Source organism: Ralstonia pickettii (assembly GCF_030582395.1).
GTDB lineage: Bacteria > Pseudomonadota > Gammaproteobacteria > Burkholderiales > Burkholderiaceae > Ralstonia > Ralstonia pickettii_D.
Genome location: NZ_CP104381.1, coordinates 2,875,056 through 2,931,039, shown reverse-complemented (window position 1 = coordinate 2,931,039; position 55,984 = coordinate 2,875,056). Strand labels below are relative to the sequence as shown.

The 55,984-nt window shown below is 63.7% G+C and carries 56 protein-coding genes (1 of these 56 running past the window's edge); 45 read left to right on the top strand and 11 right to left on the bottom strand.

Annotated elements, in window-relative coordinates:
- The 5 genes from N5B55_RS14145 to msrQ all read left to right on the top strand — a co-directional run.
- Positions 1-96 carry the end of a COG4315 family predicted lipoprotein gene (locus N5B55_RS14145; protein WP_304538485.1) on the top strand. It extends 333 nt beyond the left edge of the window, so only the last 96 of its 429 coding nucleotides appear in the window; its start codon lies beyond the left edge, outside the window; the stop codon is at positions 94-96.
- A 25-nt stretch (positions 97-121) separates the two neighbouring features.
- The gene (locus tag N5B55_RS14140) at positions 122-703 is read left to right on the top strand and encodes an RNA polymerase sigma factor (RefSeq protein ID WP_154208686.1); all 582 of its coding nucleotides are present in this window, start codon (positions 122-124) and stop codon (positions 701-703) included.
- Positions 704-711: 8 nt separating this feature from the next.
- Positions 712-1,572 carry an anti-sigma factor family protein gene (locus N5B55_RS14135; protein ID WP_304538484.1) on the top strand — a complete coding sequence of 287 codons (861 nt, stop codon included), beginning with the start codon at positions 712-714 and terminating at the stop codon, positions 1,570-1,572.
- A gap of 95 nt (positions 1,573-1,667) precedes the next feature.
- The gene (gene msrP, locus N5B55_RS14130) at positions 1,668-2,663 is read left to right on the top strand and encodes a protein-methionine-sulfoxide reductase catalytic subunit MsrP (RefSeq protein ID WP_154208682.1); all 996 of its coding nucleotides are present in this window, start codon (positions 1,668-1,670) and stop codon (positions 2,661-2,663) included.
- Positions 2,664-2,670: 7 nt separating this feature from the next.
- Positions 2,671-3,327: a protein-methionine-sulfoxide reductase heme-binding subunit MsrQ gene (msrQ, locus tag N5B55_RS14125; RefSeq protein WP_304538483.1), complete on the top strand. Its 657-nt coding sequence runs from the start codon at positions 2,671-2,673 to the stop codon at positions 3,325-3,327.
- Positions 3,328-3,389: 62 nt separating this feature from the next.
- Here the strand turns inward: msrQ and lysA are convergent, their stop codons facing one another.
- Positions 3,390-4,649 carry a diaminopimelate decarboxylase gene (gene lysA / locus N5B55_RS14120; protein WP_178960780.1) on the bottom strand — a complete coding sequence of 420 codons (1,260 nt, stop codon included), beginning with the start codon at positions 4,647-4,649 and terminating at the stop codon, positions 3,390-3,392.
- A 65-nt stretch (positions 4,650-4,714) separates the two neighbouring features.
- Positions 4,715-4,945, bottom strand: a complete 231-nt coding sequence (lptM, locus tag N5B55_RS14115) for an LPS translocon maturation chaperone LptM (protein ID WP_304538482.1) — start codon at positions 4,943-4,945, stop codon at positions 4,715-4,717.
- A gap of 136 nt (positions 4,946-5,081) precedes the next feature.
- On the opposite strand from lptM, the gene cyaY reads away from it, so the two are divergent.
- Positions 5,082-5,426: an iron donor protein CyaY gene (cyaY, locus tag N5B55_RS14110; RefSeq protein WP_009241915.1), complete on the top strand. Its 345-nt coding sequence runs from the start codon at positions 5,082-5,084 to the stop codon at positions 5,424-5,426.
- A 67-nt stretch (positions 5,427-5,493) separates the two neighbouring features.
- Here cyaY and N5B55_RS14105 read toward each other — a convergent pair whose 3' ends face one another.
- Positions 5,494-7,908 (bottom strand): penicillin-binding protein 1A, encoded by a 2,415-nt coding sequence (locus N5B55_RS14105; protein ID WP_154208676.1) that lies wholly within the window; start codon positions 7,906-7,908, stop codon positions 5,494-5,496.
- Between the two features lie 451 nt (positions 7,909-8,359).
- On the opposite strand from N5B55_RS14105, the gene pilM reads away from it, so the two are divergent.
- The 8 genes from pilM (at position 8,360) to N5B55_RS14065 (ending at position 16,433) form a co-directional block, all read left to right on the top strand.
- Positions 8,360-9,430, top strand: coding sequence for a type IV pilus biogenesis protein PilM (pilM, locus tag N5B55_RS14100; RefSeq protein WP_027680253.1), 1,071 nt, complete (start codon positions 8,360-8,362; stop codon positions 9,428-9,430).
- Between the two features lie 10 nt (positions 9,431-9,440).
- Positions 9,441-10,073 carry a PilN domain-containing protein gene (locus N5B55_RS14095; RefSeq protein ID WP_304538481.1) on the top strand — a complete coding sequence of 211 codons (633 nt, stop codon included), beginning with the start codon at positions 9,441-9,443 and terminating at the stop codon, positions 10,071-10,073.
- Between the two features lie 2 nt (positions 10,074-10,075).
- Positions 10,076-10,735, top strand: a complete 660-nt coding sequence (locus tag N5B55_RS14090; RefSeq protein WP_154208672.1) for a type 4a pilus biogenesis protein PilO — start codon at positions 10,076-10,078, stop codon at positions 10,733-10,735.
- Complete coding sequence (locus N5B55_RS14085) at positions 10,732-11,277, top strand: pilus assembly protein PilP (protein WP_004634554.1); 546 nt, start codon at positions 10,732-10,734, stop codon at positions 11,275-11,277. The genes N5B55_RS14090 and N5B55_RS14085 overlap by 4 nt, the downstream gene beginning before the upstream one ends.
- A gap of 2 nt (positions 11,278-11,279) precedes the next feature.
- Positions 11,280-13,433, top strand: coding sequence for a temperature dependent type IV pilus secretin PilQ (gene pilQ / locus N5B55_RS14080; RefSeq protein ID WP_304539802.1), 2,154 nt, complete (start codon positions 11,280-11,282; stop codon positions 13,431-13,433).
- Between the two features lie 138 nt (positions 13,434-13,571).
- Positions 13,572-14,144 carry a shikimate kinase gene (locus tag N5B55_RS14075; RefSeq protein ID WP_304539801.1) on the top strand — a complete coding sequence of 191 codons (573 nt, stop codon included), beginning with the start codon at positions 13,572-13,574 and terminating at the stop codon, positions 14,142-14,144.
- Positions 14,141-15,247 (top strand): 3-dehydroquinate synthase, encoded by a 1,107-nt coding sequence (gene aroB, locus N5B55_RS14070; protein ID WP_304538480.1) that lies wholly within the window; start codon positions 14,141-14,143, stop codon positions 15,245-15,247. The genes N5B55_RS14075 and aroB overlap by 4 nt, the downstream gene beginning before the upstream one ends.
- Positions 15,248-15,266: 19 nt before the next feature.
- Entirely contained in the window at positions 15,267-16,433 is a 1,167-nt protein-coding gene (locus N5B55_RS14065; RefSeq protein WP_304538479.1) for a deoxyguanosinetriphosphate triphosphohydrolase, read from the top strand.
- A 206-nt stretch (positions 16,434-16,639) separates the two neighbouring features.
- Here N5B55_RS14065 and N5B55_RS14060 read toward each other — a convergent pair whose 3' ends face one another.
- Positions 16,640-17,314, bottom strand: coding sequence for an OmpW/AlkL family protein (locus N5B55_RS14060; protein WP_065856258.1), 675 nt, complete (start codon positions 17,312-17,314; stop codon positions 16,640-16,642).
- A gap of 247 nt (positions 17,315-17,561) precedes the next feature.
- Here N5B55_RS14060 and N5B55_RS14055 point away from each other — a divergent pair, with 247 nt between their 5' ends.
- The 28 genes from N5B55_RS14055 (at position 17,562) to tatC (ending at position 43,751) form a co-directional block, all read left to right on the top strand.
- Positions 17,562-18,287, top strand: coding sequence for a transposase (locus N5B55_RS14055; protein WP_304539800.1), 726 nt, complete (start codon positions 17,562-17,564; stop codon positions 18,285-18,287).
- Between the two features lie 261 nt (positions 18,288-18,548).
- Positions 18,549-23,261 carry a glutamate synthase-related protein gene (locus tag N5B55_RS14050; RefSeq protein WP_304538478.1) on the top strand — a complete coding sequence of 1,571 codons (4,713 nt, stop codon included), beginning with the start codon at positions 18,549-18,551 and terminating at the stop codon, positions 23,259-23,261.
- Positions 23,262-23,399: 138 nt separating this feature from the next.
- Positions 23,400-24,863: a glutamate synthase subunit beta gene (locus tag N5B55_RS14045; protein WP_178960773.1), complete on the top strand. Its 1,464-nt coding sequence runs from the start codon at positions 23,400-23,402 to the stop codon at positions 24,861-24,863.
- 175 nt (positions 24,864-25,038) lie between these two features.
- Entirely contained in the window at positions 25,039-26,070 is a 1,032-nt protein-coding gene (locus tag N5B55_RS14040; protein ID WP_304539799.1) for a Bug family tripartite tricarboxylate transporter substrate binding protein, read from the top strand.
- Between the two features lie 228 nt (positions 26,071-26,298).
- A complete protein-coding gene (locus tag N5B55_RS14035; protein WP_304538477.1) occupies positions 26,299-27,132 on the top strand; it encodes an ABC transporter ATP-binding protein in 834 nt (277 codons plus the stop codon).
- Positions 27,129-27,896, top strand: a complete 768-nt coding sequence (gene mlaE / locus N5B55_RS14030) for a lipid asymmetry maintenance ABC transporter permease subunit MlaE (RefSeq protein ID WP_154208660.1) — start codon at positions 27,129-27,131, stop codon at positions 27,894-27,896. Before N5B55_RS14035 ends, mlaE begins: the two co-directional genes overlap by 4 nt.
- 37 nt (positions 27,897-27,933) lie before the next feature.
- Entirely contained in the window at positions 27,934-28,455 is a 522-nt protein-coding gene (gene mlaD, locus N5B55_RS14025) for an outer membrane lipid asymmetry maintenance protein MlaD (RefSeq protein ID WP_065856248.1), read from the top strand.
- A gap of 3 nt (positions 28,456-28,458) precedes the next feature.
- Positions 28,459-29,262: an MlaA family lipoprotein gene (locus tag N5B55_RS14020; protein WP_304538476.1), complete on the top strand. Its 804-nt coding sequence runs from the start codon at positions 28,459-28,461 to the stop codon at positions 29,260-29,262.
- Positions 29,263-29,414: 152 nt separating this feature from the next.
- Positions 29,415-30,050, top strand: a complete 636-nt coding sequence (locus tag N5B55_RS14015) for an MlaC/ttg2D family ABC transporter substrate-binding protein (RefSeq protein WP_065856244.1) — start codon at positions 29,415-29,417, stop codon at positions 30,048-30,050.
- Positions 30,051-30,123: 73 nt separating this feature from the next.
- The gene (locus N5B55_RS14010) at positions 30,124-30,435 is read left to right on the top strand and encodes an STAS domain-containing protein (RefSeq protein ID WP_178960771.1); all 312 of its coding nucleotides are present in this window, start codon (positions 30,124-30,126) and stop codon (positions 30,433-30,435) included.
- A 251-nt stretch (positions 30,436-30,686) separates the two neighbouring features.
- Positions 30,687-31,652, top strand: coding sequence for an ABC transporter ATP-binding protein (locus N5B55_RS14005; protein ID WP_065856240.1), 966 nt, complete (start codon positions 30,687-30,689; stop codon positions 31,650-31,652).
- A complete protein-coding gene (locus N5B55_RS14000) occupies positions 31,649-32,437 on the top strand; it encodes an ABC transporter permease (RefSeq protein ID WP_027680233.1) in 789 nt (262 codons plus the stop codon). The genes N5B55_RS14005 and N5B55_RS14000 overlap by 4 nt, the downstream gene beginning before the upstream one ends.
- 59 nt (positions 32,438-32,496) lie before the next feature.
- Complete coding sequence (locus N5B55_RS13995) at positions 32,497-32,733, top strand: BolA family protein (protein ID WP_009241936.1); 237 nt, start codon at positions 32,497-32,499, stop codon at positions 32,731-32,733.
- A gap of 98 nt (positions 32,734-32,831) precedes the next feature.
- On the top strand, positions 32,832-34,097 hold the full coding sequence (gene murA / locus N5B55_RS13990; protein WP_304538475.1) for a UDP-N-acetylglucosamine 1-carboxyvinyltransferase: 1,266 nt from the start codon (positions 32,832-32,834) through the stop codon (positions 34,095-34,097).
- Between the two features lie 19 nt (positions 34,098-34,116).
- Positions 34,117-34,806, top strand: coding sequence for an ATP phosphoribosyltransferase (hisG, locus tag N5B55_RS13985; protein ID WP_009241938.1), 690 nt, complete (start codon positions 34,117-34,119; stop codon positions 34,804-34,806).
- Positions 34,803-36,131: a histidinol dehydrogenase gene (hisD, locus tag N5B55_RS13980; protein WP_304538474.1), complete on the top strand. Its 1,329-nt coding sequence runs from the start codon at positions 34,803-34,805 to the stop codon at positions 36,129-36,131. The genes hisG and hisD overlap by 4 nt, the downstream gene beginning before the upstream one ends.
- A gap of 17 nt (positions 36,132-36,148) precedes the next feature.
- Positions 36,149-37,273 carry a histidinol-phosphate transaminase gene (gene hisC, locus N5B55_RS13975; protein WP_065856230.1) on the top strand — a complete coding sequence of 375 codons (1,125 nt, stop codon included), beginning with the start codon at positions 36,149-36,151 and terminating at the stop codon, positions 37,271-37,273.
- The gene (gene hisB, locus N5B55_RS13970; protein WP_004634601.1) at positions 37,270-37,860 is read left to right on the top strand and encodes an imidazoleglycerol-phosphate dehydratase HisB; all 591 of its coding nucleotides are present in this window, start codon (positions 37,270-37,272) and stop codon (positions 37,858-37,860) included. Before hisC ends, hisB begins: the two co-directional genes overlap by 4 nt.
- A 54-nt stretch (positions 37,861-37,914) precedes the next feature.
- Complete coding sequence (locus N5B55_RS13965; RefSeq protein WP_009241941.1) at positions 37,915-38,538, top strand: MarC family protein; 624 nt, start codon at positions 37,915-37,917, stop codon at positions 38,536-38,538.
- 8 nt (positions 38,539-38,546) lie between these two features.
- Positions 38,547-39,200, top strand: coding sequence for an imidazole glycerol phosphate synthase subunit HisH (gene hisH / locus N5B55_RS13960; RefSeq protein WP_304538473.1), 654 nt, complete (start codon positions 38,547-38,549; stop codon positions 39,198-39,200).
- A gap of 73 nt (positions 39,201-39,273) precedes the next feature.
- A complete protein-coding gene (gene hisA / locus N5B55_RS13955) occupies positions 39,274-40,017 on the top strand; it encodes a 1-(5-phosphoribosyl)-5-[(5-phosphoribosylamino)methylideneamino]imidazole-4-carboxamide isomerase (protein ID WP_004634607.1) in 744 nt (247 codons plus the stop codon).
- Between the two features lie 47 nt (positions 40,018-40,064).
- On the top strand, positions 40,065-40,841 hold the full coding sequence (gene hisF / locus N5B55_RS13950) for an imidazole glycerol phosphate synthase subunit HisF (RefSeq protein WP_065856227.1): 777 nt from the start codon (positions 40,065-40,067) through the stop codon (positions 40,839-40,841).
- On the top strand, positions 40,838-41,260 hold the full coding sequence (gene hisI, locus N5B55_RS13945; protein WP_065856224.1) for a phosphoribosyl-AMP cyclohydrolase: 423 nt from the start codon (positions 40,838-40,840) through the stop codon (positions 41,258-41,260). Before hisF ends, hisI begins: the two co-directional genes overlap by 4 nt.
- Positions 41,253-41,627, top strand: a complete 375-nt coding sequence (locus N5B55_RS13940) for a phosphoribosyl-ATP diphosphatase (RefSeq protein ID WP_065856222.1) — start codon at positions 41,253-41,255, stop codon at positions 41,625-41,627. The genes hisI and N5B55_RS13940 overlap by 8 nt, the downstream gene beginning before the upstream one ends.
- A gap of 31 nt (positions 41,628-41,658) precedes the next feature.
- Complete coding sequence (locus tag N5B55_RS13935) at positions 41,659-42,033, top strand: DUF4870 family protein (protein ID WP_027680224.1); 375 nt, start codon at positions 41,659-41,661, stop codon at positions 42,031-42,033.
- Positions 42,034-42,095: 62 nt separating this feature from the next.
- Positions 42,096-42,353 carry a Sec-independent protein translocase subunit TatA gene (gene tatA, locus N5B55_RS13930; RefSeq protein ID WP_009241947.1) on the top strand — a complete coding sequence of 86 codons (258 nt, stop codon included), beginning with the start codon at positions 42,096-42,098 and terminating at the stop codon, positions 42,351-42,353.
- Between the two features lie 20 nt (positions 42,354-42,373).
- The gene (gene tatB / locus N5B55_RS13925; RefSeq protein WP_009241948.1) at positions 42,374-42,886 is read left to right on the top strand and encodes a Sec-independent protein translocase protein TatB; all 513 of its coding nucleotides are present in this window, start codon (positions 42,374-42,376) and stop codon (positions 42,884-42,886) included.
- A 61-nt stretch (positions 42,887-42,947) separates the two neighbouring features.
- A complete protein-coding gene (tatC, locus tag N5B55_RS13920) occupies positions 42,948-43,751 on the top strand; it encodes a twin-arginine translocase subunit TatC (RefSeq protein WP_009241949.1) in 804 nt (267 codons plus the stop codon).
- Between the two features lie 86 nt (positions 43,752-43,837).
- Here the strand turns inward: tatC and N5B55_RS13915 are convergent, their stop codons facing one another.
- The 5 genes from N5B55_RS13915 to N5B55_RS13895 all read right to left on the bottom strand — a co-directional run bounded on the left by N5B55_RS13915 (position 43,838) and on the right by N5B55_RS13895 (position 50,278).
- Positions 43,838-44,923, bottom strand: a complete 1,086-nt coding sequence (locus N5B55_RS13915) for an ABC transporter ATP-binding protein (protein ID WP_304538472.1) — start codon at positions 44,921-44,923, stop codon at positions 43,838-43,840.
- Entirely contained in the window at positions 44,916-46,727 is a 1,812-nt protein-coding gene (locus N5B55_RS13910; RefSeq protein ID WP_012763117.1) for an ABC transporter permease, read from the bottom strand. The genes N5B55_RS13915 and N5B55_RS13910 overlap by 8 nt, the downstream gene beginning before the upstream one ends.
- 94 nt (positions 46,728-46,821) lie before the next feature.
- Positions 46,822-47,928, bottom strand: a complete 1,107-nt coding sequence (locus N5B55_RS13905; protein ID WP_154208642.1) for an ABC transporter substrate-binding protein — start codon at positions 47,926-47,928, stop codon at positions 46,822-46,824.
- A gap of 122 nt (positions 47,929-48,050) precedes the next feature.
- Positions 48,051-49,577, bottom strand: a complete 1,527-nt coding sequence (locus tag N5B55_RS13900) for a sensor histidine kinase (protein ID WP_304538470.1) — start codon at positions 49,575-49,577, stop codon at positions 48,051-48,053.
- A complete protein-coding gene (locus tag N5B55_RS13895) occupies positions 49,577-50,278 on the bottom strand; it encodes a response regulator (RefSeq protein ID WP_065856217.1) in 702 nt (233 codons plus the stop codon). Before N5B55_RS13895 ends, N5B55_RS13900 begins: the two co-directional genes overlap by 1 nt.
- A 107-nt stretch (positions 50,279-50,385) precedes the next feature.
- On the opposite strand from N5B55_RS13895, the gene N5B55_RS13890 reads away from it, so the two are divergent.
- Together N5B55_RS13890 and N5B55_RS13885 are read left to right on the top strand one after the other, a co-directional pair.
- Complete coding sequence (locus tag N5B55_RS13890; RefSeq protein ID WP_304538469.1) at positions 50,386-51,528, top strand: ABC transporter substrate-binding protein; 1,143 nt, start codon at positions 50,386-50,388, stop codon at positions 51,526-51,528.
- A gap of 332 nt (positions 51,529-51,860) precedes the next feature.
- On the top strand, positions 51,861-53,000 hold the full coding sequence (locus N5B55_RS13885; RefSeq protein ID WP_304538467.1) for a porin: 1,140 nt from the start codon (positions 51,861-51,863) through the stop codon (positions 52,998-53,000).
- A 414-nt stretch (positions 53,001-53,414) separates the two neighbouring features.
- Here N5B55_RS13885 and N5B55_RS13880 read toward each other — a convergent pair whose 3' ends face one another.
- Positions 53,415-54,629, bottom strand: coding sequence for a Do family serine endopeptidase (locus tag N5B55_RS13880; RefSeq protein WP_304538466.1), 1,215 nt, complete (start codon positions 54,627-54,629; stop codon positions 53,415-53,417).
- Positions 54,630-54,648: 19 nt separating this feature from the next.
- Between N5B55_RS13880 and N5B55_RS13875 the strand changes: the two genes are divergently transcribed.
- A complete protein-coding gene (locus N5B55_RS13875) occupies positions 54,649-55,395 on the top strand; it encodes a Nif3-like dinuclear metal center hexameric protein (RefSeq protein ID WP_154208636.1) in 747 nt (248 codons plus the stop codon).
- A 12-nt stretch (positions 55,396-55,407) separates the two neighbouring features.
- Here N5B55_RS13875 and mscL read toward each other — a convergent pair whose 3' ends face one another.
- Positions 55,408-55,836 carry a large conductance mechanosensitive channel protein MscL gene (gene mscL / locus N5B55_RS13870; protein ID WP_065856203.1) on the bottom strand — a complete coding sequence of 143 codons (429 nt, stop codon included), beginning with the start codon at positions 55,834-55,836 and terminating at the stop codon, positions 55,408-55,410.
- Positions 55,837-55,984: the final 148 nt, after the last annotated feature.

Here is a 55,984-nt window from a genome sequence, read left to right as displayed (position 1 = left end):
CGCGGCAAGCCGCTCTACCTCTGGACCAAGGACAAGATGCCGGGTGACCAGACCGGCGATGGCTTCATGAACGTTTGGCACATCGCCAAGCCGTAAGCACGCCGCCCACGCTCGCGCTTCCATGTCCGATCTGGCCAGCCGGCTGATTGCACTCACCCCTCGCCTGCGCCGGCACGCGCGCGGCCTCGTGCGTGACGCGAGCCGCGCCGACGACCTCCTCCAGGACACACTTGAACGCGCCTGGCGGTACCGCTGGCGCTTCCAATTGCGCCCCCGGCTCGGCCCGATCGGCCAAATCGGCCAGATCGGAGTCAAGGATGAGAGTGATGGGCTGTTTGCCTGGCTGCTGACCATCATGCATCGGTTGCACCTGAACGCCGTGCGCCGGCCCGATCGGCTTGAGCTGAGCGATGCGCCCCCTGAGATCCCCGTCGACGACGACCCCGGGTTGCGCCGCGATCTGCTGCGCGCGCTGGCGACGCTGCCTGAAGACCAGCGCGCGGTCTTGCTGCTCGTCGGTCTGGAGCAGTTCGCCTACAAGGAAGCCGCCGACGTGCTGGGCGTGCCGGTCGGTACGGTGATGTCGCGTCTGTCGCGTGCGCGCGAGCGGATGCGTGTGGCACTTGAGGGGGCGCCCATTGCATCCGGTGTATTTTCGGCACCCGGCGACGGCGGCAGCACGGCGCTGCACCGCGTGAAGTGAGGCTCGCCATGTCCTCCAATTCCATTCATATCGACGAACTCCATGCGTACGCCGACGGCCGCCTGCCTGCGGCACGCCGCGCTGAGGTTGAGGCCTATCTTGCCGCGCACCCCGGTGCCGCGGCCGAAGTTGCGGCTTGGCGCGAAACGGACGCGCAGTTGCACCGCGCGCTCGATCCGTTGCTCAACGAACCGGTGCCGCAGCGCCGGATTCCGGCAGCGATCCTCGGGGCGGCACGCCGGCCCACGGCGACCGGCTTTGGCGCGATGCGCAACTGGGGCGTGGTGGCGCTGAGCGTCGCCTGCCTGGCCATCGGGTCCGGGGCCGGCTGGCTGAGCCGAGGTGTCGTCGAGCGCACCATGCCCATGCAGCGGTTCGCCAATGACGCACTCGTATCGCACGTCGTCTTCGCTCCCGAGTCGAAACACATTGTGGAAGTGCCGGCCGACGAAGAGGCACATCTGGTCACATGGTTGTCGCGTCGGCTTGACGCCCAGTTGCATGTGCCTGATCTAAGATCGCTGGGTTACCGGCTCATCGGCGGACGGCAGACGGTCGTGGCCGATGCGCCCACGGCCATGCTGATGTATGAGGGGCCCGGCGGCACGCGCATCTCCGTGCAGTTGCGGCGCATGCCGAGCAATCGCGATACCGGCTTTCGGCTGGAGACGCTCGCCCCCGACAACCGTGTGCTGCAGGCGATCCATCCTGCCGTCGATCACCCGCCGCCGATGGCGTTCTATTGGGCGGATCACGGCCTTGGGTTTGCAGTCGCTGGCCCGCTTGCGCGGGCGCAATTGCTGGAAGTGGCGCAGGTCGTGTTTCGGCAGTACAGCGAATTCGCCGGGCCGGCGCCGCGCAAAGAATAGCGCTACTTTTTTTTCGCCAGGCGTTGTCAGGTCGGCAGCGCTGGAACGACCAACGCACATGGGACAGCGTTCCCGCACAACGAGGACCACGAATCATGTTGATCAAGACTGACCGCTGGCTGCGTGGCGACGACATCCCCGCCAGCGAGATCACGCCGCAGCACATCTTCGAGCAGCGCCGCCGCTTTTTGGCCGCTGCTGCCATGGGCGCTGCGGGTGCAACGCTGGCGCCTTGGGCGTCGCGCGAAGCCTTTGCCGCCAACCCGCCACTCGCCAAGTTGGCTGGCAAGCCGAATCCGGCGTACACGACTGTGGAAAAGGCCACCCCGTACGACCAGGTCACCACGTACAACAACTTTTACGAATTCGGCACCGACAAGGCCGACCCGGCCCGCTATGCCGGCACGCTGCGCCCGCACCCGTGGCAAGTCAGTGTGGAAGGTTTGGTGAAAACCCCCAAAACCTACGACCTGGACGACCTGATGAAGCTTGCGCCGATGGAAGAGCGCGTCTACCGCCTGCGTTGCGTCGAGGGCTGGTCGATGGTGATTCCGTGGGTGGGCTTCCCCTTGGCCGAGCTGATCAAGCGGGTGGAACCGCAGGGCAGCGCCAAGTACATCCAGTTCATCTCGCTGGCCGACAAGCGGCAGATGCCCGGCATCAGCAGCCCCGTGCTGGATTGGCCGTATAGCGAAGGCCTGCGACTGGACGAGGCGATGCATCCTTTGGCGCTGCTCACCTTCGGCCTCTACGGCCAGGTGCTACCGAACCAGAACGGTGCGCCCGTGCGCGTGGTCCTGCCGTGGAAGTATGGCTTCAAGAGCGCGAAGTCCATCGTCAAGATCCGCTTTGTCGACAAGCAGCCGCCGACGAGCTGGAACCTTGCCGCGGCCAATGAATACGGCTTCTATTCCAATGTGAACCCGACGGTCGATCACCCGCGCTGGAGCCAGGCCACCGAGCGCCGCATCGGCGAGGACAAAGGCGGCTTCGGCGGCCTGTTCGCGCCCAAGCACAAGACGCTGATGTTCAATGGCTACGAACAGGTCGCGCCGCTGTACGCGGGCATGGACCTGCGCAAGAACTTCTGAGGCCGACATGACACTCCTACCGCCGATGTTGCCGCCCAAGCAGTTGCGTGTGGTGAAGGCGTTCGTATGGATTGTGGCGCTGGTGCCGTTCCTGCGCATCGTCTTCCTGGGCGCGACAGACCAGTTCGGGGCCAACCCGCTGGAGTTCGTCACGCGCTCGACCGGCACGTGGACGCTGGTGCTGCTGTGCTGCACGCTGGCCATCACGCCCCTGCGCCGCATCACGGGCATGAACTGGCTGATACGGCTTCGTCGTATGCTCGGGCTGTACACGTTCTTCTACGGCACGATCCACTTCCTGATCTGGTTGCTGGTGGATCGCGGGCTCGATCCGGCATCGATGCTCAAGGACATCGTCAAGCGGCCCTTCATCACCGTCGGCTTTGCGGCGTTCGTGCTGATGATCCCGCTGGCCGCCACGTCGACCAACGCGATGGTGCGCAGGCTCGGCGGCAAGCGCTGGCAGTGGCTGCACCGGCTTGTCTACGTGACCGGCGTGCTGGCCATCCTGCATTACTGGTGGCACAAGGCCGGCAAGCATGACTTTGCCGAGGTGTCGATCTACGCCGCAGTGATGGCGGTGCTGCTGGGGCTGCGGGTCTGGTGGGCGTGGCGCTCGCAGCGCAGTGCGATCACCGGAGCTGCGATGCCAGCCCGCGATTGATGCCGATCGCGCCGAAAAAAAAGCCGACGTTTGCGCGTCGGCTTTTTCTTTGCGGTGCGGACTTACGCCGGGAAAAGATGCTCGCCGCGGATCAGGTCTTCAAAGCACTCGCGCTCGCGTGCCAAGTGGACTTTGTCGCCATCGACGATGACCTCGGCCGCGCGATTGCGCGTGTTGTAGTTCGAACTCATCGTGAAGCCGTACGCGCCGGCCGACAGGATCGCCACCACATCGCCTGGCTGCACGGCCAGCGAACGGTCGCGGCCGAGCCAGTCGCCGGATTCGCACACGGGGCCCACCACATCGTAGACGACCGGCGCGCTTTGGCTTTCGCGCACCGGCACGATGTGGTGATACGCCTCGTACATCGCGGGGCGGGCGAGGTCATTCATGGCCGCATCGACGATGCAAAAGTTCTTGCTGGCGCCAGGCTTGAGGTATTCGACGCGCGTGAGCAGCAGGCCGGCGTTGCCCACCAACGAGCGGCCCGGCTCGAACAGCACGGTGCGATCGCCAAAACCGCGCTGCTCGACGCGGTCCAGCAGCGTGCGCGCGAAGGCGGTGATGTCCGGCGGCGTCTCGTCCGTGTACGTGATACCCAGACCGCCGCCCACATCGATGTGCGACAGGCGGATGCCCTCGGCGTCGAGCTGCGTCACCACGTCGAGCACCTTGTCCAGCGCATCCAGATACGGCGATACCTCGGTGATCTGCGAGCCGATATGGCAATCGATGCCGACCACGCGCAGGTTCGGCATCGCAGCGGCTGCGCGGTAGGTCGGCAGCACTTCGTCAAACGCCACGCCGAACTTGTTGCCCTTCAGGCCCGTCGAGATATACGGATGCGTCTTGGCGTCCACGTCCGGGTTGATGCGCAACGACACCGGCGCGACCTTGCCCATCGAGGCGGCCACGTCATTCAGCCGGTGCAGCTCGGGGATCGACTCCACGTTGAAGCACATCACGCCGACTTCCAGGGCGAATCGCATTTCGTCCGCGCTCTTGCCCACGCCCGAGAACACCACCTTCGCGGCCGGCGCACCGGCGGCCAGCACACGCTTGAGTTCGCCCGCGGACACGATGTCAAAGCCAGCGCCCAGCTGTGCGAACACCTGCAGCACAGCGAGGTTCGAGTTGGCTTTCATGGCGTACTGCACATGCGCGTTGCGGCCCTCGCATGCGGCGGCGTAGGCCCGATAGTTGGCGGTGAGCGCGGCGCGCGAGTACACGTAGGTGGGCGTGCCGAACTGCGCGGCAATCGCGTCGAGCGCGACGCCTTCGATCATCAGCGCGCCTTCCTGGCGGATCAGGGACTCGGACATGAGCGGGAACATTCTGGGCGTCGCACCGGATAAGGACGGCGCCGGTTGAGCGAAAAAGGAAGGGATCAGCGGTTCGCGGGTACCGCGCTGGCGGCATCGGCGGCGGCTTTGGCGCCCGGCACCGGCGGCTGCGGCACGGCGTTCGGGCCGGCGATGCCAGGGTCGGCGGTTTGCGGCGCGGTGGGTGCCGGTGGCACCTTGGGCATGTACAGCGGCCCGCGAATCCCGCAGCCGGATAGGCCTGCGACCGTCAGGGTCAGGCCGACAGTGGCTACAATGGCGGCGGTTCGTATCATCGGATGATGGTGCAGAAAGGATGCCCAGGGTGTGACCCTTGCGGCGATCGGAGTCATATGGGACGAGGCGCCTGCTGGTCAGGACGGCCCGGAAACGGCCGCCACGCAACGTCCGCGCAAGATTTTGGAGTGTAGCATGCCCCCCCTGAGCGAATCGGAGTTCCTGGCACTGGCCGAAGCGGAACTTACCCGCATCGAAAGCATCGTCGAAACGGCTGCCGACGAGGCGGATGCCGACATCGAGGTCAATCGCACCGGCAACGTGCTGACGCTCGAATTCGACGATGGCTCCAAGATCATCATCAACAGCCAGGCGCCGATGCAGGAGCTGTGGGTGGCAGCGCGTGCCGGCGGTTTCCACTTCCGCCGGGGCGACGACGGTCGCTGGGTCGACACGCGCAGCAAGGAAGAGCTTTATGTGGCGCTCTCTCGCTATATCAGCCAGCAAAGCGATGTGGATGTGACATTGGCCGCCGGCTGAGCGCAGCGTTGTCGCATGACAAAAAGAAAAGCCGCCTCGAAGGGCGGCTTTTTCGTGGGCGCGACGCTCAATTGCCGCGGAACATGTCGAGAATCTTCTGTTTCTCCTGTTCCTGCGTCGGCGCGAGGTTGATGCCAGGCTGTTGCGGCTGATCGCCGCCCGGCGCGGAGGCCCCCGGCATCGCATCGCCCAGACCCACCGAAGCCACGCCCTGGCCATTGGCGTATTCCTCGTAGGCCCAGTCGCCCGCCATCTGTACGACGCCTTCGGGCGGCTGGCGCTCGGTCTGGGGCTCGCCCTTGAGCGCGTAGCTCATGTAGTTGATCCAGATGGGCAGGGCCAGGCCGCCACCCGTTTCGCGATCCCCCAGGCTGCGCGGGTTGTCGTAACCCATCCAGGCCACGCCGACCAGCTTGGGCGTATAGCCGCAGAACCAGGCGTCGAACGAATCGTTGGTGGTCCCGGTCTTGCCAGCCATGTCGTTGCGGCCCAGCTTGACCTTGGCCTGGTAGCCCGTGCCGTTCGACACCACGCTGCGCAGCAGCGAATCCATGATGAAGTCGTTGCGCGGATCAATCACGCGCACGGCGTCTTTGCCGGCGGTCATCGGGTGGCTTTGCTGCACGACCGTGCCGCGCGCATCCACCACGCGATCGATGATGTAGGGGTTCACGCGATAGCCGCCGTTGGCGAACACCGAGTAGCCGCTCGCCATCTGCAACATCGTCACGGAACCGGCGCCCAGCGCCATGGGCAGATAGGCGGGGTGCCGATCGGCATCGAACCCAAAGCGCGTGATGTACTGCTGCGCGTACTGCGTACCGATCGCGCGCAGGATGCGCACCGACACCAGGTTCTTCGATTTCTGCAGCGCGCGGCGCATCGTCATCGGGCCGTCATAGCCGCCGCCGTAGTTCTTCGGCTCCCACACCTGGCCGCCGGTGTCGCCGGTCGGGATCGAGAGCGGCGCGTCGTTGATGACCGTAGAGGGCGAGAAACCCTTGTCCACCGCCGCCGAGTAGATGAACGGCTTGAAGCTCGAACCCGGCTGGCGCCAGGCCTGCGTGACGTGGTTGAACTTGCTGCGGTTGAAATCGAAGCCACCCACCATCGAGTAGATCGCGCCCGTCTGCGGATCCAGCGAGATGAAACCCGAGGCCACTTCCGGAAGTTGCGTGATCGACCACTTCTGCGTCTTCGTGTCCTCGATCACCCGGATCACCGCGCCCGGGCGCAGCTTGATCTTGGGCTGTGCATTGTTCGACAGGGCCGCCTGTGCAAAGCGCAGGCCGTCGCCTGCCAGGTCGATCGTCTCACCGGTCAGCATCGTCGCGCGCACCAGCTTGGGTGACACGCTCACCACCACGGCCGATTGCAGATCGTCGCTGTTCGGGTGTTCCAGCAGGGCGTCGTCGATGGCCTGTTCACGCTCCTCTGCATCGGAGGGCAGGTCGATGAACGCTTCAGGGCCGCGATAGCCGTGACGGCGCTCGTAATCGAGAATGCCGCGGCGCACGGATTGATAGGCGACGTCCTGGTCGGCCTTGCGCAGCGTGGTGTAGACGTTCAGCCCGCGCGTGTAGGTTTCTTCGCGGTATTGCGCGTACATGAGCTGGCGCACCATTTCGGCGACGTATTCGGCGTGCACGTCGAATTCATGGCCTTCGCCGCGCACCGGCAATTGCTCGTTGACGGCCTGGGTGTACTGTTCCGGGGTGATGTAGTGCAGGTCGCGCATGCGCTGCAGGATGTACTCCTGACGCACCTTGGCGCGCTTCGGGTTCACCACCGGGTTGTACGCCGACGGCGCCTTGGGCAGGCCGGCCAGCATGGCGGCTTCTGCGAGCGTAATGTCCTTGATGTTCTTGCCGAAGTAGATCTGCTCTGCGCTCGCGAAACCGTACGCGCGCTGGCCCAGGTAGATCTGGTTCATGTACAGCTCGAGTATCTGATCCTTTGTCAGGCTCGCCTCGATCTTGTACGAGAGCAAGATCTCGTAAATCTTGCGCGTGTACGTCTTCTCGCTCGACAGGAAGAAGTTGCGCGCCACCTGCATCGTGATGGTCGACGCGCCTTGCGACAGGCCGCCATGCAGGTTCGCCAGGCCCGCGCGCAGGACGCCGATGAAGTCGACGCCGCCGTGCTCGTAGAAGCGGTCGTCTTCGATCGCCAGGACCGCGCGCTTCATCACGTCGGGCATTTGCGTGATCGGCACGAAGCTGCGGCGCTCCTCACCGAATTCGCCGATGAGGACATTGTCGGCGGTGTAGACGCGAAGCGGAATCTTCGGGCGGTAATCGGTGATGGCGTCGAGCGACGGCAGGTTGGGCGCGGCGACGAGCAGGGCATAGCCCAGCAGCAGCGCCCCGACGACCCCCATGGCAACGAACAGGCCGAGCATCCAGAGAAGCAGGCGCGCCCACAGCGGGCGGCGGGCTTTGGGCGGCTTGGGCGAGGCTGGGGTGGTTTGGGCAGTAGCCATTACGGGTGGGCACCGGGGGTGTCAGTCAGCGTGGCGGCGATTATATCGTTGGGGCTTCCGCAGTCCGGCCGCATCGGACGTAACAGCACGTAACGAGTGTCACGTCTGCCAACCAGACTGCACTTGTGCGCCGCGTCATGCTCGGTTGGCGTGCTGATTGTGCATCCGGAGTGCCGCGATTCAAGGCGGCTACGAATCCGCCGTTAGAAGTAGGCGGAGCGGAAATCAAGTCAGACGAAAGGGGTATCCCCCGACCGTGGGGTTTTGACAACGCTTTCGGAAGGGCATGGCGCGAAATGCGTCGCCGTCTGCCTGAGCGTTTGCCTGTTCTAAAGGATTTTGTGAGAATCCAGCAGCAAATCTAAGCAGGCTATGGCGCACGTTGGATTTGCGATGGGCGCCAGGGTTCAAAAACTATAAACGGTGGGGTGTCTCTGTGCGACGGGGTTTGTTGTCCGGCCTGCTGCGCCGCAATATCGTCGGGATAGATATCGGGTCTTCCAGCGTCAAGGTGGTGGAGTTGTCCGCCAACGGTAAGCAGGGGGATTTCCGTCTCGAAAAATGCGCCAGCGAGCTGATTGAACGCAGTGCCGTCGCTGACGGCAATCTGGTGAATATCGATGCGGTGGGCAATGCGCTCAAGCGCGCCATCGCCAAGGCCGGCATTCGCGGTAAGGAAGCCGTGCTTGCCATTCCTGCAAGCCTGACGGAATCGCAAACCGTCAGCCTGCCCGACAACCTGACCGAAGACGAACTCTTTGTGCAGGTCGAGAGCGAAGCCAACCGGCTGTTTCCACCTTCGCAGAACGTCAATTTCGACTATGTCGTGATCGGTCCGTCTGAAACGGAAGGCGGGATCGGGGTGCGCGTCACGGCAACCGTTTCCGAGCGCGTGACCGAACGCGTGACCGCCGCCGAGATGGCCGGTCTGAAAGCGATCGTCATGGACGTGGAAGAAAACGCCATCCAGCGCGCCATGACGCACATGCTGGCGGTCAAGCCGGACGCCACCGAAACCGAGACGCGCGACATGCCTGTCGTGGCGATGTTCCACTTGGGTGGTGCGCGCTCGCACGCACTGTTCTACCAGGGCTGGAAGGAGTTGTACGAGCAGCCCATGTCGGGCTCGGGCGACCAGCTCACGCAGAGCATCTCGCGTCTGTTCTCCCTCGATCTGCTCAAGGCCGAGGTGAAGAAGCGCAAGAACACGCTGCCCGACGAATACCGGAGTCAGCTGCTCAAGCCCTCGCTCGAGACGCTGGCCATGGAAGTCGGTCAGGCCATCCAGAATTTCCTGTCGACCTCGAGCGTCGGCCGCGTCGACGAGATCGTGCTGTCGGGCGGCCACGCATCGCTGCTAGGCGTGCAAACCGCCATCCAGCAGCAGACGCAGATCAATACGACGCTGGCCAACCCGTTTGCCAATATGGGCGCGGCCAAAAACGTCAACGCGCGCTATCTGCAGCGCGATCTGCCGGCCTACATCGTCAGCGCGGGCCTCGCCCTGCGCGGGCTTCAATAAGGAGCTGGCGATGGCCAATGACAGCGCAAATGTCGTGAATGCGCTCCCGAGCGTGAACCTGCTGCCGTATCACGCTGAGCGACGCGCCGGGAAGCGCAAGAAAGTCTTCATGAGCCTGGGTGCCGCCGCGGCGGTGGGTGCGGTGGTGGTATTCCTGGGCGGCATGGTGATCGATCACCAGACCGAAGAGGCGCAACGCATCAACGACATCCTCACGCAGAAAAACGCGGAGATGGACAAGCAGATCGCCGAGGTCAACACCCTCAAGAAGGACATCGACGATCTGCTGCAACGTCAGCAAGCGGTGGAAAGTCTGCAAAACCAGCGCAACCGCCCGGTCCAGTTGCTCGAAGAGCTGGTGCGCCAGGTGCCCGACGGAATTTACCTCACCTCGCTCAAGCAGGAAGGCGAGCGTTACACCGTGTCGGGCGTGGCGCAGTCGAACGAGCGCGTGTCGGACCTGCTGCGCAACCTGGGCGCGGTGCCCTGGCTCGATCATGCCGAACTGGGCGAATCGGTAGCCACCACCATGACGAATAACCTGAAGGAACAGCGTCGCCTGTTCAACTTCACGATCCGCTTCCAGTGGAAGGCCGAACCGGCAACGCCGGCCAAGCCGGGTGCGGCCACGGCGGGGAAATAACCATGGCCATCTCGACCGAAATTTCGTTGGAAGACCTGGTCAGCCAGTTCCGTGGCCTGAACCTGAACGAGCCGGAAACGTGGCCGATCGCGCCGCGCATCCTGTTCATGATTCTCTCTGCCGTGCTGGTGATCGGCCTGGGCTGGCAGTTGTATTGGAGCGGCAAGTTCGACGAGCGCGACGCCAAGCGCACCGAACAGGCCAACCTCAAGTCGGCATACCAGAGCAAGCTCGCGCAGGTGGTGAACCTCGAAGCGCTGCGCAAGCAAAAGGCCGAGGTGGAGCAGCGCGTCGCCAAGCTTGAACTGCAACTGCCCAACAAGACCGAGATGGATGCGCTGCTGGCCGACGTCAACCACGCCGGCATCGCGCGTGGCCTGACCTTCGACCTGTTCCGTCCGTCCGGCGCAGTGGTCAAGCCTTACTACGCCGAGATCCCGGTGGCGGTGAAGGTAAATGGCCGCTATCACGACATGGCGCTGTTTGCGGCCGACGTGGCGGCGCTGTCGCGTATCGTCACGCTGCAGAACATCTCCCTGACGGGCACCAAGGATGGCGGCATGGTGATGGAAACGCGCGCTGAGGCCTACCGGGCGCTCGACGCCGACGAGCAGGCGGCTCAGCGCAAGGCGAATGCAGCCGCCAAGGGAGGCGCCAAATGAGGGGCCGCACCATGAGCCGTCGCCGCATGTCGCACGTTCTGCGTCTGTCTCCGCTGTGCCTGGCCGTCGTGCTGACGGCCTGCGGCGCGAGCGAAGACGATGAATTGCAGCAATGGATGCAGCAAGCGCGCCAGAGCGTCAGTACGACCGTGCCGCCGCTGCCCGAACCCAAGCCTTACGCGCCGCGCGAATACACGACCACCAAGCAGACTGATCCGTTCAGCGTGCAAAAGGTGGCAGAACTTTCGCGCGCGCAAAACGAATCGCCGGAACCGAATCGCCGTCGCGAGCCGCTGGAAGACTATCCGCTGGAAGCCTTCAAGCTGGTCGGGACGATGAAGCGCAATGGCGAGACGGAAGCCGTCGTGTCTGTCGGGGACAAGACGCAGCATGTGCATGTGGGGCAGTACATCGGACAAAACTATGGTCGCATCGTCCGCATCGGAGACCAGGAACTCACCCTGCGTGAGCTGGTGCGCGAAGGCACGACCGAATGGAAAGAAAAAATGACGACCCTGAAAGTTCAGGAGAGCGCGCAATGACGATGCGTCTTGTGAAGGGCGGCCTGTCGCAGGCGGCCCGAGTGGCCCGGGGGGGCGCGGTGGCATGGCTTTCACTGTGCCTGTTCATGGTGGCCGGTCAGGCTGTCGCCCAGCAGGCAGCGCCTGCGGCGGTCGTCTCCGGCAACACGATCGAAAAGGTGGAGCAGGCCACGGCCGGCGAATCCACCGTGGTGACGGTCACGCTCAAGAGCGCACCGACGCAGAAGCCGGTGGAGTTCAGCACGCAGCAGCCTGCGCGCATCGCCATCGACTTCTTCGGGGCCAGCTTCGCGCAGGGCCGCGCCAATTACCAATACGGCGGCAAGCTGCTGCGTTCGGCGAACGTCGTGCAGATCGGCGACCGCACCCGCGTCGTGCTCGATCTCTCGCGCCAGACGCAGTACAAGTCGGAGGTGCGCGGTAATCAGTACGTGCTGACGCTGGAAGCCGCGCCGGTGGCAGCGGCTGTCGCAGCGCCGACCTTTTCAGCCCCGGCGCCTGTCGCAGGCGCCGAGCGCCCGGCGGTGCGCAACGTCGATTTCCGCCGCGGCGAAGATCTCGCCGGCCGCGTGGTGGTCGACCTGTCGACAGCCAACTCGGCGATCAACATCGCCCAGCAGGGCCAGAACCTGGTGGTCGATTTCGTGGGCGCGACGCTGCCCCAGTCGCTGCGCCGTCGCTATGACGTGAGCGATTTCGGCACGCCTGTGCAGGCCATGCGTGCGACCGACAACGGCACAGGCGCACGCCTGATCATCGAGCCGCGCGGTAACTGGCAATACAGCTCGTACCAGACCGACACGCAGTTCGTGGTGGAGGTGCGCCCGACCAAGGAAGACCCGAACAAGCTGATTTCCGGCCCCGGCTACCGTGGCGAGCGCCTGTCGCTGAACTTCCAGAACATCGATGTGCGTTCGCTGCTGCAAGTCTTCGCAGACTTCACGAACCTCAACATCGTCACCAGCGACAGCGTGACCGGCACCCTTTCGCTGCGTCTGAAGGATGTGCCCTGGGATCAGGCTCTGCAGATCGTGCTGGACTCGAAGGGCTTGGCATCGCGTCGCAACGGCAACGTCCTGTGGGTTGCGCCGCGCGGCGAGCTGGCGACGAAGGAAAAGGCCGAACTGGAGTCGCAACAGCAAGTGACCGAGCTGGAGCCGTTGCGCAGCCAGGTGTTCCGCCTGAACTATCAGAGCGCCGGCGATGTGCGGAACATGCTGCTGGGCACCGGGGCTGCCGGCGGGGCAGGTGGTGCTGGTGGTACAACTTCTCGGATCCTGTCCAAGCGCGGCTCGCTCACGGCAGATACGCGTACGAACCAGCTGTTCGTCTCGGACATCCCGAGCAAGCTGGAGGAAGTACAGGCATTCCTCCTGAAGATCGACATTCCGGTGCGCCAGGTGATGATCGAAGCGCGCATCGTTGAGGCCGACGACACGTTCAGCCGCAACTTGGGTGCGAAGCTGGGCTTCGCGTCGAAGACGAATGGCGCTGGTTACGGCAATACCTACACCAACGTGGTGTCGCCGGTGACCAAAGATGCCACCTGGGACAACAGCCCGGCGATCAGCTTCCCGGCCAATGGCATCAATGGTGTGAACGCAGCCAGCGTGGCTGTAAGCCTGTTCAACGCCGGTGCCGGCCGCTTCCTGGCGCTGGAGTTGTCTGCGCTGGAAGCTGATGGTCGCGGCAAGATCGTCTCTAGCCCGCGTGTTGTGACTGCGGACAACATCAAGGCGCTGATCGAGCAGGGTACTGAGATTCCGTACCAACAGGCGACCTCATCCGGTGCAACTTCCGTGCAATTTAAGAAGGCCAACCTGAAGCTGGAAGTGACGCCCAAGATCACGCCGGATGGCAACATCTTCCTCGATGTCGACGTCAACAAGGACAGCGTGGGTATCCAGACCACCAACGGCTTCGCTATCGACACCAAGCACGTGCAGACGCAGGTGCTGGTCGAGAACGGCGGCACGGTCGTGATCGGCGGTATCTACACGCAGAACGAGCGGACCGACATCAACAAGGTGCCGTTGCTGGGCGATATTCCGGTGGTGGGCAATCTGTTCAAGAGCACGAACAAGATCAACAATCGCACCGAGTTGCTGGTCTTCCTGACGCCGCGTGTGCTCTCCGATCAACTGTCGCTGAAGTAACCCACGGCGGCGTTTCGATCAAAAAGCCCGGCCTCCTGAATGGAGCGCCGGGCTTTTTTGTGTCCTGCGGCGGGGTTTGTGCGGGATGGTGTCCAAATGCCACTACAATCAGGCTCAAATTCCTGATTTCATGTGATTTTGTCTGTTTCGAACGTATTTTTCGTCGGCTTGATGGGCGCGGGCAAGACCACGGTCGGCCGGGCGGTGGCGCGCCGGCTCGATCTGCCGTTCTTCGACTCCGACCATGAGATCGAAGCGCGGTGCGGCGTGCGCGTGCCGGTTATTTTCGAGCACGAAGGTGAGGTGGGCTTTCGCGATCGGGAAACCCACATGATTGACGAGCTGACCGCGCGCGATGGCGTGGTCATCGCCACGGGCGGGGGCGCCGTGTTGCGGGCCGAAAACCGGGCGTTCCTGCGCGAACGCGGCACGGTGATCTACCTGCGCGCCAATCCGCATGACCTGTATCTGCGCACCCGCCACGACAAGAACCGGCCGCTGCTGCAGACGGAAAACCCGCGTGCGAAGCTCGAGGAGCTGCATGCCATCCGGGATCCCTTGTACCGCGATGTGGCCCACTTCATCATCGAAACGGGCAAGCCCACCGTCGCGCAGCTTGTTAATATGGTGCTGATGCAACTCGAGGTGGCCGGCATTGTGGCGCCGCCCGCAGGCGTCTCCACCTCCTCGCAAGTCTCCCCCCAGTCATGATTACCGTTGATGTTGACCTTGGCGATCGCGCCTATCCGATCCATATCGGCTCGGGGCTGCTGTCCAGGGCTGAGCTGTTCGCCCCCCATATTCGCGGCGCGCGTGCCGTGATCGTCACCAACGAGACGGTCGCGCCGTTGTATGCGACCAAGGTCGAAGACGCCATTCGCTCGCTCGGCAAGGCGGTCGACACGGTTGTATTGCCTGATGGGGAATCGTTCAAGAAGTGGGACACCCTCAACCGCATCTTTGATGCGCTGTTGACGGCGGGTGCGGATCGCAAGACCACGCTGATCGCGCTGGGCGGCGGCGTTGTCGGCGACATGACCGGCTTTGCCGCCGCCTGCTACATGCGCGGTGTGCCGTTCATCCAGGTGCCGACGACGCTGCTCTCACAAGTCGACTCTTCGGTGGGCGGCAAGACGGGCATCAACCACCCGCTGGGCAAAAACATGATCGGCGCGTTCCACCAGCCGCAGGCGGTGCTGGCCGATATCGATACGCTGCGCACGTTGCCTGCCCGAGAGCTGGCGGCCGGCATGGCCGAGGTCATCAAGCATGGCGCAATCGCCGATGCGGATTACTTCGCCTGGATCGAGCAAAACATCAAGGGTCTCAACGATTGCGATACCGGCCTGATGGCCGAAGCCGTGCGTGGCTCGGTGCGCATCAAGGCCGCAGTCGTGGCACAGGATGAGCGCGAGACCGGTCTGCGTGCCACCCTCAATTTCGGCCACACCTTTGGCCACGCCATCGAGGCCGGCCTGGGCTACGGTGAATGGCTGCACGGCGAAGCCGTCGGCTGTGGCATGGTGATGGCGGCGGATCTGTCGCATCGACTGGGCTTTATCGACATCGACACGCGCAACCGCATCACCGCGCTCACGCGTGCGGCGAACCTGCCGACGGTGGCGCCGGACCTCGGCGTTGATCGCTTCATCGACCTGATGCGCGTCGACAAGAAGGCCGAAGCCGGTGAGATCAAGTTCGTGCTGCTACGCAAGCTGGGCCAGGCTTTCGTGACCACGGTGCCCGATGCGGACTTGCGCGCTACCTTGCAGCACGCCGTGCTGCGACCACCGACAGAGGCGCCCGTCGCCTGAGACAAGACGAGATGGCCCGATGAACGACCGATTTGATGTGCCGTCCGCGCCGTTCGATCTCGAAGGCCCTCTCGCTCCTTATGCCGCGCATTCGGCGCAGACGCGCGGCCGCGTACACGTCGAGCCGCCATCCACATCGCGCACGGAGTTCCAGCGTGACCGCGATCGCATCATCCACAGCACCGCTTTCCGCCGGCTCGAATACAAGACGCAGGTCTTCGTGAATCACGAGGGCGACCTGTTCCGGACGCGGCTCACGCACAGCCTGGAGGTCGCGCAGATTGCCCGTTCGATTGCGCGCAGCCTGCGCCTGAACGAAGACCTGGTGGAAGCGATTTCGCTGGCACACGATCTCGGCCACACGCCGTTCGGCCATGCGGGGCAGGACGCGCTCAACGATTGCATGAAGCCGTACGGCGGCTTTGAGCACAATCTGCAGAGCCTGCTGGTTGTCGATCGGCTGGAGGAGCGCTACGGCGGTTTCGATGGTTTGAACCTGACCTTCGAAACGCGCGAGGGCATCCTCAAACATTGCTCGCGCAACAACGCCGCCACGCTGGGCGACCTGGGGCGGCGTTTTCTCGATGGGCAACAGCCTTCGCTGGAAGCGCAGCTCGCCAACCTCGCCGATGAGGTTGCATACAACAATCACGACATCGACGACGGCTTGCGTTCCGGCCTGATCACGCTGGAGCAACTTGAAGACGTGCCGTTGTGGGTCGTCCATCGGCGCGAAGCCGAGGCCGCCTTTCCGGACGTCAGTGGCCGCCGCCTGATCAACGAAACCATTCGTCGCATCATCAACGCGCTGATCGTTGATCTGATCGGCACCACGCGTGCCAGTATTGCTGAAGCTGCGCCGCAGAGTATCGAAGATGTGCGTGCCGCGCCGGCGCTCGTCGCGTTTTCCGAGCCGATGCGTGAAGAGGCGCGCGTGCTCAAACGCTTCCTGTTTGACAACCTGTACCGGCATTACCTTGTGATGCGCATGGCCGCGAAGGCACGCCGCATCATCGACGACCTGTTTGGCGCGTTCATGGACGACCCACGCCTGCTGCCGCCGCAATACCAGGCGAAAACTCACCCCGAAGAGCAGCCGCGCTGGATTGCGCATTACATCGCCGGCATGACGGACCGTTACGCCATCAAGGAGCATCGCCGCATCTTTGCCGTGGACGCGGTTTGAGCGGCGGATGCGCCGGTCGTGCGACCAGCTCCCCAACGTTTGGCAGCGGGTCTTAACCGAGCGCCCAAAAAAAATGCCCGGCCGCCCCAACGCATGCCGGGCCGAACGCGCCAACCACCGCCGACGAGCGCCCCCGCCGTCGACGGCCCCTGCGGCACGTCGGTAAAAGTCGATCAGGACAGTGTCGGTTCGCTGATCTTCCTCCCTTAAAAGCGATAGCCCAGGCCGACGCCCAGCAGCCACGGGTCAACCTTCACCTTGCTGATGGTCTGGCCAGCCATCTTCACGTCGGCGCTGATCCAGGTCTTCTTCAAGTCGACGTTGAAGTAGAGGCGTTCGGTCAGGCGGTAGTCGAAACCGACCTGCAGCGCCGGGCCAAAGCTGTTCTTGCTGAGGTCTAACGGACCCACGCCGGGTACCTGCAGATTCACATTGGAGATGCGCGTGTAGTTGATGCCCGCACCCACGTACGGCTTGAAGCGCGACTCTGGCGTGAAGTGATACTGCATCGTCAGAATCGGCGGCAGATGGCGGAAACTGCCGATTTTTGTCGGGCCGCCCAGCGCACTTTGCATGACGGTCACGTCCTGCTGCTGCGGGTACGTCAGGATCAGCTCGGCTGCCAGGTGCGGTGTAAAGAAGTACGAGATATCCAGTTCGGGCAGAACCTTGTTGTTGATCTGGATCGCGTCAGCCGGAATGGCAAGCGCAGGCACGGGGTCCGACTTGTTGGCGGCTGTCAGGTTGACGGCGCGCAAGCGCACCATCCAATTGCCGGTGGCTGGCGCCAAGTCAGTGCTCTGCGCAAAGGCGGTCTGGCTGAATCCGGCGGCAAACATGCCGGCGGCTGCAGCAACAACGGCTAGGCGGTGAAAAGCCATGAAACGCTCCCTCTCGTGTTGTCTCGTGATGTGATGGGAGCCAGTCTCGCGGGGAAGTTGCCCAGCCGATTTGCTTGGGATCAAGTTGGGCCAGTCGTCGATGGCCAATACGGCTGCGGATTTGACGGCACGCAAACTCGGCCGTTGCACCGCAGCGACAGACGCATGCAAGCGTTTGCGGCGCGAAAATTGGGGACAGATTCATCGGGTGGCGATACGATGGCGTTTTTTGTCGCTTGCTTTCCCCATGGCTCGTCTGCCTCGCCTTAGTCCCATTGATGTCCCTGTACACGTGTTGCAGCGTGGCAACAACCGCCAGCAAGTCTTCCGCGGCGACGACGACTACGCGTTCTATCTCGACACCCTGCGCATGGCTGCGCGCGAGCATGACTTCGCCATCCACGGTTTCTCGTTGATGCCGAATCACGTCCATCTGGTGGGAACGCCCAAGGTAGCGGAGAGCCTTTCTCGCACGCTGCAGGCCGTGGGGCGGCGCTATACGCGCTATTTCAACGCGGCTGCGGATCGTAGCGGCACGCTATGGGAGGGACGATTCCGATCGACGGTGCTGGACCCGGCCGAATGGGTGTTGCCGATCCTGTTGTATGTGGAATCCAACGCCGTGCGGGCGGGCATTGCCAGCACGCCGGAGGACGACCGATGGAGTACGTATCGGCATCACGTCGGTATCCAGTCCATCCCGTGGGTGAGTGATCACTATTGCTATTGGCGCCTTGGCAATACGCCCTTTGAGCGTCAATCACGATACCGGACCTTGTGGCATGAAGGTTTGGGTTCAGACCAGCTCACTGAGATTCGCCAGCATGTGCACAGCGGTTGGCCGCTGGGAAACGAGGCGTTTCTGGCGACGCTCGCACGCACCGGTGGCCGTCGCGTTGCGCCTTTGCCCAAGGGGCGGCCGCCCCGGCGCCTCGTTGAAGCGGGCATGGAGGACAGCGCGCGTCCCGAATGACCGGCCGGAGAGGGAATCGCGTGCAACGCACATCAGGCTGGCGCCAAGTAACCTGTCCCCATTTATAAACCCGCACCGTCAACGTGCATTTCTTAATTTAATCCGACCCCATTTAAAACCTTTTGCGTGTTATGGAACGCTCTTTTATATTCGTTTCACCCCGCATTCATGGTGCGGCGCGCCATTGGTTGTTCTGCCCGCATCCGCGCTAGCGCGAGGGGCTTCTACGGTGCGTCGTACCGATAACATCGGAAGATCGCCGTGGAACAACACTCCTTCCCCGCCGCACCGTCGGCCCAGGGTCTGTACGACCCGACCAATGAACACGACGCTTGCGGCGTCGGCTTCGTCGCCCACATCAAGGGCAAGAAGAGCCACGAGATCGTCCAGCAGGGCTTGCGCATCCTGCACAACCTCGACCACCGGGGCGCCGTGGGCGCTGACCCGCTGATGGGCGACGGCGCAGGCATCCTGCTGCAGATTCCCGACCAGTTCTTCCGTGAAGAAATGGCCAAGCAGGGTATCAACCTGCCGCCGGCCGGCGAATACGGCGTCGGCATGATCTTCCTGCCGAAGGAACACGCTTCGCGCCTGGCCTGTGAGCAGGAACTTGAGCGCACCGTGCGTCTGGAAGGCCAAGTTGTGCTGGGCTGGCGCGATGTTCCGGTCGACAAGACCATGCCGATGTCGCCGACGGTGCAGAAGACCGAGCCGGTGATCCGCCAGATCTTCATCGGGCGCGGCCGCGACATCATGACCACCGACGCGCTGGAGCGAAAGCTGTACGTGATCCGCAAGACCGCCAGCCACGCCATCCAGGCGCTCAAGCTCAAGCACGGCAAGGAATACTTCGTGCCCTCGATGTCGGCGCGCACGATCGTCTACAAGGGCCTGCTGCTGTGCGAACAAGTCGGCCGGTACTACCAGGATCTGGCCGATCCGCGCACGGTGTCCGCGCTTGCGCTGGTGCACCAGCGTTTTTCGACCAACACGTTCCCTGCATGGGAACTGGCGCACCCGTACCGCATGGTCGCGCACAACGGCGAAATCAACACCGTCAAGGGCAACGTCAACTGGATCAATGCTCGTACGGGCGGCATCTCGTCGCCGGTGCTGGGCGATGACCTGCCCAAGCTGTGGCCGCTGATCTATCCGGGCCAATCCGATACGGCTTCGTTCGACAACTGCCTCGAACTGCTGACGATGGCCGGTTACCCGCTGGCCCAGGCGATGATGATGATGATTCCGGAAGCGTGGGAACAGCACACGCTGATGGACGACAATCGTCGCGCCTTCTACGAATACCATGCCGCGATGATGGAGCCGTGGGACGGCCCCGCCGCCATCTGCTTTACCGACGGCCGCCAGATCGGCGCAACGCTTGACCGCAACGGTCTGCGTCCGGCGCGTTATTACGTGACCGATGACGACATGGTCGTGATGGCTTCGGAAGCCGGCGTGCTGCCGATTCCCGAGTCCCGCATCGTCAAGAAGTGGCGCCTGCAGCCGGGCAAGATGTTCCTGATCGACATGGAGCAGGGCCGCATCATCGACGACAAGGAACTCAAGGACAACCTGGCCAATGCCAAGCCGTACAAGAGCTGGATCGATGCCGTGCGCATCAAGCTCGACGAGCTGGAAGCCAAGCCTGAAGACGTGGCCGCCGAAACCAAGCCGGCCGCCAAGCTGCTGGACCGCCAGCAGGCCTTCGCCTACACGCAGGAAGACGTCAAGTTCCTGATGGCCCCGATGGCCGCCAACGGTGAAGAAGCCGCCGGCTCCATGGGTAACGACAGCCCGCTGGCCGTGCTGTCGTCCAAGAACAAGACGCTTTACAACTACTTCAAGCAACTGTTCGCACAGGTCACGAACCCGCCGATCGACCCGATCCGCGAAAACGTGGTGATGTCGCTCGTCTCGTTCATCGGGCCGAAGCCGAACCTGCTTGAACTGAACAACATCAATCCGCCGATGCGTCTTGAAGTGAGCCAGCCCGTGCTGGACTTCAAGGACATGGCGAAGATCCGCAACATCGAGCACTACACCGGCGGCAAGTTCATGGCTTACGAGCTGAACATCTGCTACCCGGTGGCCTGGGGCAAGGAAGGCATCGAAGCGCGTCTCGCTTCGCTGTGCGCCGAGGCTGTCGATGCGGTCAAGTCGGGCTACAACATCCTCATCGTGTCGGACCGCGCGGTCGACGAGAAGCAGGCTGCCATTCCGGCGCTGCTGGCCACGTCTGCCATCCACCATCACCTGGTGGAGAAGGGCCTGCGCACGAGCACGGGTCTGGTCGTTGAAACAGGTTCGGCCCGTGAAGTGCACCACTTCGCACTGCTGGCCGGCTACGGTGCTGAAGCGGTGCACCCCTACCTGGCAATGGAAACGCTGGCCGAACTCGCGCCAAGTCTGGGTCTGACGGCCGAGAAGGCCATCTACAACTTCACCAAGGCGATCGGCAAGGGCCTGCACAAGGTGATGTCCAAGATGGGCATCTCGACGTACATGTCGTACACCGGCGCGCAGATCTTCGAAGCGATCGGCCTGTCGCGCGAACTGGTCGACAAGTACTTCCAGGGCACGGCATCCAACGTGGGGGGCATCGGCATCTTCGAGGTGGCTGAAGAGGCGCTGCGCCTGCACCGCGACGCCTTTGGCGATGCACCGGTGCTGGCAAACATGCTGGACGCCGGCGGCGAATACGCCTACCGCGTCCGCGGCGAAGAGCACATGTGGACGCCGGATTCGATCGCCAAGCTGCAGCACGCGACGCGCGCGAATTCGTACCAGACGTACAAGGAATACGCGAACCTGATCAACGATCAGAGCAAGCGCCACATGACGTTGCGCGGCCTGTTCGAGTTCAAGGTGGACCCGGCGCGCGCGATTCCGCTGGAAGAGGTCGAACCGGCCAAGGAGATCGTCAAGCGCTTTGCGACGGGCGCCATGTCGCTCGGTTCAATTTCGACCGAGGCGCACACCACGCTGGCCGTGGCGATGAACCGTATCGGCGGCAAGTCGAACACGGGCGAAGGCGGTGAAGACGAGCGCCGCTACCGCAACGAACTGCGCGGCATTCCCATCAAGCAGGGCACGAAGCTGTCCGACGTGATCGGCCGCGAAGTGGTCGAGCGCGATCTGGAACTGCAGGAAGGCGATTCGCTGCGCTCGAAGATCAAGCAGGTGGCGTCGGGCCGTTTTGGCGTGACGGCCGAGTACCTGGCTTCCGCTGACCAGATTCAGATCAAGATGGCGCAGGGCGCCAAGCCTGGCGAAGGCGGCCAGCTGCCCGGGCACAAGGTGACGGATTACATCGGCAAGCTGCGTTATGCGGTGCCGGGCGTGGGCCTGATCTCGCCGCCGCCGCACCACGACATTTACTCGATCGAGGATCTGGCACAGCTCATCCACGACCTGAAGAACGTGAACCCGCGTTCGGACGTGTCGGTCAAGCTGGTGTCCGAAGTGGGCGTGGGCACGGTGGCCGCAGGTGTCGCCAAGGCCAAGGCAGACCACGTGGTGATCGCCGGTCATGACGGTGGCACGGGCGCCTCGCCGTGGTCGTCGATCAAACACGCCGGTACGCCCTGGGAACTGGGCCTGGCCGAGACGCAGCAGACGCTGATGCTCAACGGCCTGCGCAACCGCATCCGCGTGCAGGCTGACGGCCAGATGAAGACCGGCCGCGACGTCGTGATCAGCGCGCTGCTGGGCGCTGACGAATTCGGCTTTGCGACCGCCCCGCTGGTCGTCGAAGGCTGCATCATGATGCGCAAGTGCCACCTGAACACCTGCCCGGTGGGCGTGGCGACGCAGGATCCGGTGCTGCGCAAGAAGTTCTCGGGCAAGCCCGAGCACGTGGTGAACTACTTCTTCTTCGTGGCCGAGGAAGTGCGCGAAATCATGGCGCAACTGGGCATCCGCTCGTTCAACGAACTGATCGGCCGCGCCGACCTGCTGGACACGAAGGCCGGTATCGAACACTGGAAGGCTCGCGGTCTGGACTTCGCGCGCATCTTCTACCAGCCGGCCAAGAAGGAAGGCGAGCCGTGCTACCAGGTCGACGTGCAAGACCACGGTCTGGATCGTGCGTTGGATCACCAGCTCATCGAGAAGGCCAAGGCTGCGCTGGAGAAGGGCGAGCGCGTTTCGTTCATCCAGCCGGTGCGCAACGTCAACCGCACCGTGGGTGCGATGCTCTCGGGCGAGGTGGCCAAGCGCTACGGCCACGAGGGTTTGCCCGATGACTCGATCCACGTGCAGATGCAGGGCACGGCCGGCCAGTCGTTCGGTGCGTTCCTGGCGCACGGCGTGACGCTGGACCTGGTGGGCGACGGCAACGACTACGTGGGCAAGGGCCTGTCGGGCGGCCGCGTGATCGTGCGCCCGCCGCACGAGTTCCGTGGTGACCCGACGTCCAACATCATCGTCGGCAACACCGTACTGTACGGCGCGCTGGCCGGTGAGGCGTTCTTCAACGGCGTGGCCGGCGAGCGCTTTGCGGTGCGCAATTCCGGCGCCACCACGGTGGTGGAAGGCACGGGCGACCACGGCTGCGAATACATGACCGGCGGCACCGTCGTCGTGCTCGGCACCACCGGCCGCAACTTCGCGGCAGGCATGTCGGGCGGCGTGGCCTACGTCTATGACGAAGACGGCCTGTTCGACAAGCGCTGCAACACGGCAATGGTGGCGCTGGAATCCGTGCTTTCGGCGGCCGACCAGGAGAAGGCCCACACGCCGTCGACCTGGCACAAGGTGAACGGCGAGCGCGTGCTCGACGAGCAACTGCTCAAGGCGCTGGTGGAAAAGCACTTCCGCTACACCGGCTCTGAGCGTGCCAAGGAACTGCTGGCCGACTGGAACAATGCGCGCCGTCGTTTCGTCAAGGTCTTCCCGACCGAGTACAAGCGCGCACTGACCGAGATGTACGAGCGGGAACTGGAAGCGGGCCGCGAACAGATCGCCGCCTGAACCTGACTCCAAGCGACTTGGCGGGTGGTCGATCGATGATCGGCGCCCGCCGCCACTGAATACAACGCAACCTCACAAGACAGGCTCGACGCCTCGCCAGCACCGCTGTGCCGGCAAGGTCGAGACAGGAAGGACACCATGGGCAAGGCGACTGGTTTTCTCGAATTTCCCCGCCAGAACGAGGCATACGAAGCGCCCGAAGCGCGCGTGAAGCATTACAAGGAATTCGTGTTCGCGCTGGCGGACAACGAAGCCAAGATCCAGGGCGCACGCTGCATGGACTGCGGCATTCCGTTCTGCAACAACGGCTGCCCGGTCAACAACATCATCCCGGACTTCAACGACCTGGTATATCGCCAGGACTGGAAGACCGCGATTGAAGTGCTGCACTCGACCAACAATTTCCCCGAGTTCACGGGCCGCATCTGTCCCGCACCGTGCGAAGCGGCTTGCACGCTGGGTATCAACGAGCTGCCGGTCGGCATCAAGTCGATCGAGCACGCCATCATCGACAAGGCCTGGGAAGAAGGCTGGGTGACGCCGCAAGTGCCGAAGCACAAGACCGGCAAGACCGTGGCCGTGGTGGGCTCCGGCCCCGCTGGCATGGCCGCGGCGCAGCAACTGGCACGCGCAGGGCACGACGTGACGCTGTTCGAAAAGAATGACCGCATTGGCGGCCTGCTGCGCTACGGCATCCCCGACTTCAAGCTAGAGAAGGCGCAGATCGACCGCCGCATGCAGCAGATGGAAGCCGAGGGCGTGACGTTCCGCACCGGTGTGATGGTGGGCGACAAGACGGTTCCGGCCGGCATCACCAACGATGCCCGCGAGACCATCGCCGCGGAAGACATCCTCAAGCAATTCGACGCCGTGGTGCTGACGGGCGGTTCGGAAGTGCCGCGCGATCTGCCGGTGCCCGGCCGTGATCTGGATGGCGTGCATTACGCGCTCGAATTCCTGATCCCGCAGAACAAGGAAGTGGCCGGCGATGCGCCGAACCCGATCCGGGCCGATGGCAAGCACGTTATCGTGATCGGCGGCGGCGACACGGGCTCGGACTGCGTGGGCACGTCCAACCGCCATGGCGCCGCATCGGTCACGCAGTTCGAACTGCTGCCGCGTCCGCCCGAAGAAGAGAACAAGCCGCTGGTGTGGCCGTACTGGCCGATCAAGCTGCGCACGTCGTCGTCGCATGACGAAGGTTGCCAGCGCGACTGGTCGGTCGCCACCAAGGCGCTGATCGGCGAGAACGGCCGCGTGACGGGGCTCACCGCCGTGCGCTTGGAGTGGAAGGACGGCAAGATGGCCGAGGTCGCAGGCAGCGAATTCACGCTCAAGGCCGATCTGGTACTGCTGGCGATGGGCTTTACCAACCCGGTCGGCGGCGTGCTGGATGCCTTTGGCGTGACGAAGGATGCGCGCAACAATGCGCGGGCCTCCACCGAAGGCGACAACGCTTATGCCACCAACGTGCCGAAGGTGTTTGCCGCCGGTGACGTGCGCCGCGGCCAGTCGCTCGTCGTGTGGGCGATCCGCGAAGGCCGCCAGGCTGCCCGCGCGGTCGACGCGTTTCTCATGGGCCATTCGGAGCTGCCGCGCTGACCACGTGGTGGAGTCGATTGACCCAGGCCCGCCTCGGCGGGCCTTTTTGTTTGGTGTGTCGATCATGGCGCGGGCGGGCGCGCCTTCATGGTTTACATCGACATGGTTTACATGGGTGCAGGGCGGGCGGGCCGGTTTCTAGAATGAAACCCTCCCCGTGATCCCCGTCCTGTTCATGCGCAACTGCGCCAGCGACAAGCCCGCAGAAGTGACCGCCGCGCCCAATTGGGAGCGGCGGCGTGTCTTGGCCTGGCTCGGTGTGCTGCCGGCGGTGCTTGCGTCTCCCGCGCATGCGCTGTTGCGCGGATACCCGTCGCAGCCCATGCGTCTTGTGGTGCCGGCGGCCGAGGGCAGCGCTTTCGATGCGCTCGCCCGGGCCCTGGCGGCGCAACTCCAGGCGCAGGTGGGCCGGCCGGTCGATGTGGAGGACCGCCCCGCAGGCAACGGCATGGCCGCTGGAGAGACCGTCGCCCGCGCCCCGTCCGACGGACACACCTTGCTGCTCCACCAGACCACGTTTGTTGCCCAGCCAGCGTTGGAGCCGGCGACGTACGATCCGCTACGCGACTTCCAGCCAGTGGCCATGGTCGCGACGCTGCCGCTGTTTCTTGCGGTCGATGCGCGGCTGCCGCTCTTTTCCGTGACGGACCTGCTCGCCCAGGCCCGCGCTGACACAGTCACCGTCAATTGCGGGTCGGATATCGCCGGTACCTGGTCGCACCTCGTCGCCGAGCAGTTTGTCCGCGACTACGCTTTCCACGCGCCACATGTGGCCGTCCGCGGAGAAGCCGGGCTTGTGCAGCAGGTCCTGGCGGGCCGCATGGCCGCGTGCTTCGCGTGTTATCCGAGCGTGGCGGCTGCGACGGCCAACGGTCAGCTGCGGTTGCTTGGGGTCACGGGCGATGCGCGCTCGCGCCTTGCACCCACGGTGCCCACGTTACGCGAAAGCGGCGTCGCGGGGTTCGACCGGAGCGCCTGGATCGGTGCCTTCATGCCGGCCCGCACCCCGCGTCTGCTGTCGGTGCGCGCTGCCGCCGAGCTGCGCCGCGCCATCTCTGCAGGCGATGTACGGGCCACATTGCAGGCCGGGGGCTTTGAACCGGAATGGGATGCGCCCGACGCCTTCGCGCAGGCCGTACGCCGCGACGCCACGCATTGGCAAGGCGTGATTCGTCAAGCTGATCTACGATTGGATAGTGGCGAATAAGCCGCTTCCCTGCGGCGTGCTCACTGTCTGTCGCCGCCGACAAGGGCCACGAGGGACCAGCGCGGCGCCCAAGCCACACACCGTGTCGGTAAGCGCAGCGTGACCGGCGAGGCACGCGGGTTTCCCCCTATAATGGCGGGCCGCTCCAAGCTGGTGCGGCAGCCAAGACAACAAGATGTGGCCTCCCTTAGCCGCCAACCCGTCGAGCCTTCTGCACCGAACTCCACCGTGTCCACCCAGCCCTCCAACGCCGTTGTCGAACTCGATCAGGTCGATTTCGCCTACCAGCCAGGTGCGCGGCGCATCCTGTCCGGCCTGTGCATGCGCGTGCCAAAGGGTAGCGTGGTGGCCGTCATGGGCGGCTCCGGCTGCGGCAAGACGACGATTCTCCGGCTGATTGGCGGCCAGGTGAGCGCCGCCGCGGGCACCGTCCGCGTGCAAGGCCGGGACATCGGCGCCATGGACAAGCGCGCCCTTTACGACGCGCGCCGCCAGATGGGCATGCTGTTCCAGTTTGGGGCACTGTTTACGGATCTGTCCGTGTTCGACAACGTGGCATTTCCGTTGCGCGAACACACCGAGTTGCCCGAGCCGCTGATTCGCGATCTGGTGCTGATGAAGCTGAACGCCGTCGGCCTGCGCGGAGCTCGCGATCTCATGCCCTCGCAGATTTCCGGTGGCATGGCGCGGCGTGTGGCATTGGCCCGGGCGATTGCGCTGGACCCGTCCCTCATCCTCTACGACGAGCCGTTCGCCGGGCTGGACCCGATCTCGCTGGGGCTGACCGCTTCGCTCATCCGCAAGCTGAATGACGCGCTGGGCGCGACGAGCATCATCGTCTCGCACGACGTGCAGGAGACGTTCCACATTGCGGATTACGTCTACTTCATTGCCAACGGTGGCATAGCCGCCGAGGGCACGCCGGCCGAACTGACCGCGTCGACCGACCCGTTCGTGCGCCAGTTCGTGCATGGCGAGGCGGACGGCCCCGTGCCGTTCCACTACCCCGGGACGCCGCTGGCGGATGATTTCGGTCTGGGCAAGAACGGAGGCGCACGATGATTTCCACCATCGGCCGCTTTGTTCTGGTGCTGATCAGCCGCTTCGGTTATGCCGCGCGCACGTTGATTGCACTGATCGGTGCTTCCGGCGATGTGCTGCGCCGCCCGCGTCTCGTCATTGAGCAACTGCGCGTCGTCGGCAATGATTCGTTCATCATCATCGCCGTGTCGGGTCTGTTCGTTGGCTTCGTGCTTGGCCTGCAGGGGTACAACACGCTCAACCGCTACGGGTCCGAGCAAGCCTTGGGTCTGCTGGTGGCGCTGTCGCTGGTACGCGAGCTGGGCCCGGTGGTGACGGCCTTGCTGTTTGCTGGTCGTGCCGGCACCTCGCTCACGGCCGAGATTGGCCTGATGAAAGCCGGCGAGCAACTGATCGCCATGGAAATGATGGCCGTCGATCCGTTGGCCCGCGTGCTGGCGCCGCGCTTCTGGGCGGGCTTCATTGCCATGCCGCTGCTGGCGGCGATCTTCAGTGCCGTGGGTATTCTGGGGGGATACTTCGTCGGCGTCGGGCTGATTGGCGTGGACCCGGGCGCGTTCTGGTCGCAGATGCAAGCCGGCGTCGATGTCATGGACGACGTGCTGAACGGCGTCATCAAGAGTTTCGTATTTGGTGTGGCGGTCACCTTCATTGCCCTGTATCAGGGGTATGAGGCCAAGGCCACGCCGGAAGGCGTCTCGCGCGCGACCACCCGCACGGTGGTGATCGCGTCGCTCTCCGTGCTGGCGCTGGATTTCGTGCTCACTGCGCTGATGTTCAGCTGAGCCGCCGGTTGTCGTTAGCGTTCAACGAGAAAAGATCATGCGTAAAAGCGTCCTCGATTTCTGGGTCGGCCTGTTCGTTCTGGTCGGCATCATTGCGCTCCTGTTCCTTGCGCTGAAAGCGGGCAATATGAGTTCGTTCTCGTTTGCCAAGACTTACCAGGTGAAAGCGGCATTCGACAACATCGGCGGATTGAAGGTGCGGGCTCCAGTCAAGAGTTCAGGCGTGGTGGTCGGCCGAGTGTCGCAGATCCTGTTCGATGACAAGAGCTATCAGGCGATTGCAGTGCTGGAGATGGATCAGCGCTATCAATTCCCGAAGGACAGCTCGGCCAAGATCCTGACATCGGGTCTGCTTGGCGAGCAGTACGTGGGTATCGAGCCGGGCGGCGACTCGGCCATGCTGGCCAGCGGCAGCAAGATCACCATGACGCAGTCCGCAGTGGTGCTGGAAAACCTGATCAGCCAGTTCCTCTACAGCAAGGCAGCAGATGCCGGTGCTGGCAGTGGAAACGGCGGTGCTGGCGGAGCCAAGCCGGCCGAGGGCAGTGGGAGCAAATAAACCATGAAAACAACAACATCCATCCGTATCCTGCGCGGCTTTGCGCTGGCCGTGGCAGCTGGCGCCGCGCTGCTGACCGGCTGTGCCACCGGGCCGAACGCCAATCCGGCCGATCCGATCGAGCCGTTCAACCGTGAGGTCTTCCGCATCAACGAAGACCTCGACAAAGGGGTGTTGAAGCCGATCGCGCAAACGTATGTCGATGTCGTGCCGTCGCCGGCGCGCACGGCGGTGTCGAATTTCTTCTCGAACGCGGGCGACGTCTATTCAGCCGTCAACAATCTGCTGCAGTTGAAGGGCACGGCCGCGCTGGAAGACACCATGCGTGTGGCGATCAATACCGTGCTGGGGCTGGGTGGTCTCATCGACATTGCGTCGGACGCCGGGCTGCCCAAGCACAAGGAAGACTTTGGCCAGACGCTGGGTGTCTGGGGTGTGCCCTCGGGTCCGTATGTCGTATGGCCATTGCTCGGCCCGAGCACCGCACGTGACACCGTGGGCTTCCTGGTCGACTGGCAGATGGATCCGCTCACATACTGGCACGACAGCACGATCACCTACTCATTGGCCGCGCTGCGCGTAATCGATGTGCGTGCCAACCTGCTCGGCGCGAGCAATGTGTTCGAACAGGCCGCAGTCGATAAGTACACCTTTCTGCGCGATGCTTACCTGCAGCGTCGCCGCTACCTGATCTATGACGGCAACCTGCCGGAGGACCAGGACAACCCGAAGTCGCCGGATACCGGTGACGCCACGGTGTCTCCGTATCAGCGCTTCACGCCCAACTGGCCGGTGTTCCGCCGCTGATTGGTACTCGTAACACCGTCGCTTCAAAGGTGACAAGGCGTAAAACTGGCCGTCCCGCTCGAACTCGGTGGCGGACGGTCTGTTCTAATCGGCAGCAAGATTGCAGTGCAAGCGCTGCAAGCGACCCGAAAATCACACTATAAGGACGCGATATGTTGAACAAGCTTCTCCGCTCCCTCTTCGCTGGTCTGACGCTGACGGCCGCCGTGGCGGCTGCCCCGGTCCACGCTCAAGAAGCCGACGCACAAGCGACCGTCAAGACGGCTGTGGATGATGTGCTCACCACCATCAAGAGCGATCCGGAACTCCGCGGCGGCAACATGGCCAAGGTGTTCCAGCTGGTCGACCAAAAGATTGTGCCGCGCGCCGATTTCAAGCGCACCACGCAGATCGCGATGGGCCGTTTCTGGAACCAGGCTTCGCCGGAGCAGCAGCAACAGATTCAAGAAGGCTTCAAAACCTTACTGATCCGCACTTACGCCGGCGCGCTATCGAATGTGAAGAACCAGACCGTTTCGTACAAGCCGTTCCGTGCGGCTGCCGATGACACCGACGTCGTGGTCCGCTCGACCGTGAACAACAACGGCGAGCCGGTGGCCCTGGACTACCGCCTGGAAAAGACGGCCGGCGGCTGGAAGGTATACGACATCAACATCAGCGGGCTGTGGCTGTCGGAAACGTACAAGAACCAGTTTGCCGATGTCATCAGCAAGCGCGGCGGCGTGGCTGGCCTGGTGAGCTTCCTGAACGAGCGCAACTCGCAGCTCGAGAAGGGTCCGGCAAAGTAAGCCACCTTCCGGTAGAATCCTCACAGCGGTCAACTCTGGCCGCTGTTTCTTTTTCAGTGCCTCCATTTCCATCATGTTGACCTTGTCCGGCCCGCTGACTCACCGCGAAGCGCCGCGCGTTCTGCGCGAGGGCGAGGCTCAGCTCGACCAAGCACGCGAAGCCGGCAATGCCGCGCTGCACGTTGATTGTGCCGGCTTGTCGCAGGTCGATTCGTCAGCGCTGGCGGTGCTACTGTCGTGGCAGCGCACGGCGCAGGATGCCGGTATCACACTCGATATCGCAGGCGCTCCGCAGGCGTTGTCCAATCTCGCCACGCTGTACGGCGTGGAATCTCTGCTGGCCCTTGCGCCGGCCGCTGCCGACCACCAACACCCGCGACATTGAGGCGGCGTCCGGTGCGGGGCGCAGGGCGATTGCCCTGAACCCGACATCGCGATGCCGCGCTCCGGCCGGGGCGTTGCGGGCGCCCCCGGCATTCGCGGTTCGGCGTCTTCATTGGTGACGCCGTGTGTTGGTCCAGTTCCCCTATAATTCTGGGTTTGTCGCTCTGCCGCCGCCGTGTGCGGCGTCCGCTGCCGTGATCGCCATGTCGATTCATGGCCACGATATGCGCAGGGTAGTTCACTTTGTCGGCCATGAAAGCCATCGAAATCGCTGACGTCCGCAAGCGCTACAAGTCATTGCAAGCGCTCAAGGGCGTGAGCCTGTCTGTCGAGCAGGGCGAGTTTTTCGGCCTGCTGGGCCCCAACGGCGCGGGCAAGACCACGCTGATCTCCATCCTCGCGGGCCTGAATCGTGCGGATTCCGGCAGCGTGCGCGTGCTCGGTCACGACGTCGTTTCCGACTACCGCACGGCGCGCCGCAAGCTGGGCGTGGTGCCGCAGGAACTGGTGTTCGATCCGTTTTTCACGGTGCGCGAAACGCTGCGCCTGCAGTCGGGCTACTTCGGTCTGACCAAGAACGACGACTGGATCGACGAGGTCATGGCCAATCTGGACCTGACCAACAAGGCCGACGCCAACATGCGTGCGCTCTCCGGTGGCATGAAGCGCCGCGTGCTGGTGGCGCAGGCGCTGGTACACCGCCCGCCCGTGATCGTGCTGGACGAGCCGACTGCCGGCGTGGACGTCGAGCTACGCCAGACGCTGTGGAAATTCATCTCGCGCCTGAACCGCGAGGGCCACACCGTCGTGCTGACCACGCACTATCTGGAAGAAGCCGAATCGCTGTGCGACCGCATTGCCATGCTGAAGTTTGGCGAGGTGGTCGCGCTCGATCGCACGGCGAATCTGCTGTCGCAATTTGCCGGGCTGCAATTGGTGCTGAGCTTTGCGAAGGGCACGCTGCCGGCATCGCTTGAAAGCCTGCGCCTGCCGGGCAACCACGGCGAGCGCGGTGTGCGTCTGCGGCTGTCGGGCTATGGCGAGATCGAGCAGATTCTCTCCACGTGCCGCCTTGCCGGCTGCGAGATCGACGACATGGAAGTCGCCAAGGCCGACCTGGAAGACGTGTTCGTGCAGATCATGCGCCGCGAAGGCGGATTGCCCGTCGGGCCTCAGACGCCTGCCATTCCCGATTCTGCGCTGGAGCCCGCTGCATGAATGCCATTCCCGAGAGCTTGCCGGGCCGTTGGGTCGGTTTCCGCACGCTGCTGTACAAGGAAGTCCTGCGTTTCTGGAAAGTGAGCTTCCAGACCGTCGCCGCGCCGGTGCTGACCGCGCTGCTGTATCTGCTGATCTTCGGCCACGTGCTGGAAGACCGCGTCAAGGTGTTCGACCAGTTGAGCTACACCGCCTTCCTGGTGCCGGGCCTGGTGATGATGAGCGTGCTGCAGAACGCGTTCGCAAACAGCTCGTCGTCGCTCATCCAGTCGAAGATCACCGGCAACCTGGTGTTCATCATGCTGCCGCCACTGTCGCACTGGGAGATGTTCGGCGCGTATGTGTGCGCCTCCATCATTCGCGGGTTGGCCGTGGGGACTGGCGTGCTCGTCGTGACGACCTTGTTTGCGCACCTGCACTTCGCGCAGCCGCTGTGGATCATCGTGTTTGCCGTGCTGGGCGCGAGCGTGCTGGGCACCTTGGGGCTAATCGCCGGTATCTGGGCTGAAAAGTTCGACCAGCTCGCAGCGTTCCAGAACTTTCTGATCGTGCCGGCCACCTTCCTGGCGGGCGTGTTCTATTCGATTCATTCACTGCCGCCGTTTTGGCAGGCGGTGTCCCACGCCAACCCGTTCTTCTACATGATCGACGGCTTCCGCTACGGCTTCTTCGGCGTGTCCGATGTGCCGGTGGCGACGAGCCTCGGCGTGATGCTGATCGCGCTGGTCGTGGTGGGGGGTGTGGCCCTGCAGATGCTGCGCACGGGCTACAAGCTGCGCCATTGATGCGTCGATAAGAAAACGAACGACGCTCACCCTAACGTTTTGCAGGAGAAGGGACGGCCATGTTGCCCACACCCGAACAAGTCAAGCAGTACATCGAAACCGGCCTGCCGTGCGAGCACCTCGAAGTCGAGGGCGACGGCCAGCACTTTTTTGCCACCATCGTCAGCGCGCAATTTGAAGGCAAGCGGTTGATCCAGCGTCACCAGCTCGTCTACGCCGCGCTGGGTGAGCGGATGCGCGCCGAAATTCACGCGCTGTCCATGAAGACGCTCACCCCGGCGGAGTGGCAGCCCTGATGGCCGAGCTTGATCCTACCCCGGTTACCGTTTCAACCGATTCCGACCTTGCGCTCGCTGAGCGCCCCTTCCACAGTGATCGACGAGACGTCTCGCTCATGGACAAACTGCTGATCGAAGGCAATGGCCCGCTGTCGGGCGAAATCCGCGTGTCTGGTGCCAAGAACGCCGCGCTGCCCATCATGTGTGCCGCGCTGCTGACGGCCGAGCCGCTGGCGCTGAGCAACGTGCCGAATCTGCAGGACGTGCGCACCATGCTCAAGCTGCTGCGCCAGATGGGCGTGGAGGGTGTGTTGGACGGTCACGAACTGAAGCTCGATGCCGCCACGATCCACACGCCGGAAGCTTCGTACGATCTGGTGAAGACCATGCGTGCGTCAATCCTGGTGCTGGGCCCGCTGCTGGCACGTTTCGGCCATGCGCGTGTGTCGCTGCCGGGCGGTTGCGGCATCGGCGCGCGGCCGGTCGATCAGCACATCAAGGGCCTGCAACTGATGGGCGCCGAGATCGTGATCGAGCACGGCTACATCGAAGCCAAGCTTGCTGATGGCGCAAAGCGCCTGCGCGGCGCGCGCATCGTCACCGACATGGTGACGGTCACGGGCACCGAAAACCTGCTGATGGCGGCAGCGCTGGCCGACGGCGAAACCGTGCTGGAAAACGCCGCGCGCGAGCCTGAGGTCACCGACCTCGCGAATCTGCTCGTGAAGATGGGCGCGCGCATCGAGGGCATCGGCACCGACCGCCTGGTCATCCAGGGTGTTGAAGCGCTCCAGGGCGCCGCGCACACGGTGATTGCCGATCGCATTGAAGCCGGCACATTCCTCTGTGCCGTGGCTGCGGCCGGCGGCGACGTGACGCTGCGCGGCGTACCGCCTGGCATCCTCGATGCCGTGCTCGACAAGCTGCGCGAAGCCGGCGTAACGCTTACCACGGGCGACGACTGGATCCGTGTGCAGATGACCGGCCGCCCCAAGGCCGTGAGCTTCCGCACGTCGGAATACCCGGCGTTCCCGACCGACATGCAGGCGCAGTTCATGATGCTCAACGCCATCGCCGAGGGCTCTGCCACGGTGACGGAGACCATCTTCGAAAACCGCTTCATGCACGTGCAGGAACTGAACCGCCTGGGCGCCAATATCGTGATCGAAGGCAAGACGGCGGTGGTGACGGGCGTCGAGCAATTGTCGGGTGCGACCGTCATGGCCACCGACCTGCGCGCCTCGGCCAGCCTCGTCATCGCCGGGCTGATCGCGCAGGGCGAGACGCTGGTCGACCGCATCTATCACCTGGATCGCGGCTACGACCGCATCGAAGACAAGTTGTCCGCTGTCGGCGCCAAGATCCGCCGCATTCAAGCGTAAGGTAAGGAACCCGCCGGTCATGAACGCATTCCAGTCCGCCTCCAACCAGCTCACGCTGGCGTTGTCCAAAGGGCGCATCTTTGAAGAGACGCTGCCGTTGCTGAAGGCTGCCGGCATCGAGGTGACCGAAGACCCGGAAACCTCGCGCAAGCTGATTCTGCCGACGTCCGATCCGGCGCTGCGCGTGATCATCGTGCGTGCCTCCGACGTGCCGACCTACGTGCAATACGGCGCGGCGGATTTCGGCGTGGCCGGCCGCGACGTGCTGATGGAGCACGGCATGGCGGGCCTGTATGCGCCCATCGACCTGAATATCGCCCGCTGCCGCATGTCGGTGGCGGTGCCCAAGGGCTTCGATTACGCCAATGCGGTGCGCCAGGGTGCGCGCCTGTCGGTGGCGACGAAGTATCTGAATACCGCGCGCGAACACTTCGCCAAGAAGGGCGTGCACGTCGACCTGATCAAGCTGTACGGCTCGATGGAGCTGGGCCCGCTGGTGGGCCTGGCTGACGCCATCGTCGACCTGGTCAGCACGGGCGGCACGCTGCGCGCAAACAACCTCGTCGAGGTGGAAGAGATCGTGCAGATCTCGTCCCGACTGGTCGTCAACCAGGCTGCGCTGAAACTCAAGCGTGACAGGCTGGCGCCCATCCTCGACGCTTTCGAGCGCGCCTCCGCGACGGACGCGCGTGTTGGGGAAGCCGCATGAGCCTGACCATCCGTAAACTGGATTCGGCCGACGCCGGATTCGCGGCGCAACTGCGCCAGGTGCTCGCGTTCGAAGCGAGCGAAGACGAAGCCATCGACCGCGCCGCTGCGCAGATCCTGGCCGACGTGAAGGCGCGCGGCGACGCCGCCGTCCTGGAAGCCACCCGCCGCTTCGACCGCATCGATGCCGACAGCGTAGCCGCGCTGGAACTGTCGCCCACCGTGCTGCAGACTGCGCTGGATGGCCTAGAGCCCAAGCGCCGCGCGGCTCTGGAAGCCGCCGCCGCCCGCGTACGTGCGTATCACGAGAAGCAGAAGATCGAGTGCGGCACGCACAGCTGGGAATACGCCGAAGCCGACGGCACGGTGCTGGGCCAGAAGGTGACGCCGCTCGACCGCGTGGGCATCTACGTGCCAGGCGGCAAGGCGGCGTACCCGTCGTCGGTGCTGATGAACGCGATTCCGGCGCGCGTGGCCGGGGTCAAGGAAATCATCATGGTGGTGCCCACGCCGGGCGGCGTGCGCAACGAGCTGGTGCTGGCTGCGGCCTGCATTGCCGGGGTGGACCGCGTGTTCACCATCGGCGGCGCGCAGGCCGTGGGTGCGCTGGCTTATGGCACGGACACCGTCCCCGCCGTCGACAAGATCGTCGGCCCGGGCAACGCCTATGTGGCGGCCGCCAAGCGCCGCGTGTTCGGCACAGTGGGCATCGACATGATTGCCGGTCCGTCGGAAATCCTCGTCATCTGCGATGGCACGACCGATCCGGACTGGGTGGCGATGGACTTGTTCTCGCAAGCCGAGCACGACGAGCTGGCCCAGTCGATCCTGCTGTGCCCGAACGCCGAGTTCATCGCGCAGGTGGAAGCCAGCATCAACCGTCAGCTTGAAGACATGCCGCGCCGGAGCGTGATCGCAGAATCGCTGTCGGGCCGAGGTGCGCTCATCAAGGTGCGCGACATGGAAGAGGCGTGCGACATCGCCAACGACATCGCACCGGAGCATCTGGAGATTTCAGCGGAGAACCCGCGCCAGTGGGCCGAGCGCATCCGCCACGCCGGCGCGATTTTCCTCGGTAAATACACCAGCGAATCGCTCGGCGATTACTGCGCGGGCCCGAACCACGTGCTGCCGACCTCGCGTACGGCGCGCTTCTCATCGCCGCTGGGCGTGTACGACTTCATCAAGCGCTCCAGCCTGATCGAAGTGAGCGAAGCCGGTGCACAGATGCTGGGCGAGATTGCTGCCGAGCTGGCCTATGGCGAAGGCCTGCAGGCGCATGCGCGCAGCGCCGAATACCGCCTGCAACGCCCGACCTCCGAATAACGCCCGCTGCAAGAACGATGACCGCCACCGCCCCGGCCCAAGCCTCTTTGGATGACCTGCTCGCCCGCATCGTGCGCGACGACGTTCGCGCCATGGGCGCGTACCACGTGCCCGACGCCACCGGCATGGTCAAGCTGGACGCGATGGAGAATCCGTATCCGCTGCCGGCGATGCTGCGCGACGCGTTGGGCAAGCGCCTGGCCGAAGTCGCGCTCAATCGCTACCCGGTGCCGACCGCCGACGCGCTCAAGGCGCAGCTCAAGCAGGTGATGCATGTGCCCGCCGGCGCCGAGGTACTGCTGGGCAACGGTTCGGACGAGATCATCAGCCTGATCGCCATTGCGGCGGCCAAGCCGGGCGCGACCGTGCTGGCGCCGGTGCCGGGTTTCGTGATGTACGCGATGTCGGCCCAGTTGCTGGGCCTGAACTTCGTCGGCGTGCCGCTCAAGGCGGACCTGACGCTCGACCGTGAAGCCATGCTGGTCGCCATGGCCGAGCACCAGCCTGCCGTCATCTATCTGGCGTATCCGAACAACCCGACCGGCAACCTGTTCGACGCAGCCGACATGGACGCGATCATCCGCGCCGCACGCGGCCCGGTCTGCCAGAGCCTGGTGGTGGTCGACGAGGCCTACCAGCCGTTCGCGCAACATAGCTGGATGCCGCGCCTGCGCGATTTCGATCACCTGTTGGTGATGCGCACCGTCTCCAAGCTGGGCTTGGCGGGCATTCGTCTGGGCTATGTAGCCGGGCACCCGAAGTGGATTGCCGAGCTGGACAAGGTGCGCCCGCCGTACAACATCAATGTGCTGACCGAGGCCACCGCCCAATTCATGCTCGAACACGTGGATGTGCTCGATGCCCAAGCAGCGACTTTGCGGGCCGAGCGTACCAAGCTGATCGACGCGCTGGCTGCGCTGCCGGGTGTTGAAGTCTTCCCGAGCGCCGCCAACTTCATCCTGGCGCGCGTACCCGATGCAGCGGGAGTGTTCGATCGCCTCCTAAAACGGCGGGTTCTCATCAAAAACGTCAGTAAAATGCACCCGTTGCTGGCCAACTGTCTGCGCGTGACGGTCAGCAACCCCGAAGAAAACGCGCAATTTATCGATGCCTTTGCCGCATCGATGCAGGAAGCCCCATGAGCCGCCGTGCCGAGGTCACTCGCAACACCTCTGAAACGCAGATCCGCGTCGCCCTTGATTTGGACGGCACGGGCAAGCAGACGCTGAACACCGGCGTCCCGTTCCTCGACCACATGCTCGACCAGATTGCCCGGCATGGCATGGTCGACCTGGACGTCTCGGCCACCGGCGACACCCATATCGACGATCACCACACCGTGGAAGACGTCGGCATCACGCTGGGCCAAGCCGTCGCCAAAGCCATTGGCGACAAGAAAGGCATCGTGCGCTACGGCCACAGCTACGTACCGCTGGACGAAGCGCTGTCGCGCGTGGTCATCGACTTCTCCGGCCGTCCGGGCCTGGAGTTCCACGTACCGTTCACGCGTGCACGCGTGGGCAACTTTGATGTGGACCTGTCCATCGAATTCTTCCGCGGGTTCGTCAACCATGCCGGCGTGACGCTGCATATCGACAACCTGCGCGGCGTCAACGCGCACCACCAGATCGAAACCGTGTTCAAGGCCTTCGGCCGCGCGCTGCGCATGGCGGTTGAAATCGATCCGCGCGCCGCCGGCACGATTCCGTCGACCAAGGGCGCCCTGTAAATCACCGCGTCGGCCTGGCCGCGCCTATCCGACTCCAAACCGGCCGCCGATCCGATGGATCTGACCAAAAGCTTTTTCTCGCTGCTCGCGCTGATCAATCCGATCGGGGCGATCCCGTTCTTCATCAGCCTGACTGAGAGCCAGACGGATGAGGAGAAGCGCCGGACCATCAAGGTCGCGTCGATTTCGGTGGCGATCGTGATTGGCCTGTCCGCATTGCTGGGCGAGCAGATCATCAGCTTTTTCGGGTTTTCGGTGGGTTCGCTGCAGGTCGGTGGCGGGATCATCATGATCATGATCGCGTTGAACATGCTCAATGCGCAGACCAGCCGCACCAAGGCCACGCCGGAAGAAGAAGACGAGGCCGGCGCCAAGGCCAGCATCGCGGTTGTACCGCTGGCGATTCCGCTGCTCACGGGCCCAGGCTCGATCAGCACGGTCATCGTCTATGCCGGCAAGACCAAGCACTGGTGGGACCTGCTTCTCCTTGCGGGTGTCGGTGTGGCGATCGCGGCCGTGGTCTGGATCGTGTTGCGCGCGGCCGAGCCGATTGCCCGTGTGATCGGTCGTACCGGCATCAACGTCGGTACGCGGTTGATGGGCCTGATTCTGGCGGCGCTGGCCGTGGAATTCATCGTTGACGGGCTGAAAACCCTGTTGCCCGTACTGAGGGCCTAAGTAAAGTCATGACTAAGATCGCAATCGTCGATTACGGCATGGGCAATCTGCGCTCCGTGGCGCAAGCCTTGATGGCCGTTGCTCCAGAGGCCGATGTGCGCATCAGTGCGCAAGCGGATGAAATTCGTTCGGCCGACCGCGTGGTGCTACCGGGGCAGGGCGCCATGCCCGATTGCATGGCCGCGTTCGACCAGTCCGGCCTGCGCGACGCTGTGCTCGAGGCATCGCGCAGCAAGCCGATACTCGGCGTATGCGTCGGCGAGCAGATGCTGCTGGAGCGCAGCACCGAGGCGCGCCCCGGGCAGCAATACACCGAAGGGCTGGGCCTCATCAAAGGCGATGTGGTCCGCTTTGATCTGGACGGCAAGTTGCAGCCGGACGGTTCGCGGTACAAAGTGCCCCAGATGGGTTGGAACCGCGTGCACCAGAGTCGTGCCCACGCTCTTTGGGAAGGTGTGCCGGACCAGAGCTACTTCTATTTCGTGCACAGCTACTACGCACGGCCTGCCAATGCGGACGAATCGGTCGGAGAGACCGAATACGGCGTGCGGTTTACCTGCGCCATCGCCCGGGATAATATTTTTGCAACACAGTTTCACCCGGAAAAAAGTGCGCAAGCCGGCCTGCAGATCTACCGGAATTTCGTGCACTGGAACCCGTGAAATCGGCCTCACAGTCGCAACTGAATCCCTTTTGCCCGTTTAACCCCTCCCTTTAAACTTTGTCGTTACGACTATGCTGCTCATCCCGGCCATCGACCTGAAGGACGGTCAGTGTGTGCGCCTCAAGCAAGGCGATATGGATCAAGCTACCGTGTTCTCGGAAGACCCTGCTGCCATGGCGCGGCATTGGGTCGAGCAGGGGGCGCGCCGCTTGCATCTTGTCGATCTGAATGGCGCTTTCGCGGGTAAGCCGCGTAACGAGGCGGCCGTCAAGGCGATCTTGGCCGAGGTGGGCGACGAGATTCCCGTGCAACTCGGCGGCGGCATCCGCGATCTGGGCACCATCGAGCGCTGGCTCGACGATGGCTTGTCGTACGTGATCATCGGCACGGCGGCGGTCAAGGACCCGGGATTTCTGCGGGACGCATGCACGGCGTTCGGCGGCCACATCATCGTCGGGCTCGATGCCAAGGACGGCAAGGTGGCGACCGACGGTTGGAGCAAGCTCTCGGGCCATGAAGTCGTTGACCTCGCCAAGAAGTACGAGGATTACGGCGTCGAAGGCATCATTTACACCGACATCGGCCGCGACGGCATGCTGCAGGGCATCAACATCGATGCCACCGTCAAGCTGGCGCAGTCGGTGAAGATTCCTGTCATTGCCAGCGGCGGCCTGTCGAACCTGAAGGACATCGACCACCTGTGCGCAGTCGAAGAGCATGGCGTGGAAGGCGTGATCTGTGGTCGCGCGATCTACTCCGGCGACCTGAACTTCAAGGAAGCGCAAGCCCTCGCGGACAAACTCGGCGCGGCCTGATCGTTGATCCAGCCGTGCACAACGGGCGCTCCGGCGTCCGACTCATCATGCTAGCCAAACGAATCATCCCCTGCCTGGACGTGACCAACGGCCGGGTGGTCAAGGGCGTCAACTTTGTCGAATTGCGCGACGCCGGCGACCCCGTAGAAATCGCACGCCGCTACGACGAGCAGGGCGCCGACGAAATCACCTTCCTCGACATCACGGCCACCTCCGACGGGCGCGACCTGATGCTGGGCATCATCGAAGCGGTGGCTTCGCAGGTGTTCATTCCGCTGACGGTGGGCGGCGGTGTGCGCGCGCTGGAAGACGTGCGCCGGCTGCTCAATGCCGGTGCGGACAAGATCAGCATGAACTCGTCGGCGGTGGCCAATCCGCAGCTGGTCTCTGACGCCAGCGCCCGCCATGGCGCGCAGTGCATCGTCGTGGCCATCGACGCCAAGAAGGTGTCGGCCGAAGGGGAAGCACCCCGCTGGGAAGTCTTCACGCACGGCGGCCGGAAAGGCACGGGCCTGGATGCCGTGGCATGGGCGCGTGAAATGGCGCAACGCGGCGCGGGCGAAATCCTGCTCACCAGCATGGATCGGGACGGCACCAAGGCCGGCTTCGATCTGGAGCTGACATGTGCGGTGTCGGACGCGGTGCCGGTGCCGGTCATCGCCTCGGGCGGCGTCGGCAACCTGCAGCATCTGGCTGACGGCATCCAGCGAGGTCACGCCGATGCGGTGCTGGCTGCCAGCATCTTCCATTACGGCGAATACACCGTCGGCCAAGCCAAGCAATTCATGGCAGAGCAGGGCATTCCAGTACGGATCGGACTATGAGCAAGAAGTGGCTGAACAAGGTCCACTGGGACGACAATGGCCTGGTGCCGGTGATTGTGCAGGAGCAGGGCAGCAATGACGTCCTGATGTTCGCCTTCATGAACCGCGAGGCGCTTCAGAAAACGGTGGAAACCGGCGAGGCCGTATTCTGGTCGCGCTCGCGCAAGCGTCTGTGGCATAAGGGCGAGGAGTCCGGTCACATCCAGAAAGTGCACGAAATCCGCCTCGACTGCGACGAAGACGTGGTCCTGCTGCGCGTCACCCAGGTCGGCGGCATCGCTTGCCACACGGGCCGCCACGCGTGCTTCTTCCAGAAGTTCGAGGGCAACGTGGAAGACGGCGATTGGCACACCGTCGAGCCCGTCCTCAAGAACCCTGACGACATCTACGCCGGCAAGCCCGGACACCATCATGAGTGACACCCTGCGCCGCCTGGGCGAGGTGCTTGAATCCCGCAAGCTCGCCAATGGCGGCGACCCGGAGAAGAGCTATATCGCGCGCCTCTTCAACAAAGGCGACGATGCGATCCTCAAGAAGATCGGCGAAGAAGCCACCGAGACCGTCATGGCCGCCAAGGACGCCCGCGCAGCAGGCATGACCGACGAGGCGCGCAGCAAGGTCGTCTACGAAGTGGCCGACCTGTGGTTTCACACGATGGTGCTGCTGTCGCATTTCGATCTCACGCCGGATGACGTAGTAAGCGAACTGGCGCGCCGCGAAGGGCTCTCCGGCCTGGAAGAGAAGGCGCTGCGCAAATCGCAGGCGCGCGACGCGGCGGGTGACTGACTACGGTGGCGAATCGTCGCAGGGAGGCAGCGTGGACAAATATGGAGCGGCAGTGGTGGTGACGGACGACGCGGAGCGCTTGGCAGGATTGCGTCGCCTGACGCATATCCTGTATGCCCTCTACGCCATTTTTTGGCTCACCGGCGGTATCACTGCATTGATTGCCATCATTGTCGGGTATGTTAAGCGTGACGATGTGCGCGGCACCCTGTATGAGTCGCACTTCCGCTGGCAGATCCGTTCGTTCTGGTGGTGCGTACTCTGGGGTGTTGTCGGCGTGCTGCTCATTCCCGTCGCCTTCATCGGCTTTGCCGTGCTGTGGGCTCTGGGCATCTGGATGCTGTATCGTATTGTGAAAGGTTGGCTGTATCTGAATGACAGCAAACCGATGTACGCAAATCCGTAAACTCAATCAATGGCGTCGCCACCGTTGCGATGCCACCAGGCGTATTTACGTGGGAGTAGGACATGGGTTCCTTTAGCATTTGGCATTGGCTGATCGTACTGGTCATCATCATGATGGTGTTCGGCACCAAGAAGCTGCGCAACATCGGTTCGGATCTGGGCAGCGCCGTGAAGGGCTTCAAGGACGGTATGCGCGAAGGGCAGGAAGACAAGCCCGCGGGTTCGCAACAACCGCAACAGACCGCCGGCCAGCCGCCGCGCGAGCTGCACGATTCGACGACGATCGACGTCGAAGCGCGCGACAAGTCCAAGCAAGGCTGAATACAGACGCCCGCTGACCGATGATCGATCTCGGCATTTCCAAGCTGGCGCTCATTGGCATGGTGGCGCTCGTCGTCATCGGGCCCGAGCGTCTGCCCAAGGTGGCGCGTACCGCTGGTGCCTTGCTTGGCCGCGCACAGCGCTACATTGCCGATGTGAAGGCCGAGGTCAGCCGCGAAATCGAGCTCGAGGAACTGCGCAAGATGCGCACCGACTTCGAGCAGGCCGCGCGCAATGTCGAGCAGACCATCCACCAGGAGGTCAGCAAACACACGACGGAGATCAACGAGCGCCTGAACGAGGCGCTGGGTGACCCGGCCCAGACGTCGACCTCCGCGCCCGACTGGCGCCCCGCGCCGGGCAAGTCGCGCAACGGCCGTAACAGCTGGCGCAACAAGCAGCTCTCGATGCCCAAGTGGTACCGCCAGAAGCAGGGCGTGCGCATGTGGGCGCAGTCGGGTGCGGCACGCGTCAAGCGCCATCGTCCGCCCATCGTTGCCGCACAGTCGCGTGCGCGCTCCTTCTTCGAATGATCTTCCGGGCGCGAGCCGTGTCTGCGGTGTCGCGTCCTGATTTCCCTTTCTCCCTCCCGACATGAGTGCCGCTCCGCTCGATCCGCAAGAGTCGCCCGAGGATGGCGCGCAGGAAACGTTCATTTCGCACCTGGTCGAATTGCGCGAGCGCATCGTCAAGGCGGGTGCCGGCGTGCTGCTGATCTTTCTGGGCCTGGTCTACTGGGCGCCCGATATATTCAATCTGTTTTCACGGCCGCTGATCCAGGCGTTGCCCAAGAACGGCCACATGATCGTCACCGACGTCACCGGCTCGTTCTTCGTGCCGATGAAGGTAACGCTGCTGGCTGCCTTCCTCATCGCACTGCCTTGGGTGCTATATCAAATCTGGCGTTTTGTAGCGCCGGGGCTGTACACGCACGAAAAGCGGATGATCATGCCGCTGGTGGTGAGCACTTATGTGCTGTTTCTGTGCGGCGTGGCGTTTGCATATTTCCTGGTCTTTCCGACGGTGTTCAAGGTGATGGCGCACTACAACGCGCCGCTGGGTGCAGAGATGTCCACCGACATCGACAAGTACCTGAGCTTCGCCATGACGACGTTCCTTGCCTTCGGCATCACGTTCGAAGTGCCGGTGGTGGTGATGGTGCTGGTGCGCTTTGGCATCGTGAGTCTGGAGAAGCTGCGGCAGGCGCGGCCGTACGTGGTGGTCGGCGCCTTCGTGATCGCCGCTGTTGTGACGCCGCCGGACGTGATGTCGCAGTTGCTGCTGGCGGTGCCGCTGTGGCTGCTGTATGAGCTGGGGCTGATCTTGGCGGCCATCTTCATCCGTAACACCACGGCACCGGAAAACAATCCCGAGCACCTGCCGGTGGTGAAGGACTGACCGACCGGCCCAGTATCAGCCAAAGAAAAAGGCAGCCGAGGCTGCCTTTTTTTGTTGCCGATGAATCGGCGGTTACTGCTGTTGCTTCAAGCGGCGTACAGCCAGAACTGTTCGCGCGGGAAGGTCAGCGCGTACTTGCCGTCGCTCGGCGCGCTGGCGGAGTAGGCGCGCAGGCCTGTGCCCGTTGCGCCGCTGTCGTCGGTGGCGCGGAAGAGGCATTCCCACCGGTCGCCCAAGTACATGCGCGTGGCGAGCGGCAGGTGGATGGTGTTGTCGGCATTGTCGATGCCCACCCGCACCTGTTCGAGCCGGATCACGCCGTGTGCTGAAGCACCCGGCTTCAGATCACCGCGCGCCACGCCCCATAGCGACCAACCTCCGGTTTCGTCCACCAGGCGGGCCATGCCATCACGCACTTCCGCGATCTTGCCGTTGACACGGTTGTTGCTGCCCATGAACTCGGCGGTGAAGAGCGTCTGCGGCGCGCCGTACATTTCTTCGGGCGTGCCTTGCTGTTCGATCACGCCGTTGTTGAGCAGCAGGATGCGATCGGACATGGCCATCGCTTCGCTCTGGTCGTGCGTGACCATCAGGGCCGACAGGCCCAGGCGGACGATCAGCTCGCGCAGGAACGCACGCGCTTCTTCGCGCAGCTTGGCGTCGAGGTTCGAGAGTGGCTCGTCGAGCAGGATCACGGGCGGGTTGTAGACCAGCGCACGGGCAATCGCCACGCGTTGCTGCTGGCCGCCGGAGAGCTGGCTCGGGAAACGCTCGCCCAGATGGCCGAGGCCCAGTTGCTGCAGCACGGCTTGTACGCGTTCCTTGATCTGCGAGGCGGGTGTCTTGCGCAGCTTGAGCGGGTAGGCGACGTTCTCCGCCACGGTCTTGTGCGGCCACAGCGCGTACGACTGGAACACCAGGCCCAGGTTGCGCCCTTCGGCCGGCACGTCGAGCTTCTTGGTGCCGTCGAACATGACCCGATCGCCGATCTGGACGGTCCCTTGACTGGCCTGTTCGAGGCCGGCGACTGCTCGCAGCAGCGTGGTCTTGCCCGAACCGGACGGGCCCAGCAGCGAGACGACCTCGCCCTTGTGCAGCTGCATCGAGACACCCTTGAGAACCGGGTTGTTGCCGTATTGCAGGTGCAGGTCGTTGACAGTGAGTTCAATCATGGAGCTTCACTCCGAAACGCAGTGCGATGCCGAGGCCGACGGCCACCAGCACGATATTGACGAAGGACAGCGCGGCAACGATATCGATGGCGCCGCCCGCCCACAGGGAAACCAGCATCGAGCCGATCGTCTCGGTGCCCGGCGACAGCAGATACACACCGGTCGAGTACTCGCGCTCGAAAATCAGGAAGATCAGCAGCCACGCGCCGAGCAGGCCGTAGCGCGTGAGCGGTACCGTCACGTCGCGCGTGGTGCGGGCGCGGGTGGCGCCGACCGAGCGTGCCGCCTCTTCCAGTTCCGGACCGACTTGCAGCAGCGCAGCCGAGATCAGCCGCAGGCCATATGCCAGCCACACGACCGTGTAGGCGATCCACACGCTGAAGATCGTGCTGCGCAGGTCGCGCAGGCTCGGCACGACGTTCTCGATGATCCAGTTGGCGAACGGCAGGCCGCTGTCGGTCAGGCCGGTCTCGATCCAGTTGGGCACGAACAGGAACACCCACAGGAACGCCAGGCCAGCCAGGAGACCCGGAATGGCACGGGGCACCAGCACGCTGTAATCGAGGAAGCGCGTCAAGCCATCCGGCTTGCGGTGCATGGCCAGGCCGATGCAGGTGTAGCAAGCCACCGCGATGGCGCCACCGATCACGCCGATCAGTACCGTGTTGACCATGGCGCGCAGGAATTGCGGCTGCGCGAAGATCTGCTGGAACGCGGTGGTCGAGAAGGCCTCCACCAGCGACACCCCTTCACCCCAGTTCGATACGAAGGCGCGCAGCGCGATGCCCGACAGCGGCACCACCACCGTCACGAAGAACCACAGCACCACGACAGCCCAGGCCGGCCAGCGCCACGAGCCCAGCGGCAGCGGGCGGCTGCGCGTGACCTTGCCCTTGACGGTGACGAAGCGGTTGGCCGAGCGCAGCATGTAGCGTTGCAGCAGCACCAGCGGGAACGTCACCATCACCAGGCAGACCGCCACCGCGGCCATCAGGTGATAGGCCGGCGTGCCGAGCTTGTTGGTCAGCTTGTACAGGTACGTGGCGAGCACCAGATGGCCTTCCGGATCGCCCAATACGAGCACCAGGCCGAAGACCTCGAAGCCCAGGAAGATCACCAGCACGGCTGCGTACAGCAGGGCCGGGCGCACCATGGGCAGGCTCACGTTGAGCGCCACCGACAGCGGCGATGCCCCCGCGATACGCGCGGCTTCTTCCACATCCGAACCGAGGCTGCGCAGCGCTGAAGAGACATACAGATACACGTGAGGCACGTGCGTCAGGCCCGCAATGATGATGATGCTGGTGAACGAATACACGTTCCACGGCGCACCGCCAAACAGGCTCTTGAACCACACGGTGTAGAAGCCCACCGGGCCGGCGGAAACCACGTAGCCGAACGCCAGCACCATCGGCGAGACGAACACCGGAATCATCAGTAGCGGTTCGAGAATGCGGCGGCCCGGCAGGTCCGAACGCACCATCAGGAACGCCAGGATGCCGCCCAGCGGTACTGAGATCACCGCCAGCCCGAGAGCGAGCGCGGCGGATTTCTCGAAGGCGTGCCAGAAGTCCGAATCCGTGAAGATGAAGCGATACGCATCCAGCCCCGCCAGCGCGTCGGGCATGAAGAACGGCGCAGAAAGAAAGCTCTGGTAGAAGATCAGCGCCAGCGGCGTGAAAATCGCCAGCGCGGTAAGCAGAATGACCACGCCGCGCGGCAAAGCCTGTCCCACACGCGTCCAGGGCGAGCGCTTGAGGGTGGCTTGGCGAGCGGCGGCACGGTCTTGCGCTAGAGAACGCATGGTGCCTCCAGAAGGAACCGGCGCCAGATACGGATGGCGCCGGCAGGTCGGTCAGATGATAGGTGTGCCGGTGAACTGCGGATCAGGTCTCAGATCAACGGCCGGCGGCGGTGCGCCATTGCTTGATGAAGTCCAGGCGCTTCTTGGGTTCCAGGAACGCCAGGATCGATTCGTCGACCGGAATCGGCTTGATGCTGTTGCCGAGAATCTTCTTCAGGCCGGCGGCGGTGGCTTCACCCGTCACGTCGTCCCGCAGCGAGTGCAGATCCGATTTGTTGGCGAGGATTTCCTGGCCGCGCTTGGACAGGATGTAGTCCAGCCAGAGCTTGGCCGCGTTCGGGTTCTTCGCCTTCTTGGCGATCATCGCCACGCGCGACACCACCAGCGTGTAGTCCTTCGGATAGACGATGCCGATCGACGGATCCTTCTTGGCGCGTGCAATCGCGTACGAACCGAGGATGTTGTACGCCACCAGGTTTTCTCCCGAGGCCACGCGCTCCATCATCGTGCCGGTCGAGGACTGCAGCACCAGGTTCGGGCCCACTGCCTTGACGAAGTCGAAGTACTGCGGCGAATCGAGATTGTCCTGCGCAGCCATCATGAAGCCCACGGCCGACTTCTCGATGTCGTACGTCGTGACCTTGTTCTTGAATCGCTCGGATTGGCTGGCGACCAGCTTGGCGAAGTCGGCGTGCGTTTGCGGCACTTCCGAATCCTTGATCAGGCGCTTGTTGTACAGGAACACGGCCGGCTCGTACGTGGTGCCGTAGGCCAGACCCTTGTAGACAGCCCACTTCGGCACGTTCGGCACTTCAGGCGAGTCGTACTTCATCGCGTAGGTCTGCGCCAGCTTGAGCTGCGAGTCCATCGACGAGTTCCACATCATGTCAGCGGAGGCGCCGCCGGCGGCCTGCTCACTGATGAAGCGGTTGTACAACTCGCTGCTGTTCATGTCGTTGTACTCCACCTTCACGCCCGGGTAGAGCGACTCGAAATCCTTGATCAGCGGATCGGCAGCCTTGGTGTCGGTCGTCGCATAGACCACCACCTTGCCTTCCTTCTTGGCGGCGGCGATGGTGTCGGCGTAGCTGGCGGGATAACCAGCCGGTACTTGTGCGAGGGCGGTGGTGCTGAGGGTCAGTGCGGCAGCGGCAATTGAAGCGAGAGCGGCGTGCGCGGGCGTAAAGCGGCCACGAAGCATGGGTTTGTCTCCTGTTTGCTTGTGATGGTGTGGGGCCGGCTACTTATGGCGTGGTGCGTGTAGCTCGGACGGATGGCCCCAGGTGCGGCGGATTATAGAAATCGCGCGCTTTCGTGACGCTTTCATTGCGGCTGCTGCATCGCAGCATGCTCGATGGACGCAGTTGCCCCCGCGAGCGGTACGCGGATGCGCGCCGACAAGCCGACGCCGCCGTGCGCGTTCGGCTCCCCATCGGCCAATTCGATGTGCCCGCCGCTACGCGCTGCATAGGCACGCGCGATGGCCAGTCCTAGGCCGGAGCCCTCGGCGGCATAACGGGCATCTTTGGGCGCGTCCTTGGGTTTACCCTGGCGACTTCCGCCCTCGTGTGCGCGGCGAAAACGCTGGAACGCATGCGCGCGCTCTTCTGCGCTCATGCCAGGCCCGGTGTCGTCCACGCAGACCAGTGCGGTATCGCCGTCAGCCGCTGCGCGCACGGTGATGCGGCCGCCCGCGGGCGTGTAGCGGATGGCGTTGTGCACGAGGTTGGAGAGCGACTCGCGCAGGAACGCCGGATAGCCGATGACGGGCAAGGGCATGAGGAGGCCGCCGTCGTCCCAGCCGAGATCCTGCTGCTTCTCGCGCGCCAGCGGCAGTGCGTCGACCACCACGTCGCGGGCCAATTCACCGAGGTCGAAGGTTTCAGCCGGCGCATCCTGCCCCGCATGCCGGGCGCGGGCGAGGGCGAGCAGCTGTGTGGTCAGCCGGTTCGTCGACTGCAGGCGCGCGATGATGGCAGACAGGCTTTCGCGCACGCGCGCCGGGTCGGTTTCGCGCAGGGCGTATTCGGCCTGCGTGAGCAGCACGGCCAGCGGCGTGCGCAACTGGTGCGACGCATCGGCAAGAAACTGGCTTTGCGCCTCCGCAAGTTCGGCGTAGCGATGAATGTGGTGGTTGATCGCGTCGACCAGCGGGCGGACTTCGGCGGGCACGTCCGTGGCATCGAGCGGGCGGAGGTCGTCCGACGCACGTACGCCGATGCTGCGAGCCAGGCGGCTGAGCGGCCGCAGCGCGACGGTTACGCCGAGCCACAACAGCGCGGCGCTGACCGCCACCAGTGCTGCATCGCGCAGCAGCGTACCGCGCCACACCGCCTGCTGCAGCGCGCGCCGCGTCTCGATGGTTTCCGCAACCTGGATGACGATGCGCGCCGGCAGCCCGGGCTGATACAGCGGCTTTGCCACGGCGGCCACGCGTACGGGCTCGTCGTGGTACGTCGCGTCGTAGAAGAGCGGGGTGTCGTTCTCCAGCCGCGTCACGGGCAGCGGCAGATCGTCGTAGCCGGTCAGCGCCGCTTCGGGCGCCTTGCCCGGCAAGGGCTCGAAAGCGACGCGGTAATAGACATTGCTCTGCGCGGTGGATTCGAACATGGACAACGCCACATACGGCACGTTGACCTGGACCTGCCCGCGCTCGATCGTCACGCCGTTCTCGATGGCGCGCACCGAGCCGAGCAGCGCGCGATCGTAGGCGCGATCGGTCGCGCCGCGCAGCGCCTGGTACGCCGAGACGATGTCGATGGCCAGCACACCCACCAGCCCCGGCAGCAGCAGCCAAAGCAACGTAAGTTTCAGGCTGCGCGGCAGCCGGAGCCGTGCGAGCCGCTGCATCACGCGCCGCTGTCGCCGGCGGCGGGCGCGTCGCCATCGCCGGCTTCAAGCATGTAGCCCAGCCCCCGCACGGTAACGATCTGTACGCCCATGCCCGCCAGCTTCTTGCGCAGGCGGTGCACCACCACCTCCACCGCGTCGGGGCTCGAATCACTGTCCAGGTTGAAGACCTTGTCGAATAGATGCACCTTGCTGATCGGCTGGCCGGTCTTGTGCAGCAGCGCGGACAGCGCGGCGTGCTCACGCGGCGTGAGCGCCAGCGGCTCGCCCGACAGCAGGAATGCCTTGCGTCCGGTGTCGAACTCCAGGGGCCCGCAACGCAGACGCGGAAACGCCCGGCCGCGGCTGCGGCGGATGAGCGCCATCAACCGCGCTTCCAGTTCCGACAGCGCGAACGGTTTGGTGAGGAAGTCATCTGCGCCCGCATTGAGCCCGCGCACACGCTCGTCCAGCGCGCCCTGGGCGGTGAGGATCAACACCGGCGTGCGGTCGTCGCGCGCGCGCATGTCGGCCAGCACGGCAAAGCCATCCTTGCGCGGCAGGCGCAGGTCGAGCACCACCGCATCAAATTCTCCTGAGCCGAGAAAGGCTTCGGCGATAACGCCATCGGCAGCACGCTCGATCACGAAGCCGCTTTGTGCCAGCGCGCGCGCCAGCCATGCGGCCAATTCGTCCTCATCCTCCACCAGCAAAATCCGCATCGGGTGTCTCTCAATATCGTTCTGGCTACTTTTTCATGATAATGCGTGGCGCCCGTATCTCGATTTCCCTGTCCACGTGATGCGGCTCCAGTTGCGCTTCAACCGGCATGTCGTCCATTCCAAATCCCCGTCGCCGCTGGCTCCGTCAGACCGCCGCATTGCTGGCTGCCAGCGGCGTGGCCGCGCCAGGGGCGCATGGCCAGTGGCTGACCCGATCGACGCCAGAGTTGCCGGCGTACTATCCGCGCGACTACGGCGCGATGATCGACGCCGCGCGCCGCGAAGGCCGTGTGACGGTGTATTCGACGACGGATTTCTCCGCCGCGTACCCGGTCATTCGCGCCTTCGAAACGCGCTACCCCGGGATCACCGTCGACTACCGTGAGCAGAACAGCGACGACATCTACCGGCGCTTCCTCGCTGAATTCGCCGCCAAGTCGCCGGGCGCCGACGTTGTCTGGAGTTCGGCCATGCCCGAACAGTTCAAGCTCGTGAACGACGGCCACGCACTTCCTTACGCATCGCCCGAGCGGCCTTACCTGCCATCGTGGGCGATCTGGAAGAACGAGGCGTACGGCACGAGCTACGAGCCGGTCGTCTTTGTCTACAACACGCGGCAGCTACCGCCGGAGTTGATCCCATCGACCCATGCCGACTTCGCTCGCATTCTGAACAGCCATCGTGACTTGCTGCGTGGTCGGGTCGCCTCCTACGACATCGAGCACTCCGGTTCCGCCTTCCTGTTCGCCGCCGAAGATGCGCGCACAACGCCGGTGTTCTGGGATGTTGCCAAGGCATTGGGTGGGGTCAACGTCAACCTGTACATCACCACGGCCGCGATGCTGGAGCGCGTCGCCTCCGGCGAAAGCCTGCTCGCGTACGACGTGATCGGCTCTTACGCCGCGCGTTACGCCGATCGCAATCCGGCGCTCGCCATCAAGATGCCGACCGACTACACGCTGGTCGCGACGCGGGTCGCCTTTATCGCGCGGCGCGCCGCCCGCCCGAATGCCGCGCGCCTCTGGCTCGACTTCATGCTCTCGCGCGACGGCCAGAGCGTGATGGCGGATCGCGCGTTCTTGTTTTCGCTGCGCCAGGACGTTGAGACGGGGCTCACTGCGAAGCGCCTGCTCGCCGAGCTTGGCAACACGCATCGGCCGATTCCGGTCGGTCCGGGTTTACTCGCCCATCAAGATCAGCTTCGCCGTGCCGATTTCCTCAAACGATGGCGTCTCGCACTCGGCCGATAAAAGATAATTAAAAAGCACTTTCCGCTTTAACGTGGCGCGAAGGCGACAAATCAAAGCTGCCGGCGACTGCCAAATTTGGTGCTCGGGAAGAGGGGCGCAATCGCCCGCCAGCCCCTGTGCCACCGCGCAAAACGCGGGTTGCGCCCCCCTCCCAGAGGGGCTCGGCGCGTGTTGCCCATGAGCAACAACTTGGCCGCAAATCGTGGCCCAGAGCCAGAAAGGGTTTCCGGAATCCGTCAACGCTGGCACATAATGCGGTCAGACGTGAGGTATCTGCGTCGTCCATAAGGACAGTCAAGATTTCCCAATCAGTTGACAAGGAAAGTGTCGATATGAAGATGAAACTGTTTGCAGCTGCTGTGGCAGCTCTGGCCGCCGGTGGCGCCTATGCACAATCCTCCGTGACCCTGTACGGCGTGGTCGACGCTGGTCTGACGTACGCAAACAAGGTGCCGAACGGCAACGGCGGCGGTAGCTCGCGCGTTGGCCTGGATTCGGGCGGTCTGTCGGGCTCGCGTTGGGGCCTGCGTGGTGTTGAAGACCTGGGCGGTGGTCTGAAGGGTATCTTCAACCTGGAAAGTGGCTTCAGCATCGACGACGGCAAGTCGGCCCAAGGTGGCCGCCTGTTCGGTCGTAACGCTTACGTTGGTTTGCAAGGCCAGTGGGGTCAACTGACCCTGGGTCGTCAGCAGAACCTGCTGTATGACTTCTCGCTGATCTATGACCCGATGGCAATCGCCACGCGCTACTCGCTGGCTTCGCAAGACGCTTATTTCTCGGCCCGTTCGGACAATTCGGTCAAGTACATCGGTACGTTTGGTGGCCTCAGCGTCTCCGCTCTGTACGCGTTTAACCGCGACGGCAACGAGCAAGCTGGCCTGAGCAAGCTCGGCCGCGAGTGGAGCCTGGGTGCGAACTATGCTGGTGGCCCGTTTGGCCTGGGCGTAGTGTATGACCAGTCGAACGGCACGGCTGCCCCGACCGCTACGTCGGCAGGTACGGCTGACCAGAAGGAACAACGCGCTACGATCGCTGGTACGTATGCTTTCGGCCCCGCCAAGCTGTACGCTGGCTATCGTTGGTACAAGGCTAACTTCGCAACTGTTGCTGGCAACGGCGAACTGCGTTCGAACCTGTACTGGGCTGGCCTGGGTTACCAAGCTACGCCGGCGCTGTCGCTGACCGGTACGGCTTACTACCAACAGTTCAAGAACGCTACCGGCGGCAACCCGTGGCTGTTCGTGGTCGGCACCGACTACGCTCTGTCGAAGCGCACCGACGCATACTTCAACGTGGCCTATGCCAAGAACAGCAGCGGCTCGGGTCTGGGTGTGCTGGGTCTGAACAACAGCGCGTATCCGCAGAGCCTGACCGGCGCTTCTTCGGCAACGACGGCTGACCAAGTGTTCTCGAACACGGGTAACAGCAACAACCAATTCGGCGCTACCGTTGGTATCCGCCACAAGTTCTAATTTGACGCGCTCGTAAGAGCGCATCGAATTAAACGGCTAAACGCCGATCCCGAAAGGGGTCGGCGTTTTTCTTTGTGTGAATGATTTGCAGTGCGCATGCACCCCTGAAGCGCTGCCTCTGCTGGGCTTGCTTCGCGTGCAAGCTTTGACCGGCGGTTGGAGTGTAGGCGAGACAATGGCGGGGGCGTCGCACTTACTGCTTGCTCTGCGCCGGCATAGGTTCAGGGGGCATCCAGCAGGTCGAGACGAAAGTAACTGGACGCAGCGCTGCTGTTGGTACGTCGGATCGCTTGGTAAGTGTAGAGCTGCAGATTGCCAGCGCTCCCCAGCGTACCGGCTTGCCGCTCAAGCGTGCAGGCAAAAAAAACGGCGGCACATTGGCCGCCGTTTGCGTATTCCGAAACCTGCAGCTTACTACTGTGGTTCTTCGTCGTCCTGCGAGGGCATCGGCACGTTGCGACGCGTAGGCGCGGGCCGTTTGCCGACAACAATGGTCAGTTCCACTGCCTTGCCCTTGCGCGACACGGTCACCTTGGCTTCTGCGCCGGGTTTCAGCTGCGCGATGCTGTTGAGCAGCGCCGTCGTATCCAGGATCGGCTCACCGTTCACGCTGGTGAGAATGTCCCCCGGGCGCAGGCCCGCCTTGTCTGCGGGGCCGCCTTGGACCACGGCGGCAATCAGCGCGCCATCCTTGCGTGACAAGCCAAACGATTCGGCAATTTCTGGCGTTACATCCTGCGGCTCCACACCAATCCAACCGCGGACCACGCTTCCGGTCGAGATGATCGACTCCATCACCTGTTTGGCCAGCGATACCGGAATCGCGAAGCCGATGCCGAGCGAGCCGCCCGAGCGCGAGTAGATCGCTGTGTTGATCCCGAGGAGGTTGCCGTCAGCGTCGACGAGCGCACCCCCCGAGTTGCCGGGGTTGATCGCGGCGTCGGTCTGGATGAAGTTCTCGAAGGTGTTGATGCCCAAATGGCTGCGGCCCAGCGCGGAGACAATACCCATCGTCACCGTCTGGCCCACGCCGAACGGGTTGCCAATCGCCAGCACCACGTCGCCCACGCGCACGTTCTCCAGCCGGCCCAGCGTAATGGCGGGCAGATTCGGCAGATTGATCTTGAGAACGGCCAGGTCGGTCTCGGGATCGGAGCCGACCACCTTTGCGTTGGCCTTCCGGCCGTCGGTCAGGGCGACCTCGATTTCGTCAGCGCCGTCCACCACGTGGTGGTTCGTTAGAATGTAGCCTTCTGAACTGACGATCACGCCTGAGCCGAGGCTGGCCGTGGGTTCCTGGCGCTGCTCGGGGGCGCGGTCGCCGAAGAAGAAGCGAAACCACGGATCGGCGCTGGCTTGAGGGTTGGTGCCACGCTTCGGCGCGTTTTTGCTGCTGAAGATGTTAACCACCGCCGGCATCGCGACCTTGGCCGCTTCTGCGTAGGAGTTGCTGGAGGTGCCGCCGTGGCCGACCGGCGCGACTTCCTTCAGCGCGACGATGGGCGAGCCGGATTGCACTGCGACCTTGCCGCGCTGCAGCCAGTCAGGCTTGAGCGTGGCGATCACAAACCATACGGCCAGAACGACCGTGACGGCTTGCGCAAAAAACAGCCAAAAGCGGCGCAACATAGGGCGAAATTGAGTCCAAATGGATCGAAAAGAACTTGAATTGTACTTGAACGACCTGTTGCAGGCGGCCCGTTTTCGGGACTATTGCCCCAATGGTCTGCAGGTGCAAGGGCGCGAAAGCGTTACCCATATCGTGACGGGCGTGACGGCCAGCCTGGCCTTGATCGAGGCTGCCGTCGCAGCCCGTGCGGACGCCATCCTCGTGCATCATGGTTACTTCTGGAAGGGCGAGGATGGTCGTGTCGTCGGGCAGAAGCATGCGCGCTTGAAGCAACTTCTCACGCACGATCTCAACCTGTTCGCATATCACTTGCCGCTCGATGCGCACCCTGAGCTTGGCAACAACGCGCAGCTAGCGGCCTTGCTGGGCATCGCGCCCCAAGGCCGGTTCGGCGACGATGAACTGGGTTGGATTGGCGCGCTCGCCGCACCGACCACGCTGCGTGCCTTTGCGCAGACGGTGTCGGCAAGGCTCAACCGGGTGCCGCTCGTGATCGGTGAGGAGGATCGTCCGGTGCGTACAGTCGGCTGGTGCACTGGCGGGGCGCAAGGCTGGTTTGATGCTGCGGTGGCTGCTGGTGTAGACGTGTATTTGAGCGGTGAGGCTTCGGAGCAGACCACGCATCTCGCGCGTGAATCGGGTGTTGCATATATCGGCGCTGGCCACCACGCCACTGAACGCGGCGGCGTCCAGGCGCTCGGCAACCACCTCGCCGAGCGCTTTGGCATACGCCACACCTTCATCGATATCCCGAATCCGGTGTGATCGGACGTGTGATTACGGTTTGTTCTTCAGGCTGTCGCGAATCTCGCGCAGCAGTTGAATGTCTTCGGGGGTCTCGGCGGGCGCTGCCGGCGGGTTGGCGTCGATCAGTCGGGTGATGGCGCGCACCATCAAAAATACGATAAACGCGAGAATCAGAAAATTGACCGCCACGGTGATGAAGTTGCCGTAGGCGAAGACCGGCACGCCTGCCTTCTTCAGATCCGCCAGGGTATGCGGCACACCAGCGGGCGCCTCTGCGAGTTGGATGAACAGGCTCGAGAAATCCAGCTTGCCGACGATGCGGCTGATCAGCGGCATGATCAGATCATTGACGAGCGAATCCACGATTTTGCTGAACGCCGCACCGATGATCACACCCACTGCCAGGTCGATCACGTTGCCGCGCATCGCGAATTTCTTGAAGTCTTGCATCAGTGCCATCGGTTTTCTCCGGATTGTTTGATTCGAGACAAACGGTCAAGCTGGCGAACGGTTGACCTGAATTGTAGAAAGCGAGGTTGCAAGAGACATGCCGAAGCCTTGCCTGGATTGGGCTGGCGGGCAATCGGTGCGTCCACTATATCCGCAA

Coding starts and splice junctions, on each gene's coding strand:
- N5B55_RS14140 (WP_154208686.1), top strand. CDS start 122: ATGTCCGATCTGGCCAGCCGGCTGATTGCACTCACCCCTCGCCTGCGC.
- N5B55_RS14135 (WP_304538484.1), top strand. CDS start 712: ATGTCCTCCAATTCCATTCATATCGACGAACTCCATGCGTACGCCGAC.
- msrP (WP_154208682.1), top strand. CDS start 1,668: ATGTTGATCAAGACTGACCGCTGGCTGCGTGGCGACGACATCCCCGCC.
- msrQ (WP_304538483.1), top strand. CDS start 2,671: ATGACACTCCTACCGCCGATGTTGCCGCCCAAGCAGTTGCGTGTGGTG.
- lysA (WP_178960780.1), bottom strand. CDS start 4,649: ATGTCCGAGTCCCTGATCCGCCAGGAAGGCGCGCTGATGATCGAAGGC.
- lptM (WP_304538482.1), bottom strand. CDS start 4,945: ATGATACGAACCGCCGCCATTGTAGCCACTGTCGGCCTGACCCTGACG.
- cyaY (WP_009241915.1), top strand. CDS start 5,082: ATGCCCCCCCTGAGCGAATCGGAGTTCCTGGCACTGGCCGAAGCGGAA.
- N5B55_RS14105 (WP_154208676.1), bottom strand. CDS start 7,908: ATGGCTACTGCCCAAACCACCCCAGCCTCGCCCAAGCCGCCCAAAGCC.
- N5B55_RS14095 (WP_304538481.1), top strand. CDS start 9,441: ATGGCCAATGACAGCGCAAATGTCGTGAATGCGCTCCCGAGCGTGAAC.
- N5B55_RS14090 (WP_154208672.1), top strand. CDS start 10,076: ATGGCCATCTCGACCGAAATTTCGTTGGAAGACCTGGTCAGCCAGTTC.
- N5B55_RS14085 (WP_004634554.1), top strand. CDS start 10,732: ATGAGGGGCCGCACCATGAGCCGTCGCCGCATGTCGCACGTTCTGCGT.
- pilQ (WP_304539802.1), top strand. CDS start 11,280: ATGCGTCTTGTGAAGGGCGGCCTGTCGCAGGCGGCCCGAGTGGCCCGG.
- aroB (WP_304538480.1), top strand. CDS start 14,141: ATGATTACCGTTGATGTTGACCTTGGCGATCGCGCCTATCCGATCCAT.
- N5B55_RS14065 (WP_304538479.1), top strand. CDS start 15,267: ATGAACGACCGATTTGATGTGCCGTCCGCGCCGTTCGATCTCGAAGGC.
- N5B55_RS14060 (WP_065856258.1), bottom strand. CDS start 17,314: ATGGCTTTTCACCGCCTAGCCGTTGTTGCTGCAGCCGCCGGCATGTTT.
- N5B55_RS14055 (WP_304539800.1), top strand. CDS start 17,562: ATGGCTCGTCTGCCTCGCCTTAGTCCCATTGATGTCCCTGTACACGTG.
- N5B55_RS14045 (WP_178960773.1), top strand. CDS start 23,400: ATGGGCAAGGCGACTGGTTTTCTCGAATTTCCCCGCCAGAACGAGGCA.
- N5B55_RS14040 (WP_304539799.1), top strand. CDS start 25,039: ATGCGCAACTGCGCCAGCGACAAGCCCGCAGAAGTGACCGCCGCGCCC.
- mlaE (WP_154208660.1), top strand. CDS start 27,129: ATGATTTCCACCATCGGCCGCTTTGTTCTGGTGCTGATCAGCCGCTTC.
- mlaD (WP_065856248.1), top strand. CDS start 27,934: ATGCGTAAAAGCGTCCTCGATTTCTGGGTCGGCCTGTTCGTTCTGGTC.
- N5B55_RS14020 (WP_304538476.1), top strand. CDS start 28,459: ATGAAAACAACAACATCCATCCGTATCCTGCGCGGCTTTGCGCTGGCC.
- N5B55_RS14015 (WP_065856244.1), top strand. CDS start 29,415: ATGTTGAACAAGCTTCTCCGCTCCCTCTTCGCTGGTCTGACGCTGACG.
- N5B55_RS14010 (WP_178960771.1), top strand. CDS start 30,124: ATGTTGACCTTGTCCGGCCCGCTGACTCACCGCGAAGCGCCGCGCGTT.
- N5B55_RS14005 (WP_065856240.1), top strand. CDS start 30,687: ATGAAAGCCATCGAAATCGCTGACGTCCGCAAGCGCTACAAGTCATTG.
- N5B55_RS14000 (WP_027680233.1), top strand. CDS start 31,649: ATGAATGCCATTCCCGAGAGCTTGCCGGGCCGTTGGGTCGGTTTCCGC.
- N5B55_RS13995 (WP_009241936.1), top strand. CDS start 32,497: ATGTTGCCCACACCCGAACAAGTCAAGCAGTACATCGAAACCGGCCTG.
- murA (WP_304538475.1), top strand. CDS start 32,832: ATGGACAAACTGCTGATCGAAGGCAATGGCCCGCTGTCGGGCGAAATC.
- hisG (WP_009241938.1), top strand. CDS start 34,117: ATGAACGCATTCCAGTCCGCCTCCAACCAGCTCACGCTGGCGTTGTCC.
- hisD (WP_304538474.1), top strand. CDS start 34,803: ATGAGCCTGACCATCCGTAAACTGGATTCGGCCGACGCCGGATTCGCG.
- hisC (WP_065856230.1), top strand. CDS start 36,149: ATGACCGCCACCGCCCCGGCCCAAGCCTCTTTGGATGACCTGCTCGCC.
- hisB (WP_004634601.1), top strand. CDS start 37,270: ATGAGCCGCCGTGCCGAGGTCACTCGCAACACCTCTGAAACGCAGATC.
- N5B55_RS13965 (WP_009241941.1), top strand. CDS start 37,915: ATGGATCTGACCAAAAGCTTTTTCTCGCTGCTCGCGCTGATCAATCCG.
- hisH (WP_304538473.1), top strand. CDS start 38,547: ATGACTAAGATCGCAATCGTCGATTACGGCATGGGCAATCTGCGCTCC.
- hisA (WP_004634607.1), top strand. CDS start 39,274: ATGCTGCTCATCCCGGCCATCGACCTGAAGGACGGTCAGTGTGTGCGC.
- hisF (WP_065856227.1), top strand. CDS start 40,065: ATGCTAGCCAAACGAATCATCCCCTGCCTGGACGTGACCAACGGCCGG.
- hisI (WP_065856224.1), top strand. CDS start 40,838: ATGAGCAAGAAGTGGCTGAACAAGGTCCACTGGGACGACAATGGCCTG.
- N5B55_RS13940 (WP_065856222.1), top strand. CDS start 41,253: ATGAGTGACACCCTGCGCCGCCTGGGCGAGGTGCTTGAATCCCGCAAG.
- tatA (WP_009241947.1), top strand. CDS start 42,096: ATGGGTTCCTTTAGCATTTGGCATTGGCTGATCGTACTGGTCATCATC.
- tatB (WP_009241948.1), top strand. CDS start 42,374: ATGATCGATCTCGGCATTTCCAAGCTGGCGCTCATTGGCATGGTGGCG.
- tatC (WP_009241949.1), top strand. CDS start 42,948: ATGAGTGCCGCTCCGCTCGATCCGCAAGAGTCGCCCGAGGATGGCGCG.
- N5B55_RS13915 (WP_304538472.1), bottom strand. CDS start 44,923: ATGATTGAACTCACTGTCAACGACCTGCACCTGCAATACGGCAACAAC.
- N5B55_RS13910 (WP_012763117.1), bottom strand. CDS start 46,727: ATGCGTTCTCTAGCGCAAGACCGTGCCGCCGCTCGCCAAGCCACCCTC.
- N5B55_RS13905 (WP_154208642.1), bottom strand. CDS start 47,928: ATGCTTCGTGGCCGCTTTACGCCCGCGCACGCCGCTCTCGCTTCAATT.
- N5B55_RS13900 (WP_304538470.1), bottom strand. CDS start 49,577: ATGCAGCGGCTCGCACGGCTCCGGCTGCCGCGCAGCCTGAAACTTACG.
- N5B55_RS13895 (WP_065856217.1), bottom strand. CDS start 50,278: ATGCGGATTTTGCTGGTGGAGGATGAGGACGAATTGGCCGCATGGCTG.
- N5B55_RS13890 (WP_304538469.1), top strand. CDS start 50,386: ATGTCGTCCATTCCAAATCCCCGTCGCCGCTGGCTCCGTCAGACCGCC.
- N5B55_RS13885 (WP_304538467.1), top strand. CDS start 51,861: ATGAAGATGAAACTGTTTGCAGCTGCTGTGGCAGCTCTGGCCGCCGGT.
- N5B55_RS13880 (WP_304538466.1), bottom strand. CDS start 54,629: ATGTTGCGCCGCTTTTGGCTGTTTTTTGCGCAAGCCGTCACGGTCGTT.
- N5B55_RS13875 (WP_154208636.1), top strand. CDS start 54,649: ATGGATCGAAAAGAACTTGAATTGTACTTGAACGACCTGTTGCAGGCG.
- mscL (WP_065856203.1), bottom strand. CDS start 55,836: ATGGCACTGATGCAAGACTTCAAGAAATTCGCGATGCGCGGCAACGTG.